Source organism: Glutamicibacter sp. AGC46, assembly GCF_053543715.1.
In genome coordinates this window covers 483,487-540,312 of the sequence record NZ_JBLVOJ010000011.1, presented here as the reverse complement: position 1 = coordinate 540,312, position 56,826 = coordinate 483,487, and the positions used below count along the sequence as shown (strand labels likewise).

Below are 56,826 nucleotides of genomic sequence, written 5' to 3'. Positions count from 1 at the left end.
GCCTCGATGTCATCCATCGTGGCCCCCCACCGCTTTGCCATTCGCCGCACCGGCCTGGCTCGGTGCCCTTGACTTCTACTCGTCGTCTTCCTCTGCGTCGTCCCACGCCTCATTGCGTGCCTGGACCTTCGCCATTGCCGCTTCGGCTTCAGCAACCGTGTCATATGGGCCAAGCAACTGCGACCAATCAGACTGCGGGCCATTCTCCACGGTCTTGGTCGAGACGTTGTACCAGTACTGCCCCTCGCCCGGGGTGCCAACTGAGCTCATGGAAAACTCCTCTATTCTCGATTCTTGCTGCTTCTTCCACGGTATCCCAACCGGCGGAAAATAGGTGCAACACCACCTGTTCTATCGGCTATCTCCTAGCGAAGCGGCAGATACGTGAAGCTAGAATAAAAGCATGGCTATTGCTTCAACTGCACCCCTTGGAAATCTCACCGCCGGCACGGTCTCCCCGGAACTTCCGGTACCGAAACACATTGAACGCCCCGAATACGTTGGCAAGAAGGAACCTGCCAGCAACACGGCTTCGGAAATCAAAAGCCCAGAAGTCATCGAACGCATTCGCATAGCTTCAAGGATTGCCGCTCAGGCACTGCAGGAAGTTGGCAAGGCTTGCCAGCCGGGATCCACCACCGACCAGCTCGATCGGCTTGGCCACGAATTCCTCATGGATCACAACGCCTACCCGTCAACCTTGGGCTACCGCGGATTCCCCAAGTCGCTGTGCTCCTCGTTGAACGAGGTCATCTGCCACGGCATCCCGGACACCACCGTGTTGCAAGATGGCGACATCATCAATATCGATATCACCGCCTTCATCGGTGGCGTTCACGGAGATAACAACGCCACCTTCCTGGTCGGTGACGTGGATGAAGAATCGCGCCTGCTGGTCGAGCGCACCGAAAACTCGCTGAAGCGCGCCATCAAGGCCGTGATGCCAGGGCGTGAGATCAATGTGATCGGCCGAAGCATTGAAACCTACGCCAAGCGGTTCGGCTACGGCGTGGTCCGCGACTTCACCGGCCACGGCGTCGGCGAGGCCTTCCATTCCGGCTTGATCATCCCGCATTACGATGCGGCGCCGGCCTACAACACTCCCATCGAGCCGGGCATGGTTTTCACCATCGAGCCGATGCTCACCTTGGGCACCGTCGAATGGGACATGTGGGAAGACGACTGGACCGTGACCACCAAGGACAAGAAGCGCACCGCGCAGTTCGAGCACACCCTGCTGGTCACCGACGATGGCGCGGAAATTCTCACCCTGCCATAGCCGCTGCGACGCCTACGCCAAACGCCAGTGCCCGCGACCTCGAAAGGTCTGGGGCACTGGCGTTTGCTCTATGCGAAAACTGCTAGTCGGCCGAGAGCGGACGCTGGTTTCCCTGCGGAACCTTGCCACGGCGATCGCGCAGCCGGGCAATGGCGGTCTCGAAATCAGTCAGCGACTGGAAGTTGTGGTAGACACTGGCAAAGCGCAAGTAAGCGACCTCGTCGAGGCGCGACAATGGCTCCAAGATGGCCAAGCCCACCTGGTGGGCCGGGATTTCAGCAGCCCCGGAGGTCCGGACTGCCTCTTCGACTTCCTGGGCCAGGACGGCAAGGTCGTGATCGGTGACCGGGCGGCCCTGGCAGGCCTTGCGAACACCGTTAATGACCTTGTTGCGCGAGAACGGTTCTACGGCACCGGACTGCTTGAGCACGTTGAGGCTGGCAGTTTCGGTGGTGGTGAAACGGCGCGAACAAGCCGTGCACTGGCGTCGGCGGCGGATCGAGACGCCGTCGTCGGCAACTCGACTATCGACCACTCGGGAATCCGCATTGCGGCAATACGGGCAGTTCACGGCACCTCCATCTGTAGCCTAAGAAGCATTCTCGGTTCACCCATGGTGGCAAGAATCAACTCATGTCACCTAACAGTTTAGCGTCTATTGCGCGTTTCGCACCGCGACCGCGTCTCCATGGGCTGGCAGGTCCTCGGCATTGGCAAGATTAATCACGTGAGCGGCCACTTCGCCCAGCGCGGCCTTGTCGTAGTTGATCACCTGGATGGCTTTCAAGAAGGTATTCACGTTCAGCCCCGAGGCGTGCAGCGCGGTGCCACTGGTCGGCAGCACGTGGTTGGATCCTGCGCAGTAGTCGCCCAGCGAAACCGGGGCATAGGCGCCGACAAACACGGCGCCAGCAGCGGTGATGCGGGCCGCGGTGGATTCCGCCTCGGCCACCATGATTTCCAGGTGCTCGGCGGCGTAGGCGTTGCACACCTCGATCCCCTGCTCCAGGTCCTTGACCAAGATGACGGCCGATTGGGATCCTGACAGTGCCTCTGTCACACGGGCGGAGTGCTTGGTGGCGGCAACCTGCACCATGAGTTCCTTGCGCACGCCAGCAGCTAGTTCAGGTGAATCGGTAATCAGCACGGCCGCGGCGTTGGCATCGTGTTCTGCCTGCGAAATCATATCGGCAGCGACGAAGCCCGGGTTAGCTCCCTTGTCGGCAAGAATCGCGATTTCCGTAGGACCAGCTTCAGCGTCAATGCCTACCACGCCCTTGACCAAGCGCTTGGCGGTTGCCACGAACACGTTGCCTGGACCGGAGATCACGTCAACCGGTTCGATCCCGCCACGCTCATCGTTCGGCATGTCCACCCCGTAGGCGAACGCGGCAACAGCCTGGGCACCGCCCATGGCGTGCACCTCGTCGATGCCCAGCAGCTTGGCGGCAGCCAAGATGGTGGGGTGCGGCAGTCCGGCGAATTCCTTCTGCGGCGGGCTGGCCAGGGCTAGCGAGCTGACGCCGGCTGCCTGGGCAGGTACGGCGTTCATGATGACCGAGGACGGGTAGACGGCCAGGCCACCTGGCACGTACAGGCCGACGCGGCGCACCGGGACCCAGCGCTGGGTGACAGTTGCCCCGGTAGCGTAGCGGACTTCGGCGTCGTCCGGGCGCTGGGCCTTGGCGAATACGCGGGCGCGGTCAATGGATTCTTCCAGCGCCAGGCGAACCTGCGGGTCCAGTTCTTCCAGGGCGCGGTCCAGCTCATGCTGCGGCACACGGGTATGCTCCAGCTCAACGTGGTCAAAGCGCTGGGCCAGGTCCTTGAGTGTTTCCATGCCATGGGCGCGGACATCATCGATGATCTGCTGCACGGTTTCGGCAGCGGTCTGGGAGTTCATCTCCGGGCGCGGCAGCTTGGCTTTCAGCTGTGCGTAGCCCAGGGATTCGTTGCGCCAATCAAGGGTGGCGAGTGCTGAGAATTCGGTTTCTGGAATAGTGCTCACCTACCTAGTTTAACGCCGATGACCGGGGAAGGTTCATTAGTTACCTTCCCCGGTCATCCAAGCCGTGATCCGATTACCTATACGTCCAGGCAGTGCGGGCCCAGCAGCACCTTCAAATCGCCGAACAAGGCAGGATTGGGGTTTACCCTGAAGTTCATGCCCAGGCGCAGCAGCGAGGTGCCGCGGCTGCCGGTGAGCTTCACCCGCACCTCGGTGTTGCCACTGTGCGTGCGCAGCACATCACCCAGCTTCTGCACCAGGGTCTCGGTGGCCTTGTGTGTCGGAATGCCGATGACTACCGGTCCCCCGTTGGCATCCTCGGAAATTTCCGGGATCATCATTTCCTGCGCGTTCAGGGTGATGGAGCCGTCATCGCGGCGCTGCACGCGCCCCTTGATGACCACGATCAGGTCATCGGCCAGGATCTCGGCGATCGGCTGGTAGGCCTGGCCGAAGAACATGACCTCCATCGAACCGGAGAGGTCTTCGATCTCGCAGCGCGCATACGGGTTGCCGCTCTTCTTGGCGATGCGCCGCTGCAGACCGGAAATCATGCCGGCGATGGAAATGATGTGGCCATCCTGCGGGCCGTCATCCGAGAGCACGTGCGTGACCGGCATGTCAGCGTACTGGTCCAGGGCCGAGCCCAGTCCCTGCAGCGGGTGGTCGGAAACGTACAGGCCGAGCATGTCGCGCTCGTAGGCCAGTTTTTCCTTCTTGTCCCAATCGGGCATGTCGGGGATCGCCACGTGCATCGACTCCGAGGACTCATCCGCGCCCAGGGCGCTGAACAGGTCGAACTGGTTGGCCGCCTCGTTGCGCTTGACCTGGATCACCGAATCCACGGCCTCTTCGTGGATGGCCACCAGCGCCCGGCGTGGATGCTTCATGGAGTCGAAGGCACCGGCCTTGATCAGCGATTCAATGGTTCGCTTGTTGCAGACCACGGCCGGGACCTTGCCCAGGAAATCGTTGAAGTCGTTGTAGTTGCCCTTCTCCGTGCGGGCCTCGACCATGCCGGCCACCGCATTGGTGCCGACGTTGCGGATGGCGCCCATGCCGAAGCGGATATCCTTGCCCACTGGGGTGAAGTTCAACGCCGATTCGTTGACATCCGGCGGCAGCACGGTGATGCCGATGTGGCGGCATTCGTTCAGGTACAGTGCCAGCTTGTCCTTGTCATCGCCCACCGAGGTCAGCAGCGCGGCCATGTATTCGGCCGGGTAGTGCGCCTTGAGGTAGGCGGTCCAGTAGGAGACCACGCCGTACGCGGCCGAGTGGGCCTTGTTGAACGCGTAGTCGGAGAATGGCAGCAAGATGTCCCACAGGGTCTGCACGGCGGCGTCCGAGTAGCCGTTGTCGTTCATGCCCTGCTTGAAGCCGGCGAACTGCTTATCCAGTTCCGACTTCTTCTTCTTGCCCATGGCACGGCGCAAGATATCGGCCTGGCCCAGCGAGTAGCCGGCCAGCTTCTGCGCAATAGCCATAACCTGCTCCTGATACACGATCAGGCCGTAGGTGCCGCCGAGGATCTCTGCCAGCGGTTCAGCGAGCTCCGGGTGGATTGGGGTGACTTCCTGCAACCCGGTCTTGCGCAGGGCGTAGTTGGTGTGGGAGTTGGCGCCCATCGGGCCCGGACGGTACAGCGCGATCACTGCGGAGATGTCTTCGAAGTTATCGGGGCGCATCATCTTCAGCAGCGAGCGCATGGGACCGCCATCGAGCTGGAACACGCCCAGGGTGTCGCCGCGGGCCAGCAGGTTGTAGGCCTCGGGGTCCTCGATACTCAGGGTCTCGAGGTCGATTTTGGTGCCGGTGTTGTACTCGATGTTCTCCAGGGCATCGGAAATGATGGTGAGGTTGCGCAACCCCAGGAAGTCCATCTTGATCAGCCCCAGGCCTTCACAGGTCGGGTAGTCGAACTGGGTAATGACCTGTCCATCCTGGATGCGCCGCATGATGGGGATGACGTCGATGATCGGGTCCGAGCTCATGATCACGCCGGCGGCGTGCACGCCCCACTGGCGCTTCAGGCCTTCCAGGCCCTTGGCCGTCTCGAAGACGCGGGCCGCCTCCGGGTCATTGGCCACCAGGTTGCGGAAGTCCCCCGCCTCCGAATAGCGCTTGGATTGCGGGTTCTCGATGTCGTTCAGCGGGATGTCCTTGGCCATCACCGCCGGCGGCAGCGCCTTGGTCAGGGTCTCGCCCATGCTGAACGGGTAGCCGAGCACGCGCGATGAGTCCTTCAGCGCCTGCTTGGTCTTGATTGAACCGTAGGTCACGATCATCGATACGCGCTCATCACCGTACTTCTCGGTCACGTACTTGATGACCTCGGAACGGCGGCGATCATCGAAGTCGACATCGAAGTCGGGCATGGAAACACGTTCCGGGTTCAGGAAACGCTCGAAGATCAGGCCGTGCACCAGCGGATCGAGGTCGGTGATGCGCATGGCGTAGGCGACCATGGAGCCTGCACCCGAACCACGCCCCGGGCCAACACGGATGCCGTGGTCCTTGGACCAGTTGATGAAGTCGGCCACCACCAGGAAGTATCCCGGGAAGCCCATCTTGATGATGACGTCCAGCTCGTAGTCTGCCTGCTTGCGCGAAGCTTCTGGGATGCCGTTCGGGTAGCGGTAGTGCAGTCCCTTGTCGACTTCCTTGATCAGCCAGCTGGTTTCGTCCTCCCCCGGCGGGCAAGGGAATTTCGGCATGTAGTTGGCGTTCGTGTCGAAGGAGACCTCGACCCGGTCGGCGATCGCCAGGGTGTTGTCGCAGGCTTCGGGAAATTCCTTGAACAAATCGCGCATTTCGCGCGCCGATTTCAGGTAGTAGCCGGTGCCGGAAAAAGCGAAGCGGCTGCCGCCCTGGTCATAGGTGGGCTCGTCGAGCGTGGAGCCGGAGTTGATGGCCAGCAGCGCCTCGTGGGCCTTGGCATCGGATTCATGGGTGTAGTGCAGGTCGTTGGTAGCCACCAGCGGAATGCCCAGTTCCTTGGCCAGGCGCAGCAGGTCCTTGGTGATGCGGCGTTCGATCTCCAGACCGTGGTCCATGATCTCGCAGAAGTAGTTTTCCTTGCCGAATAAATCCTGCAGTTCAGCCGCGGCCGCCTTCGCCGCATCGTACTGGCCCAGGCGAAGCTTGGTCTGGACTTCACCCGAAGGGCAGCCGGTCGTGGCAATGAGGCCTTCGTGGTGCTCGTTGAGCAGCTCGCGGTCCCAGCGCGGGTATTTGCCGAACACGGAGTCCAGCGAGGCGCGGGACGAACCCTTGAAAAGGTTGTCCATGCCCTTGTTGTTGTACGAGAGCAGGGTCATGTGGTTGTAGAGGCCGCCACCGGAAACGTCATCGCCCTTTTGCGATTCGTCGGTACGCCATTTCACGCGGGTCTTGTCGTCGCGCGCGGTGCCCGGGGTGACATAGGCTTCTACGCCGATGATCGGCTTAACGCCAGCTCCGGTGGCTTGGCGCCAGAAATCGAAGGCACCGAACAGGTAGCCATGGTCGGTAATCGCCATGGCTTCCATGCCCTGCCGGTTAGCTTCGGCGAAGAGTTCGCCTAGGCGCGCCGCACCGTCCAGCATGGAGTATTCGGTGTGGGTATGAAGATGGACAAATCCGTCACGTGTAGCACTCACCCAACCAGTCTAGCGATCAAACCCGGACTTGGGCCCACCCCGGCGCGGTGCTGTGGCTAGCACGACACAAGGTGCTGCCGGCCAGTGGCCAACAGCACCTTGGAACTCAGTATCCGCCTTCGCGCAGCAGCTCGACGGCGCCTGCCAGATCCGCAGGATATTCGCTTTCGTATTCCATCCACTGGCCGGAGACCGGATGGGAGAATCCAAGACGTTTTGCATGCAGCCACTGCCGGGTCAGGCCCAGAGCGGCACCCAGCTTGGGATCCGCTCCGTAGGTCTGGTCTCCGGCACAAGGGTGCCCGAAGGCTGAGAAGTGGACGCGGATCTGGTGGGTGCGCCCGGTTTCCAGTTGCACCTCGACCAGCGAGGCGCGGCCGAAGGCCTCGATCACCTTGTAGTGGGTGACCGAGTCCCGCCCGCCATCCAGGACAGCGAACTTCCAGTCGTGGCCCGGGTGGCGCCCGATCGGCGCGTCGATGGTGCCTTCCAGCGGGTCAGGCAGGCCCTGCACCACCGCATGGTAGATCTTCTTGGGGGTGCGTTCCTTGAAGGCGCGCTTCAATTCCGTGTAGGCGCGTTCGGTTTTCGCCACGACCATCAGGCCGCTGGTGCCCACGTCCAAGCGGTGCACTATGCCTTGGCGTTCGGCGGCACCGGAAGTGGTGATGTTGTAGCCCTCGGCCATGAGTGCGCCGACAACTGTCGGGCCCACCCACCCCGGGGATGGATGGGCTGCGACACCCACGGGCTTGTCGATGACCACATAGTCATCGTCGTCCGCGATAATCTTCAGCTCTTCCACTTTCTCAACCTTAATTTCTAATGGGTCTGCCTGCGGCGGGATGGTGACTACCAGCTGGTCCCCCGCCTTGATCTTCAGAGATTTGGCAATGGTTCGTCCGTTGACCTGGATCTGCGAATCCTTGCAAAGGCTCGAAGCCAAGGTGCGCGGAATCTGCAGGGACCGGGAGATATAGGCGTCAAGGCGTGCACCGGCATCGGCTGGGTCAACCAGCAGTTCGTGAATGGTGGTTTCGTTCGAGATCATGCGTTTGGTTCTGCTTCGTCCTTGTTGGACTTGTCTTTCTTTGGAGGATCGCCAATGCTGCCATCGAGGTTGCGCCCGCGGATGAGCATGTATGCCACCGCGATCATGGAACAGACGATGAACGAGTCGGCGACGTTGAAGATAGCGAAGTGGGTGACGGAAAACATGTCTACCACATGGCCGAATCCGAAGCCCGGTTCACGAAACAGCCGGTCCACGACATTGCCCAGGACACCGCCGAGCAGGCAGCCCAGGGCTATGGCCCAGCTTCTGGACAGCACCTTGCGGAAAAACAGGTAAATGACGTAGACCGCGACTGCCGATTGCAGGATCGCGAAGACTATGGTGAAGTCTTCGCCGATGGAGAAGGCGGCACCAGGGTTCAGGATGTAGTGGATGTTGAAGAATCCGGGAATCACTTCAATCGATTGGCCAAGCCGCATGTTCTGTTCAACGGCAATTTTGACGGTTTGGTCCAGTACCAGCGCGATCAGAGCGATCACGAGGCCAAGGCCAACGTATTTCTTCGCCTTCGCGCCCGCGTTTCCGGATTGAACTGCGTCCACAGTGGTACCCATTATTTCCTCTTAAACGTCAACGGTGGTGATCGGAATGTATCCGTTCACCACCGTTGATCTTACTTGATAGCTAGCTCAAGTTATGAACTGTCAGCGACTAGCTGGTCTTGCCTGCCGCACCAGCATCGATCGAACCCTGGGACTCAAGGTCACGCAGCTGTCCTTCGATGTATGTCTTCAGGCGAGCACGGTAATCGCGTTCGAAGCCACGCAACTGCTCGAGCTTGCGCTCAAGAACCGACTTCTGCTGCTCCAAGGCCGACAAGGTCTTGCGGCTCTTCTCTTCAGCGGTGGTGACCAAGGTGTTAGCTTCGGTCTTCGCTTCGGAGATGATCTTGTCGCGCTGCTCGACACCGGCAGCGACGTACTCGTCGTGCAGACGCTGAGCCATGGACAGCACGTTGGCTGCCGACTCTGCGGATTCGGAGCGAGGAGTTGCAGCTGGCGCTGCTGCTGCGGCCGGAGCTGCAGGTGCCTTCTCAGCGGCAGCTGGCTTAGCTTCTGCCTTCTTTTCCTCAGCTGGCTTGGCAGCTGGGGTTTCTGCCTTCGCTGGCTCTGCAGGCTTAGCTTCTGCCTTCTTCTCTTCAGCTGGCTTAGCAGCTGGAGCAGCAGGAGTAACTGGAGCGGCCGAAACAGGTGCAGGAACAGCCTGCTCCTTCGATACCGAACCCGCATCTTCGCCAAGTTCGGCAAGGCGGCTGCGTAGAGCCTCGTTCTCACCGGTTAGGCGACGCAGCTCCACAACGATTTCGTCGAGGAAGTCATCTACCTCGTCTTGGTCGTAGCCTTCACGGAACTTGGTCGGCTGAAACCGCTTATTGACTACGTCTTCTGGCGTCAGAGCCATTGGGTCACCTCAATACTGGGATCATTTCCGCACGACCATTGTCTTGCCTTGCGAAACACTTACCGTTTTTGTCAGTGTCGCGACCGGTGAAGTCGGAGCACCATTTCCTAAAGGATATAACGATTTGGACAATTATTACGAAATCGAGCTTACGCGCGAGTCTCTTATTCTTTGAATCTACAGCTTTTGACTGCTCAGGACAATCCCCGTGAAGCACGGAAATGCCCTAATCAGATCCCTGTCCTGAGGCCCAGGTTGGCTACCACCGCTTTAAGAATGATTACGACGATGAACAACACAAGAAAGGACAGGTCAAGACGGATTCCGCCGAGATCCAGGGGTTTGATCTTCCGGCGCAACCAGCGCAGCGGAGGATCGGTAATCGACACGATTGCACTTGCGACAATCAATGCGATGCCTTTGGGTCGCCAGTGGCGAGCAAAGCTTTCCGTTACATCCAACACAATTCTCATTAAGAGCAGAATCTGGAGGATGGCTAAGGCGAGATAGATGATCCCGAACACCATTTTGTGCTTGTGCTCCTGGTGTCTTAGCTCTGATTAAAGAAGGTTGCTTGCGCTTCGGACTGCTTGCGATCTTCACCGAGGACCTCAACGGTCGCTGGTGAGAGCAAGAAGACCTTGTTCGTGACTCGCTCAATGGAGCCGTGCAGGGCGAAAACAAGACCGGCCGAGAAGTCGACGAGGCGCTTGGCATCGGTTTCACCCATGTCGGTGACATTCATAATCACCGGGATGCCGTCACGGAAGTTCTCACCGATGATCTTGGCATCGTTATAAGAACGAGGGTGGACGGTAGTAATCTGACGCAATTCGGAATCCTCATCCCGTACTGAAGGGGCACGCTTAATAGGGGTGACCGGAGCACGGTATTCCGTCTCTGGTTCTCTAGCTTGAGTTTGCGGCGCAGCCTGCCTTGCAACAGGCTGTGGGCGTGGGGCTTCGGCAGGTCGCTTTGGAGCTGTGTCCTCAACTACCCGAACCTGGGTTTTGGGCTCAGCGTGTTGTGTCTGGGTCTCTTCCTGCTCGACGGCGTCCGCCAAGCCGAGATATACCATTGCCTTACGCAGTCCGTCAGCCACGATGTTTCTCCTCGTTTATCCCATGCATGCAACCCCATTGCACGCTTCCGCTACTCCGACGCTACCGCACAAAATAATGCAGGCATCGTTCATTCGATCAATTCTTGGCGGTGTGTCGCGCACGCCTACGCGGCGGTCCAGATGAGTCCGGCAAGTCGTCCTGCACGGCTTGAACGCCGGTAGGAATAGTAGCTTTCGTCTTCCAAGGTGCAGACACCGGATTGCCGCACGTCCACCCCGAGGCCGCGCAGTTCTTGTTCGGCTGAGGCCGGAAGGTCCAGCCCATGGGTCCCCCAGCGAGTCGTGGTGCGAATCCCGGTGCGCAACTCTTCGGATTCCTGGGCCATGCTTTCTGGAACTTCATAGCATCGGCCGCAGATCGAAGGGCCGATCACGGCTTCCACTGTGTCGGCACCATGAGCCTTCAGGCCCTCGACCGTTTTTGCCAGGATCCCGTCGAGCAGCCCGCGCCTGCCGGCGTGGGTTGCGGCACTCAGGGTTTGCCCATTGCGCGTGTTTCTTCCGACAAAGAGCACCGGAAGGCAGTCGGCGACCATCACTGCCAGGGGCTGGGTGCCAGTTGGGTCCAGCAATCCATCGCAGGTTGGCGCTGCCGGCTCTAGCCACGAGGTGCGCCGCACCGGCGTGACCTCATATACATCGGCGGAGTGCACCTGGTTCATGAAGTTAAGCGAGAAGCGTCGAACCCCGATCAAGTCCTCCAATTTGGCTCGATTCTCCGCCACAAGGCGGGGATCGTCATTCACGTGCAGGGCGAGGTTTCCCTCAGCCTGCGATGTGAATGCCAGTTGGATGCTCGGATCGAGGTTCGACGCGAAATGTAGCACTGCTCAGCTTCTTGCTGTTTTTACTTCAGGAAGTCCGGGACATCCAGGTCGTCGTTCGAACCGTTCAGGTCCGAGTCGACAACATCTGGAAGGTCCTGGAAGGAGCTAGCCTGCTCTGCGGCAGCTGGCTTCTCATGAGCAACCTGGGCTGGCTTCGCAGCTTCGGTTGCAGCAGGTGCTGGTGTCTCTGGAATGCTCGCTGGCACTTGCTCAGCCGGGCGCGCGGAGACAGCTGGCTTTGCTGCGACCGGTGCCATTGGCTTGCTGGTGACATCTGGCTCGTCGAAGCCGGCTGCAATCACGGTGACACGTGCTTCGTCGCCCAAGGCGTCGTCAATGACGGCACCGAAGATGATGTTGGCTTCCGGGTGGGCAACTTCCTGCACGAGGCGTGCAGCTTCGTTGATTTCGAACAAGCCGAGGTCGGAGCCGCCCTGGATGGAGAGCAGGACGCCGTGGGCGCCATCGATAGAAGCTTCGAGCAGTGGCGAGGCAATAGCCAGCTCCGCTGCCTTCACTGCACGGTCTTCGCCCCGCGCCGAACCGATGCCCATCAATGCCGAGCCTGCGCCCTGCATAACGGACTTCACGTCGGCGAAGTCGAGGTTGATCAGGCCCGAGGTGGTGATCAGGTCGGTAATGCCCTGCACGCCGGAGAGCAGAACCTGGTCTGCCTGGCGGAATGCATCGAGCACCGATACGTTGCGATCCGAGATCGACAGCAGTCGATCGTTCGGGATCACAATGAGGGTATCCACTTCGTCGCGCAGGGCTTCGATGCCCGACTCGGCGGAGTTAGCGCGGCGGCGACCCTCGAAGGTGAATGGACGGGTGACCACGCCGATGGTCAGCGCGCCAAGCGAGCGGGCAATGCGGGCCACGACCGGCGCGCCGCCGGTACCAGTACCGCCGCCTTCGCCAGCGGTCACGAAGACCATGTCCGCGCCGCGCAGGACGTCTTCGATTTCTTCTACATGATCTTCCGCTGCCTGGCGTCCCACATCAGGGTTGGCGCCAGCGCCCAGGCCACGAGTCAGTTCGCGTCCTACGTCGAGTTTGACGTCGGCATCACTCATAAGCAGAGCCTGGGCATCGGTGTTAATGGCGATGAACTCTACGCCCTTGAGACCGACTTCGATCATTCGATTGACTGCGTTTACACCGCCACCGCCGATTCCGACGACTTTAATGACCGCGAGGTAATTCTGTGGAGCTGCCACGTCCCGCTTCCCTTGTTAGATGTGCTACATATTTCACGACTCCAGCTAAAGACCTTCACCTTTAGCCTTAAGGTTAAGATTCTGTCAAGCTGTCGTTATTAGAAACGCTATGAGTCGTGTGGTCTTTCTGCAACGACCGCCTAGGCGTGTCGCTTACTCAAAACTATCTTTCCAGAATTTCTTGGCTTATTGGTCTTCCCGCGCCCAGAGCACCGCGACTTAATAGACCACGGGATTTTCTGGGTTGGTGACGTCGATGGTCGTCTTGGCCGCGTGCTTTTTCTCAAGCTCTTTCAAGAAGATCGTCGCCACTTCATTTTTCAGGGCCGCTTTCTTGGCGTCTCCCCAAATCAAAGTACGGTTCTTCGGCAACGCCAGTTCGGCGAACCCTGCCTTGGACAAGGATGCCGTTGAGACTTCCTTGAGCACTTTCTTGTCAACGGTGCTCAAGATTCCGGTCAGCAGCTTGAACTGCTCCGGATCAGCAGTGACGTCGGTGGCCTTGATCTTGGGCAACTTGTCCTTGTCATTCTTGCCGACGGTGCGAAGCTTCTTGCCGGTCTCGGAGACCAGGTACTGCTTCTTGCCCTCCAGCAAGATGGCCACCGGCACAGCTTCGATTACCTCAACGACCAAGGTGTTGGGCATCTGGGCCTTGACCACGATTTCGTCGATGGCCGGCTGCTCGCCGATCAGCTCCTGGACCCTCGATTCAGAGATCCGCGGCAGCGGAACGCCCTTCAATGGGTCCAGGGACTTCCCCAGCTTCTCGGAATTGACCAGCTTGGTGCCGGTTACTTCGATCTTCTTGGCAGCGATCACCGGTGAGAAGCTCAAGATCAAAACCGCAGCGAGGCTGAGCACGACGATGCATGCCGCGAGAATAATCAGGATCTTGCGCCGTTTTTTCTCCGGGCTCTCCGGAAGTTCTACGACTTTTGCTGCTTCACCCATGGATCACCTTGGTAGACGGAAGTGGACCAACTGCGATGGCCTCGGACTCGGGACGGAATTCGTCAGCTCAGCGACTTGACGATGTCTGGACCTAGCGCTGTGACATCGCCGGCGCCAATGGTCATGATGACATCGCCCGGCTCGGACTGCTCAACCACGTGCGCTACAGCGGCTGCCGGCGAAAGTACCTGGGCAGGAACCTCGATGCGCGATGCGATCAGTTCGCTGTCCACGCCATCGATAGGTTCTTCACGTGCCGGGTAGATATCCAGCACGGCCACCGAATCGGCCAGGGACAAGGCCTGGGCGAATTGGCGGAAGAACTCTTGGGTACGGCTGAACAGGTGCGGCTGGAAGACAATGTGCAGCCGGCCGGTGCCGGCAACCGTACGGCCGGCGGTCAGCGCTGCCTGCACCTCTGTCGGGTGGTGCGCGTAGTCGTCGTAGACACGGACCTCTGCGGCTTCACCCTTGAATTCGAATCGGCGAGCTGCCCCGGAGAAACTGGAGAGCGCCTGCAGCGCTTCGTCAACGTCCACACCTGCATCAATGCCGACAGACAATGCGGCGGCAGCATTAAGCAGGTTGTGCTGGCCGGGCACTGCCAGATCCAGGATGCGGCTTTGTCCGCTGCCCCATTCGATGGTTGCGGTGAAGCGGCCGTCTTCGGTGGCGCGGGCATCGGAAAGGCGGCGGTCGGCGTGATCGCTGAAGCCGTAGGTCTGCACGCGGATTTCCGGACGCTCTGCGCGCATCTTGTGCGCCAGATCGTTGGAACCCTCATCATCTGCACAGCAGATCAGCAAGCCGTCTGCCGGCAATAGCCTGGCGAAGTCCACGAAGGCCTGGTGCACTGCTTCAGCGGTACCGTAGTGATCCAGGTGGTCGGCTTCGACGTTGGTCACGATGATGGCATCCGGCCGGTAGTTGAGGAAGGAAGCGTCGGATTCGTCCGCTTCGGCCACGAAGTAGGATCCGGATCCGAGCTCGGCGTTGGTGCCCAGGCTTGGAATATTCGCTCCCACGGCGAAGCTCGGACGCGCGCCAATGGTCTTGAGCATATGGGCGGTCAGCGAAGTAGTGGTGGTCTTGCCGTGAGTACCGGCGATGGCCACGATCTTCTCGTGGCCGCGCATGGTAGCTTCCAGGCCTTCGGAGCGGTGCAAGATTCGCAGTCCGCGGCGCAGGGCTTCGTCGTATTCCGGGTTTCCGGCCTTGATGATCGAGGAGATCACCACGGTGTCGGCGTCGCCGAGGTTCGCTGGGTCGTAGCCTACGTGGATTCGCGCGCCGCGCTCACGCAAGCCATCGAGCACCGGGAGATCCTTGGCATCGGTGCCGGAGACAGCCAGGCCGTAGTCGAGCAGCAGCCGTGCAACCGCTGATACGCCAACCCCGCCTACACCCATCAGGTGTACCTTGCCCAGATCGGCGTTCAGTTCGTCGGCTCGCAGTGCCATGGTTCTAGCCTTCCTGACCCGCACGGCGGCGGGTTGAAACTTCATCAATAATCCGTCGCGCCATGATCTGCGCGGCGTCGCGCTGCCCCAATGAGGCAGCGGCTTGAGACATCTTGTCAATTTTATGCTGATCGGTCAGCAGATTGATGACATTTTCGGTGATATAGGACTTTGTGAACTCCGCGTCGGAAACCAGGACGGCTCCCCCGGCAGCGACCAGCTCACGGGCGTTGAGCTTTTGCTCGCCGTTGCCGATGGGCAGCGGAACCAGTACCGAGGCGGTGCCAGCTACGGCCAGTTCGCAGACGGTGCCCGCGCCGGAGCGGCAGATCATCAAATCCGCGACGGCGTAGGCGTAGTCCATGCGGTCCACGTATTCGGTCTGGCTGTAGCCTTCATGGGACAGCAGATTGCCCGAGGCGTCCAGAATCTGCTTTCCGCGTCCGGTGATGTGGATAGTGTGGATGCCAGCTGCGTTCAGCTCGTCCAGGGACTGCTCGATGGCGGTATTGATGCTCTGCGCTCCGGAGGATCCACCGGTGACCAGAAGTACCGGCTTCTGCCCGGTGATACCGAAGTACCCGCGTGCTTCGCCTCGCAGCGCGGCTTTGTCCATGGTGGCAACGTTGGAGCGCATCGGCATGCCCACCTGCATCTCACCGGGCAGCCCGGTGTTGGCGAAAGTGGTTCCGACGAATGCCGCGTTCTTTGCCCCGAGCTTGTTTGCCATGCCGGCAACGGAGTTGGCCTCATGCACGAAGATCGGCAGCTTCAGCTGCTTCGCGGCAAGATATGCCGGGGTGCAGACATAACCGCCGACGCCCAGGACGGCCTCGGCCTTGGTAGTGCGCAGAACGTTCTTGGCGTTGTTAATGGCCTTGATGAAACGGAAAGGGAACTTGAGCAGATCCACGTTGATGCTGCGTGGCATCGGGGCCTTGGGGATGAGTTCGAGCGGGTAGCCGGCTTCCGGCACCAGCTTGGTTTCCAGGCCACCGGGAGAACCCAGTGCTGTGACCATTGCTTCGGGATGCTCGGCCTTCACGGCATCAGCTATGGCCAGCATGGGCGAGATATGGCCGGCAGTTCCGCCGCCGGCGACGACTAGACGAAGTGCTTCGCTCATCTGTTGCTGTACTCCTTCGTCCTGCCAATGGGCAGGATCAACGTCCACCGCAGATTCAGCGATGGGCCTCTGCTTCTGATAGCGGCCGCTAGCGGCGCACTATTTGGTTTTCTTGCTCTTTGCCGGTTTCTTTTCCAGCATTGCTTCGAATTCAAGTTTTTGTGCCCGGGCCGAGGAGAGGACATAGCCCATTGCCAGCATGATGGCGAGCATCGCCGAGCCGCCGGAGGAAATGAACGGCAGCGGAACACCGATCACGGGAAGTACGCCGGTGACGGTACCCAGATTCACGAAGGTCTGGCCGATGACCCAGGACATCAGGCAACCCATGAGCACCTTGGTGTACAAGTCCTTGGCGCGTGCTGCAATGCGATACATCGCCAAGGCCAGCAGCATGAACATGACCAGGACGAACAGCACGCCGATCAGGCCGAACTCTTCACCCAGGATGGAGAAGATGAAGTCGTTCTGCGCCTCAGGCACATAGGACCACTTCATGCGGGACTGGCCTGCGCCCACACCGAACCAGCCGCCGGAGGCGAAGGCGTGAAGGCCCATGCTGGCCTGGTAGCAAAGGTCGCTGCTCGGGCCGCAATCGGTATCAAGCCAAGCGAGGATGCGCTGGCGGCGGTTGGAGGAAGCGAAGATCGCCACGGACAGGCCCAGGACACCGACCACCGAAAACGCCGCCAGCCACTTCATCCGGATGCCGCCCAAGAACATCGCCGAGGCAATGATCATCAACAAGACCAGCGCTGTACCTACGTCCTTGCCGACCACGATGAGGCCAACAATGAAGACCCCCACCGGGGCAACCACTGGGACGACCAAATGCTTGATGTCGTGCAGCAGATGCTGCTTCTTTTCCAGCATGAACGCGGCAAAAACAGACAACGCCAGTTTGGCGAACTCGCTGGGCTGCAGGCCGAAGCCGCCGATGCGGATCCAGTTTCGGTTGCCGAGCACCGTATGGCCCAATGGCGTGAACGCCACGAGGAACAACAGGACCACTGCCGCAATAACGGAAGGCCAGGCCAGCCGCTTCAGCGTTTCCGGCTTGATCCGCTGCATGACCAGCATGCAGAGAATACCCAAGGCGGCAAAGCCACCCTGGGACAGCGCCACGGTGAAACCGTCCCTGCCCTTCGCGATCGCTTCAACCGACGCCGATGACTGGACCATGACCACACCGAAAACGGCCAGCACGATGGAGCCCACGAGCACCAGCCAGTAGTCCGTGGAGGCCATGCGGCCGCTGGAGTTCTCGACGGTTCCGAGCATCCTGCCGAATCTCACGTACCAAGGGAATTCGGCTTTGGAACCTGCTGGCTTCTTGTTCATTTTCATCGCCATCGGTGCCTCCTGCCTCGGTGTCGTTTATTCGGTCAGCTTTCGATTACTGGTCTTCGCCAGTTTTATCCATCAGATCACTGACGGCAGCGATAAATGCGTTGCCACGCTGGGCGTAGGAACTGAATTGGTCCATCGAGGCCGCGGCGGGAGCCATGAGCACGGTATCCCCTGCTTCGGCTACTTCGGCAGCCTTGGAGACCGCACGCGTCATGACCTGGGCGCCGCTTGGAACCGAACCGTCACCGCCCTGCGCTGCCCCGGTGATGTCGATGACTTCAACCTCTGGCGCGTGGGCAGCGAGTGCTTGGCGCAAACTTGCGGTGTCGGTGCCGATGAGCAAGACCTTGGCCAGGCGCTGCGCGTGCTTGGCGATCAAGTCGCCGTATTCCACGCCCTTGGACAAGCCACCGGCAATCCAGACCACACGGGTGAATGCGGCCAACGAAGCATCGGCCGCATGCGGATTAGTGGCCTTGGAATCATTGATCCACAGGATGTCGTTCTTGCGGGCGACGGCCTGGATCCGGTGATCGCCGGAGTCGAAGTTCGCCAAACCCGCAGCGACAGCTTCTGCATTCACTCCGTACGCGCGGGTCAGCGCCGCCGCGGCAGCCGCGTTCGCGGCGGTGTGGCGCGGAACAATCTCGCCGATGTCCTTCAGGGCGATCAGTTCCACGGCACTGGTCTTGCGCTCTTCGATGAAGGCGCGGTCCACCAGCAGGCCTTCGACAACACCCACCATCGATACTGCTGGGGTATCGGTGGTGAAGCCGATAGCACGGCAGCCTTCGATGACTTCAGCGTTTTCCACCATGGTGATGGTGCGCTCATCGGCGGCGTTGAAGATCGCTGCTACCTGGGTGCGTTCGTAGATCTTGGCCTTGGCGGCCTTGTAGTTGCCGAAGCCGCCATGCCAGTCCACGTGGTCTTCGGCCAGGTTCAAGACCACCGAGGCAAGCGGAGAAATGCTATGCGTGTAGTGCAGCTGGAAGCTGGAGAGCTCGACGGCGAATACGTCATAGTCCACCGGTTCGCGTACGGCATCCAGGATCGGTGTGCCGACGTTGCCGACGGCGATGGCCTTCCGCCCATCGGCGCGCAGGATCGCCTCGGTCATGCCCACAGTGGTGGTCTTGCCGTTGGTGCCGGTAATCGCCAGCCACTGTGGTGCTGTGTGGCCGGCACGGTTCTGCACGCGCCAAGCCAGCTCGATATCGCTCCAGATCTCGATGCCCTTGGACTCGGCCTCTGCGATGACCGGATTACGGGGATTCCAGCCTGGGGAAACCATGACCAGCTGGGCCGGCTTGCCATTGACCAACGGCAGGGCCTGGACGTTCCCGTCGCCCAGCAGCACCTCATGGGCCCCGACGATCTTCAGCGTCTCGGCGCGTTGCTGGTTCAGCTGGTCATCGCGGCCGTCGATGACGGTGACGATGGCACCCAGCTCGATGAGGGTGTCGGCCGCAGAGAATCCGGAGAGTCCCAATCCGGCGACGACTACGCGCAGGCCTTTCCAATCAGCATCCCAGCTGGTTAGCGAGTCAAGAGATTTGCCAGCGTCTACGCTCACAGTGCGACAACCCATTCAGAGTAGAAGAGACCCAGGCCCGCGGCCACGAACAGGCCGGCAAGGATCCAGAATCGGATAACAACGTTTTCTTCGGACCAGCCCGAAAGCTCGAAGTGGTGCTGCAGCGGCGCCATCTTGAACACGCGCTTGCCGCCCGAGAGCTTGAAGTAGCCCACCTGGATGATCACCGACAGGGAGATGATCACGAACAGGCCGGCAATTACCACCAGCAGCAGCTGGGTGCGCGAGAGGATCGCGAAGGCAGCCACGGCGCCGCCGATGGCCAGCGATCCGGTGTCGCCCATGAAGATCTTCGCCGGCTTGGCGTTGAACCAGAGGAAGGCGATCAGCGCACCGGAGAGGGTGGCCCCCAGCAGGGCCAGGTCCTGCGGGTCGCGTACCGAGTAGCAGACGTCCAGCGAGTCCATGTTGCTGCAGGCCTGGTTCTGCTGCCAGATGCCCATCAGGGTGTAGGCGCCGAAGACCATGATCGAGGCACCGGTAGCCAGTCCGTCCAGGCCATCGGTCAAGTTCACGCCGTTGGTAGCACCGGTAACGATGAAGTTCGCCCAGAGCACGAACAGGATCATGCCCAGCATCGGGCCTGCGAAGGCCAGGTCGATGTTGGTGTCGCGCAGGAAGGAGATCGCGGTAGAGCCCGGAGTCAGGCCCTGGTCATTGGGGAACTGCAAGGCCAGCACGGCGAAGCTGATGCCGAAGAATGCCTGCAGGACAATCTTCTGCCAGGCGCGCAAGCCCAATGAGCGCTTCTTGAAGATCTTGATGAAGTCATCGAGGAAGCCGACCAGTCCCATGCCGCCGAAGAGCATCAGGACCAGCATTCCGCTGGCGGTAATTCCCGAAGAAGTGCGTCCCATGAGCGAAAGGATGCCATGGGTGGCGAAGTACGCAACGAACACGGCCAGGACGAAGACCACTCCGCCCATGGTCGGGGTGCCGGACTTGATGGCGTGCGAGTTCGGCCCGTCGTCGCGCACGACCTGCCCGTATTGCTTCTTGGTGAGCAGGCGGATGTACAGCGGCATGGCCACCATGGTCAGCACGAGGGCAATGCCGGCCCCCAGAATCAATGCGATCATGCGTTGTCGCCTTCCTTCGCGAATGCTGCAATGTCGTCGCCGAGGAAGCGTAGACCGGCCCCGTTAGAGGACTTGAACAAGGCGATGTCGCCTGGCTGAAGCTGCTCTTGCAGCAGCGCGCGAGCCTCATCTACGTCTTCAACGTAGAAGGCCTCGTCGCCCCAGCTGCCTTCGAGCACAGCGGAGTTGTAGGCGGGCTTTGCGCCACGGCCTACCACTACAAGTTTCTTGATGTTCATGCGAACTGCCATGCGGCCCAGCAGGTCGTGCTGGTGGATGCTGTCATCGCCCAGTTCCAGCATTTCGCCCAGGACTGCCCAGGTGCGTCGGCCCGGTGCGCCGTCGGCGCCCAGGCCCAATTCGGCCAGGGTCACCAGCGCAGCGCGCATTGATTCAGGGTTCGCGTTGTACGCGTCGTTGATGATGCTCACGCCGTCAGCGCGCTCGATGCGCTCCATGCGCCAGCGGCTGCCGGCAGCGCGGCCTTCCAGGCCTGCGGCGATCACTTCCGGGGCGATATCCAGGGCCAGTGCAGCGTTGGCCGCGGCGAGGATATTCGAGACGTGATGGCGTCCCAGGAGGCCCGAGGTGATGCGCTTGCTGTAGCCGCCAGGGAATTCAAGAGTGAGTTCTGGCTGCCCGTGGGAAGTCACAACAACGTCGGTGGCCCAGACCCCAGCGTTTTCCGGCTTGTTCTTTCCGGTGCCGAAGAAGCGCACGGCTCCCCCGGAACGCAAGTCCATGCGTGCCACGCGGGGGTCTTCAGCATTCAAGATGGCCGTGCCATCGGCTGGCAGGGCTTCAACGAGTTCGCCCTTGGCCTTCTCGATGTTCTCCACCCCGCCGAATTCGCCGGCATGGGCGGTACCGACGCACAACACGACACCGACCTGCGGGTGCACCATATCTGTCAGGTACGTCAGGTGGCCAAGGCCGGTGGCCCCCATCTCGATGACAAAGTACTTGGTCTCTTCGGTGGCGCTGAATACCGTCAGCGGGACGCCGACTTCGCCATTGTATGAGCCGATTGGCGACACGGTCGGCGCCACTTGCGACAGAATACCGGCGAGCAGGTCCTTGGTGGTGGTCTTGCCGGCCGAACCGGTGATTCCCACGACCTTGGCGTCGTTCTTTTCCTTGAGAAGGGCAACGATGTGCGCGGCAATTTTGCCCATCGCTTCTACCGCGTCTTCAATGATGATCGCCGGGTGTTCCCTGCGGTCTTCATCGTGGGTAATGCGTTCGGCTAGGGCCAGCACTGCGCCGGCGGCGCGTGCACGGTCGATAAAGGCGTGCCCGTCGGAGAATTCTCCGGGCTTGGCGACGAATAAGGCACCCGGGACGACTTCGCGCGAGTCAGTGGTCACGGAAGTGATCACCGTGTCGGAGGCGGCTGTAGCAGTCGCTTTTCCGCCGGTGATTTCCAGCAGGTCGGTCAGAGACAGTTCAATCATGGCAATAAGGACTTTACACTTGAGCGGTGGCGATAGTGGACTTGTACGTTCTAGGAATTGGTCACAAATCCATGAAGATTCAGTGCTTTCGCTAGTTCCACTCGATCATCCAGTTCCACGTCAATTCCCGCGACGTCTTGGCTGACTTCATGTCCCCGCCCGGCCACGAGAATCGCGTCGTTGGCTTCGGCCAAACTCACAGCGAACTCTACGGCTTTGGCGCGTGGCGCGATGTTGTGAAGCTGCACCTGCGGACGCTCGGAATCGAGAACTTGCTGTGCTCCGGCGGCAACCTGGGCGCGGATCGGAGCCGGGTCTTCGCTGTGCGGGTCGTCGTCGGTCACAATGACGATATCCGCGTGGCGGGCTGCCACCGCTCCCATATCCGGGCGCTTGGTCTTATCGCGCTCTCCGGTGGCGCCGAAGACGACGATCCGGCGTCCCTGCTCCCCCGGACGGATGGAATCCAAAGCCTTTGCCAGTGCATCCGAATTATGGGCGAAATCGACTACGGCTACCGGAGATTCGGCTACGACCTGCATCCGCCCTGGAACGGCGACCGACAGCGGATCCTTGGAGTCCAAGGCCTGCTGCAGGGCTTCGAGGTCCGCACCGCCGGCCAGCACCATCAAGGCCGCCAGCGCTCCGTTGGCGACGTTGAACATGCCTGGAAGCAGGGTGCGGGTCCGCAGCTGGCGCCCATCCCGGTGCACAAGGGTGAAACTGTGGCCCAATCCGCAGTGCGCCAGTTCGGCAACCCTCCAGTGCGCCGAAGGGTGTTCGCCGTCGAGGCTCAGGGTCTCGGTAGGCACAAGGGCGCGCTCGGCCAGGCGCTGGCCGTATTTATCGTCTACCATGACCACTGCGCGCTCGGAGCGTTCCGCGGTGAATAGTTCGGCCTTGGTTTCGAAGTACTCGTCCATCGTGCCGTGCAGGTCCAAGTGGTCCTGGGTCAGGTTGGTGTAACCGGAAACGGCAAAGCGCAGGGCATCAACGCGGCCATAGCTCAGCGAGTGGCTGGATACCTCCATGGCCACCGACGTGACTTCCTGCTGCGCCATGCGCGAGAGCACGCCGTGCAGCTGGGTGGACTCCGGGGTGGTCAGCACGCTGGGGATGATCTGCCCGCGGGCGGACATCTCAATCGTGCCGATCAGCCCGGTTTCTTCACCCAGTGCATCCAGGATCGCGCGGATCATGAAGGTTGTGGTGGTCTTGCCGTTGGTGCCGGTGACAGCGAACAGCTTCGGGCTGCGCTGGTCGGTTCCGTAGACGCTCTGCGCGATCACGGCTGCGGATTTGCGTACATCTGCAACGACTGCCACCGGGATCGAGAGGTCATCGCTGAGGAATTCGAGTCCTGCAGTATCGGTGATCAGTGCGACAGCACCGTTGCCGATGGCGGTTTCCACGAATTCGGCACCGTGGCGCTTGGCACCGGAAATACCCAGGAAGACGTCACCGCTCTGTACGATCTGCGGGTTGAGGCTGACGCCGAGGATTTGCGGAGCGGCATTGAGCAGCGCTCCAGTTCGCACCGCGCCAGCTGTGCCGCAGAGCTGGTCGAAGCCAAGACCGGCGATGCTCTCTGGGCGTAGGTACCGTTCTAGCTCACGCGGAGTGTCGGGGTTCTGGACTACCAAGATTTCTTCTGATCCTCACCTACAAAGACGTCATACGCCTCTGACTTTGTCGTGCTCGGTGGCACATTGAATGTGTTGAGAGTATGGCTCATAACATCGGTAAACGTGTCAGCTACCGAGAAGTCTTTCCAGTTGCCCTTTGGCCTGTACATGGTTGCCACGACGACGAACTGCGGATCTTCCAAGGGAGCGACACCTGCAAAGGAATAAGTATATCCGTCATAGCCCTTGGCGCTTGCCGCCTGGCCTGTACCGGTCTTGCCGCCCACGCGGTACCCGGGAATGCGCTCCTTGTAGCCGGTACCGTCGTCAACGCCCGATTCCATGAGCTTGAGCATTTCGTCAGCGGTGCTTTTCTTGACCACGCGCTTCTTTTCCGGTGCGGGGATCTTGGTGATGGTACCGTCTTCGTTGCGGTAGCCCTCAATCAGGCTTGGCGAAAGGCGAACGCCGCCGTTGGCCAAGGACTGGAAAATTGAAGCGGTGTGCAGCACGGTCTGCGAATAGCCCTGGCCGAACATGGTGGTGTACTGCTGGCGGCGGTCCCAATTATCGGGATGCGCTAATTGGCCAGCGCTAGCGCCATTCAAGCCGACGCGGATGGGCGAACCCAATCCGAAGGCACGCATGTAGTCGTAACGGGTCTGCTTGCTCATGGTATTTCCGACCATCACGGTGCCGGTGTTGTAGGAACGGGCGAAGATGCCCGAGACCGTCATGTCGTACGTTGGGTGTTCCAACGAGTCATTGATGGTTTCCTTGGTGAACGTCTTCTTATTCGGCACACGCATCTCGGTCAGCGGATCCACTCCGCCCTGGTCGATGGCCGCCGCGAAGATCGCGGCCTTGCCGGTGGAACCTGGCTCGAAAGCACGGGTGATGGAGGTGGAGCGGCGGAACTCCGGCTTGGTAGCGCCTGGATCATTCGGGTCCAATTCAGCGGAGTCGCCGATGGCGAGGATCTTGCCGGTATCCGCTTTCATGACGACCACGGAAACCCACTCAGCGTTGAACTGAGCTTGCTTCTTTTCTGCTGCACGCTGGGCAACGTAGTTGATGTCGGAGTCGATGGTCAGGATGACGTCCTGGCCATCGACTGCAGGGGTTTCTTCGACCTCGGTGACGGGAATGCGCACGCCATCGGCGCTGATCTCGAACTTGCGGCTGCCGGCCGTACCGGCCAGGTGTTCCTCCTGGCTCAGTTCCAGGCCTTCGGCTCCCACCACGGCTGTTTGGTCTTCGGAGTTGCGCACGAACCCCAGCAGTGGTCCTGCAATTACGCCTTGCGGGTACTGGCGTTCGCTGCGCAGCAATGAGGCAAGTCGCGGAATACCGATTTCGAGGACTTCGTTGCGTACTTCCGGGGTCACGCTCTTGGCGAGCATGACGTACCCTTTGGGCTTGGCATCGCCCTGCGGGCGAACCTTCGTGGCAAGTTCCTCACGGTCCTGGTCAAGGGTATCGGCTAGTTCGTCAATGGCTTGGTCCCACGTGATGCGTTCCTGGCCATTGGTTCCATCCCGCTTCGCACGGCGAATGTTCTCACCCTGCTCGCGCTGGTCGATGACCAGATCATAGCGGTCTACTGAGACGGCGAGGGTGGTGCCATTGCGGTCTTCGATGGATCCTCGATTTGGCGCAATGTTTTCAACGCGTTCGCGGTTTTCCTGTGCAGCGTTGGCAATGGTTGCCGAGTTGATGCCCTGGACCCAGACCAGCCGGCCCAGGATCACCAGCAGCAAAACCACGGAGAGGAGCAGCACAAAGCGCATTCGCTTTTTCGCAGTGTCGATTGCCGTCGAGCTCACAAAAGAACCTAACTTTCCCTCAGCGTGGTTTTCCAGCAGCGTAGGCCACCTGTATCTAGCTTAGAAAGGGCTAACTACTCTGCTGGGGATTTGATGCTTGGTGCAGGGATCGTGCCCCCGTTAAGCTCAGCGTCATTGAACACTGGGCGGCCATCACTGGCAACTTCACGTTCAGCTTTCTCCGGCTTCACCTCTGGTTCCTTGGAACCTTCAGTGGCACCGGACTCCTTCTGTGAATCTGCTGAGGCTTTACCCACAGTGGTCTTCGGCGTGTTTGATGCGTTGGCTTCAGTTTTGCTTTCACCCTTGCGGATGCTGTCGCCCGGCAGCGGAATAGTTCCGTATTCCTGCTTGCTGTTCTTTGCCTTGACCGCCTTCTCAGCGTCTTGGGCAACCTTGCCCTCAGACAGGCTGATCAGCCCTGGAGCACCTGGCGAAACCAAACCGAGGTCCTTTGCCTTGGCGGCCAGCGCCTGTGGCGCCGCCAACGACTGGGCCTCCTTCAGCAGTGCCTGATTCTCTTGGGAAAGCGCACGCTCTTGCGAACGCAAGTTCACGATGTCGTACTGCCGCTGAGCTACAGAAGTATTGAGCAGCACCAGCGTAACGATCACGCTGAATGCCAAGACAACGAGCACCGCAGACATGGTGAACATGGAGCGCTTGCTGGTTTCGTTCATCTTAGGAACCAACGAAAGAGTTACGCGCTGACGCGAATCGCCTTTAGGCAGGTTGCTAGCTGGGACGGGCTCGGGTCGCATTGCACGCGCAGTATTACCGTCGACAACAGGCTGGTTGTTCACGGCTGCGGTCTTCTGCACGCGGCGCTGGGCTCGTTGGCTCATGCTAGCTCCTCTTCAACACTCGTTCCACAGCTCGCAAGCGGGCTGAGGCTGCACGTGAATTTTCTGCTATTTCGTGGTCGCTTGGCTTCTCGGTGCCCTTGGTGAGCACCTTGTATTCAGCTTTGTGTTCGTCCAGCTCCACCGGGAATCCCGGAGGGGCCGACGAGGTAGATCCATGGACGAAGTGCCGCTTGGTGATTTTGTCTTCCAAGGAGTGGTAACTCATCACGACGACTCTTCCGCCGACGTTCAAAGCTCCCATTGCCGCCGGGATCGCACGTTCCAAGACGTCAAGTTCCTCATTCACTGCAATACGCAATGCTTGGAAGGTCCTCTTGGCCGGGTGTCCGTGGTTTCGAGCAGCCGCCGCGGGCACAACGCTGCGGATCACTTCAACTAGTTCAGCAGTGGTAGTGATGCGGCTCTTGGCGCGTGCCTCGACGATTGCCGTCGAGATGCGTCCAGCAAACTTCTCTTCGCCCCACTGTCGAATAATTCGAAGCAGTTCGTCGCGTTCCAAGTCGTTGACCAGGTCCTCGGCAGTTGGGCCAACAGAGGTGTCCATGCGCATATCCAGCGGTGCATCATACGAATAGGCGAAACCCCGTTCACGCTCATCGAGCTGCAGCGAGGAAACGCCAAGGTCGAACAGAACGCCGTCGACCCCCGGGAACCCAAGATCTTCCACGACATCCGCAATTTCGTCATACACCGCGTGCACGAGGTCGATGCGGTCCTGGAACGGGGCGAGTCGTGCACCGGCAAGTTCGTGAGCCTGCTCGTCGCGGTCTAGACCGATCAGGTGCAAGTTGTCGAACCGCTTGAGGATGGCTTCGGAGTGCCCACCCATCCCGAGGGTGCAGTCAACCACAATTGCCCGACGGCCTTCAGCATTGGCTCGCTCAATACCTGGAGCTAGCAAATTAACGCATCGGTCCAGAAGTACTGGAACGTGGCGTTCGGATGCTGGTCGCTGGGAATCCTGATTTGGCACTGCGCCCCCTTTCGCTTTCGATCTGCTGTTGAGATCAGATCCCCCTCCAACCAAGTGGCGATCCAACCTTCTGGCTCCGGGGAAGTGAAGCCAGACGATTTTCTACCCCAAGGTGGCTGGAGATCTCATCTCAACAAACGTGGTGTTTTGTCGGTGTAGGGCACAAAGCCCTAATCTTCGTCAGTATCGGAGAACACGTCTTCTTGTTCATCCAAGTACTGCTGCCATGCGGTCGAATCCCAGATTTCAATACGGTTGCCCGCACCGATAACTGTGACCTCCCGATCAAGGCCTCCATAAGTGCGCAGCACTTGCGGAATCGTTACGCGCCCCTGCTTATCTGGAACTTCATCCGAGGCCCCTGAGAGGAACACACGCGCATAGTCGCGTGCTCGCCGGGAGGTCAAGGATGCCTGCGCCAGCTGCTCGTGCTGCTTCTCAAATTCCCGCTGGCTGAAAACGTATATGCAACGCTCTTGGCCGCGAGTGAGAACCAGCCCATAGGACAGCTCATCTCGATATTTAGCTGGAAGAATCAACCGACCTTTTTCATCAAGACGCGGTGTGTAAGTTCCAAGGAACATGCACACCACCTTTCCCGTGAAGTGGCCAGAAGCCCCATTCTTCTCTACTTGCCTCCACTTTACTCCACAACCCTCCACTGTCAATGCAATTTCAGTGGTTTCGCGAGGGTCTGGACTTAAAAAACACCTGAATCTAGCGGATGCTCAGCCTATGTTCAGGTGGAGGGATGGGAATCGTCCAGCTGCATGATCCAGTATTTTTCAGAGATTCCACACGCAAAATCCGCGTAATATAGCTATTTTTAGGCGCGGTGGTGGGAAGTGGAGGAACCTGGGGAGGGAAGTGGGGGCCTGCCTGACCGGCGAGGTGGACGTGAACCTTGGAATCTGCAGAGAATTCAAGATCACTTGCAAAGTCGCGCGACCTTCAGATAGGCGCACCGAATATCCAGGACATCCAACTTCCCGAATTGAACGAAACCCATGCGCCCCGGCATGAGGTGCACGGTGACCGTAGGGATGTGAGAAGCGGGGCTTAAACAGAAAAGAGGTGCAACCCTAGGGGTCACACCTCAATATCAATGCAGATCAGCTATCGGACTGATCACGCTTTCGCTGGTTCCATTTTTCTTCCAGGCCGGAAAGGAACTGCGAATTATTCTTGGCTGCAGATTTTGATCCCGTTCCGTTGGACGGACCAATTTTTCCAGTAGCCGATTTAGTCAGGGCAAGCAGTACACCCGCGAACATCACCGCAAAGCCGAGAACGCCTACGATGATGATGTGCTGCGAGATTCCAAAGATGAGTCCCGCTAGGCCGACGATTACCAGCAAGATACCCAGAGCAATATTGCGGGTCGACAAACGTCCCGTGCCCGATGGGCCTTTCATGCTCGAAGCGAAGCGACGGTCTTCATGCAGCTGCTTTTCCAACTGCTCCAACAAACGCTGCTCGTGTTCCGATAGCGGCATCGTCTTCTCCTTCCAAAGGCAATCTCGACGGTCGTCCACCGTCTTCAAGTTCAACGTCGGGTCGAAGGGAAAAGTTCCCTGGATTCGATCGAACTTAATTCAAGGATAGTCTCTTTTGCACCCGCCCTGCTAGTTGATCTTCCCCACTGTCCAGATATCCATACGTTCTACACAGAATGTGTTTATTCCTTGGGGCGCAGAAAACGTGCTGGGGTCACGATGGACTGCGGGAATCTCTGTCCGATCTGGTCAGCGATGCGTTCCGCTTCTCGGGCTTTCTCTTCGCGGGGGTCCAAGCTAAATTGCAGACCCAACTCGTAATCTTGCAACCGTTCAGCTTTCACCCCGATCAGCCGGACCGGTTGCGGCATAGGGGTCAATTTTCGCAGAAGGGCCAGCGCGGACTCGCTAATTTTCGTTGAAGAGTCTGTCGCAGCTGCGAGCGCCTTCGAACGCGTAATTCCAGAAAAGTCCTTGTACTTGATCTTGAGCCCAACACCGTTGGCTGATTTGCCGTGCTGCCGCAGCCGTTGACCGACCTTATGGCTCAGCCGCAAAAGTTCGCCCTCAAGCACCTGGGGATCGGTGATATCCACCGCAAAGGTATGTTCCGATGAAATGCTCTTCTCATCCCGGCTAACCTCCACCGGACGGTTATCGATCCCCCGCGAGAGCAAATAAAGGGCGCGGCCGTGTTCCCCCAACCGACTAATCAATCTTGCTTCTGGCTCGCCAGCGAGTTGCCCCACGGTCTCAATCCCCAAGGAGTGAAGCTGACTAGCGGTTCGTTTTCCCACGCCCCACATTTTCGACACGGGTAATTCGTGCAGGAATTCTTCGGTGCGGTCGGGTGCAACTACCGCCATGCCGTCAGGCTTGGCGTACGTCGAAGCGAGTTTCGCAACGAATTTATTCCTTGCAATGCCCACGCTGGCCGGCAGTCCCATTTCTTTGCGTATATATTCGCGGATCTGCTGAGCGATCTGCACTGGCCCGCCAAGCATGCGCATGCTTCCAGTAACGTCTAGGAACGCTTCGTCGACACTGACTTGCTCAACCAGAGGCGTCAATGTGCGGAAGTACGCCATGATCTGGGCCGAGGCTTGCGAGTACTTGTGATGGCTCGGCTCGATCACGGTAGCTTGCGGTAGCAGCGGGATGGCTTGGCTCATCGGCATGGCCGAATGGATCCCGCGAGCTCGGCAGTCATAAGACGCAGAGAGCACCACGCTCCGGCCTGAACGGTGGCCTACAATAACTGGCTTGCCTACTAGGTCAGGGCGGTCCCGCAGTTCCACTGAAACAAAGAAGGCGTCCATATCGACATGGAGGATTGCACGATCCACCATTTCAATTCCTCTCCCCTCGTTCGGCTGCACCACCAGCTTACTCGAATGTATATTCGGATTCCGTTCGCACCCCGCGTACTTTGGGTGCCTTCTTCGCCGGGCGGGAATCACCGGTAGAGTTGTTGCTAACCACTAGTTGTTTACCCGTAGAAATGATTTTGCATGTCGATGCCTGATTCTGTGCCGGACCTCAACACTGAAGCCCAGAGCTTGAGCCGTACCTACACTTCTGACGTTGCTCAGTTATTGGAAGAATTCCTGGCTGCGAAAAGCGTTGAAGTTGGTCAGATTACTAGCAGCGCCGTCGAAATCGTCAATGCGATCACGTCACTGACCCGTGGCGGCAAGCGGCTTCGCGCCCTGTTCGCTTTCTGGGGTTACCTCGGTGCAGGTGGTCGGCCCGATGAACGCGACATCGTCCAACTCGGGGTGGCCTTGGAACTCTTCCAAGGAGCCGCGCTGATTCATGACGACATCATCGACAATTCCGATACACGACGCGGTCAGCCGAGCGTTCACAAGCGCTTCGAGGCCCAGCACCGAGAACTTGGGCTTGCGGGGAGCGCAGCGAGCTACGGCATGGCCAGCGCAATCCTTACCGGCGACCTATGCCTGTCGTTGAGCGAGGAAGTCTTCTCAGGTATTGCTTCCCTCAACGCTCGGGCGCGTACCATCTTCAATCAGATGCGCACCCAGGTGATGGCCGGGCAGTATCTTGATGTTCTAGAAGAGTCTGCGGGCCCCGCCTACGATCCGAAGGAAGCGGTCAAGCGAGCTCGCACTATCGTGCGCTTCAAGTCAGCCAAATACTCCACTGAAAACCCATTCTTGCTTGGCGGCGCGTTGGCCGGCGCCAGCGAGGCTCTTATGGAGCGCTACTCCGCATTCGCGCTTCCGCTGGGTGAGGCATTCCAGCTACGTGACGATGTTCTGGGCGTGTTTGGCGATCCAGCAGTCACAGGGAAGCCGACCGGCGGCGATTTGCAAGAAGGCAAGCGCACGGAATTGATTGCCCACGCCCTCTTGCTATCAACTTCTGACGAACAGGACTTCATTCAGAGTCGCCTCGGCGCAGTGGATCTCAGCGAAGAAGAAGTGTTGAGACTAAGCGGTATTCTGCGCGATAGCGGCGCCCTGGCGGCCACCGAGCAGAGCATTAGTGAGTTGACCACCCAATCAGATCTCGCCCTGAACGCATTGCACGTCACGCCCCTCGCCTTAGCGGGAATGCAGCAGCTCAGTGATGCAGTGACAAAGAGAAGTAAATAGCGATTCGTTACTAAGACATAACGAAAGGTCTCAACCATCCATGCGATATGGAATACGGTTGAGACCTTTTGTTATTACTGAGGCTAGTTCGTCCGGGCCATTACCAGCCCATGGCCTGCGCCCGCCGACGGATTTCAGTTTTACGTCCGGTGCGCAGAGCATTCATTGGAGTGCCGGGCAGCGATTCATCCTCGGTGAACAGCCAAATAACCGATTCCTCATCGGAGAAGCCGGCATCCAAGAGTACCGAAAGAGTGCCCTTCAGGCTTTCCACCACTACTCCGTCTTGGAGAAAATCTGCAGGGATCGAACGGACATTGCGAGCGCCAATTCTCAACGAAACAATGGCACGCTCATCCAGCAGTCGGTGCACGCGGCGAATATCTACATCTAATTCTTCAGCCACATCGGGCAGGGTCAGCCACTGGCCGACGAGATCTACGGTTTCCTTCACCCCTTAAGGTTCCCACAAATTCCTGATCCGCGCAGAAATTTGGATGAAACTCACCTCAGCAGTTCCCATGAGTCACAGGAGTAGTGTAAATTTTCTTGTATCACTTTGATAACAATTGCATCACAGTCAACATGGGGAACCACTTCCCCTCTGTTACCTGCGGAGCAAAGCCCGTTATTTTCACCGTATAAATGAGGATTGACTCCATGCCCCACGAATCCAAACATGCTTCCAAGCATGCGTTAGGCGTTGTAGCAGGCGCGGCCATTCCCGCTGCGGTCATTGGCAGCCTCGCCTTAGCTCCCGCAGCGCAGGCAGCACCGATGACTGTTCCCAACACCCCAGGAAGCTTTGCCAAGTCGGTAACTCCGGAGACCATCAAGGTCGCTGAAGACCAGATCAAGGCCCACCTGATCGCTTCGCGAGTATCTACGCTGGGATTGCCAGCTAAACGAGATGTTTCCGAAATCAAGATCCCGGCAGGTGCGTCCCTATGGAGCATCGCTCGGGAATATGACACAACCGTGTCAGAGCTGAAGAAGCTCAATAATCTTAAGAATGATTCAATCGTCGCCGGCAAGACACTCAAGGTCTCCGGTCATGCTTCGAAAAACAGCTCCAAGGGCAAGTCTTCGAGCTCGTCATCTTCAAGTACCGCCACTTACACCGTCAAGAACGGTGACACCCTCAGCGGCATTGCGAGCAAGCACGACATGAGCTTGTCTGATCTGTTGAAGAAGAATGACATCTCTGCAAGCAAGGTAATCTTCCCCGGCAATAAGCTGAAGGTCAAGGGTTCGGCGTCGAGCTCCAGCAATACGACGCAGACGAAGAAAACTTCTTCCTCGTCGGGTTCATCAACCTACACTGTGAAGAACGGTGACACCCTCGGAAGCATCGCCATCAAGCACAATATGAGCTTGTCTTCGCTCCTTAGCAAGAACGATATCTCGGCCAGCAAGGTGATCTTCCCTGGCGACAAGATCAAGGTCAAGGGTTCTTCGTCCTCTGGCTCTTCGTCGAAGTCCTCCCAGAAGAAGTCCTCCTCCTCCGGTTCTTCAAGCTACACCGTCAAGTCCGGTGACACGCTCAGCGGCATTGCGGCCAAGCACGGCATGAGCTTGTCCGATCTGTTGAAGACCAATGACATCTCTGCCAGCAAGCCGATCTTCCCAGGCAGCAAGATCAAGGTCTCGGGTGGCACGTCGTCTTCGAGCTCCTCGCCGAAGAGCACTGCTGCGCCCAAGGCCAAGGCCAAGACGTCGACCTACTCCGTGAAGTCCGGCGATACTCTCAGTGGCATCGCGACCAGCCACGACATGAAGCTGGCCACCTTGTTGGATTTGAACCCCGAGTACAGCTCGAGCACGCCATTGAAGATCGGCGCCAAGCTGAAGGTTTCGGGCTCCTCGGTTGCACCGTCGGGTCAGGTCAAGAAGCAGAAGATCGGCAATAGCTTCGCTGGTCGTACCTACGCAGATCACGTTGTGCGGGATGCTAACTCGAACAAGGACTACCTTGACTCGATCAGCGTCCCGAGCCGCGGCGAGATGCAGGACCTGATCCGTTCCACTGCAAAGAGCATGGGCGTTGACCCGGCTCTGGCGTTGGCTCACGCGTACCAGGAGTCTGGCTTCAACATGCGTGCGGTCTCCCCTGCTAACGCCGTTGGCGCCATGCAGGTACTGCCAAGCACCGGTGACTGGATCGCATCGGTCATTGGCCAGGACCTGAACGTCCTGAACCCACGGGATAACGTTGTAGCTGGTGTCGCAGTAATTGCCTACAATTTGGACAACACCGACAACCTGGACAACGCAATCGCATCGTACTACCAGGGCCTGGCCGGTGTTCGTAACAACGGCATGTACGAAGACACCAAGCATTATGTAGCCAGCATCAAGGCTCACATGAAGAATTACCGCTAAATAGCCAAAAGGAGAGGCGCTTCCAACACGGTGTGTTGGAAGTGCCTCTTTTTTTGTTGCAGCTGATCAGGCTGCTCCTAGCCTGTACGGTGGTCAAGATCCAATGGCATGTCGATTACCACCTTGGTCCCGCCCTTCTCGCTCTGTACCCAACGGATTTCACCCGATAGTTCGCTGGTAACCAGAGTGCGGACAATTTGCAGCCCAAGTCCCTCGCGGCGTGGCTCTTCTGGCAACCCGTGGCCGTCATCTTCAATGACAACCCGTAGCCAATCCTTGCTATCGGCACCCTTGTAGCGTTCGGCAACCAGCGCGACTTCACCGTTGCGATGCGCTAGTCCATGTTCCACGGCATTAGTCACCAGCTCATTGATCACCAGTGACAACGGTGTCGCCAAATCAGCGTCAAGCATGCCGAATTCGCCTTCACGACGCGTGGAGACCCTTTGCTCCGGAGAAGCGATTTCCACGATCAGACGGAACTGGCGATCCATAAGATCATCAAATTTGACGGTTTCGTTCAGGCCCTTGGACAGGAAGTCGTGGACCGAAGCGATAGTGGAGACTCGTCGCATTGCCTGCTCCAGGCCCTGCTTGCCGTCCTCTGAGCTCATCCTGCGCGATTGCATGCGCAACAGCGCCGCGACAGTCTGCAAGTTGTTCTTCACGCGATGATGGATTTCACGGATCGTAGCGTCCTTGGTGACCAGTTCTTTTTCGCGACGGCGCAGTTCGGACACATCGCGGCACAGCACCAGTGCGCCCCAGCGCTTTGATTCGTTGCGCAGCGGAATGGCACGCAGGGAGAGGGTGACTCCGCGATGTTCCACCTCGGTACGCCATGGCATCTTGCCCTGGAGCACCAGCGGAAGAGTTTCGTCGACTACACGACGGTCGCTGACCAGTGCCATCGTCAGATCAGCCAGTGGCTGGCCCTGGAGGACATCAGCTGCGCCTAATCGGCGGAAAGCTGAAACAGCGTTCGGGCTGGCGAATTCGACGGCTCCATCAACGTTGAGCCGGATGAAACCATCACCGACGCGCGGCGCGCCACGGCGGGAGCCGGTAGGGCTGGCGAAGTCCGGCCACAGCCCTTGGGTACCCATCTGCAACAGGTCATCAGCGCTTTGCCGGTAGACCAATTCCAGATTGCTGGGTGTGCGGGACTGGTTCGGATCGAAGTGGGAAGTGATGACCGCAACCGGTTGGTTCTGGCGCACTAGCGGAATCGCCTGCACCGTGGTCAACCCCATGATGATATCTTTGCCGGCTTGTTCGGCCGAGCGTTGCACTTGCTTGGTTTCCCAAGCGCGGTCCACCATGATGCGCAGATCCTTGCGGATCCGTTCTCCCACGAAGTCGCTATGGAAGGCGGTATGCGAGGTGGAAGGGCGCACGTGTGCCAAAGCCGTATAGGAACCGTCCCCGGTGGGGAACCAGAGCACCAGGTCTGCGAATGCTAGATCCGAGACCAGTTGCCAGTCCCCCACCAGGAGGTGGAGCCAATCCTCATCACCGGGCGCTAGTGCAGCACGTTGACGTAATTCTTCGGTGATGAGGGCCATTGGCGGTATTTACCTTCGGACGATGGAACGCAAGAGTCGAAGTGCCACGGAAAGTGAAGCCATGTCGTCTCGTTCCAGGCTGTTCACTTCCGCGAACATAGTCTTCGCACGATCAAGGTTAGCCGCGTTTGCCTCTTCCCATGCAGCAACACGCTCTGCCGGGTCAGCAATATCGCCGTGGGCATCCAGGATGTTGCCGGTCAGGTCGATGATCGTGGTGTACAGGTCATCGCGCATTGCGGCACGAGCCAGCGCCTGCCAACGATCCGAGCGAGGAAGGTTGGTGATGCGGTTCAGCAGGCTGTCCACATCGAACAAGTCGTAGAGCACGTAGTAGGTTTCTGCGACCTTGACCGGAGCGGTCCCGGTGCGGTGCACATATTCTGCCACGTCCAGCAGCGCGTAGGATTCGAACTGGGTCGCCCACATGCTGGCACGACGCTCCGGGATCCCCTGGTCCATGGCCTCTTCACGCCACTCCTGGAATCTCTGGAGGTCAGTGCCCCGAACCAAGGTTGGCAGCGCCTCACGCAGTTCGGTAACCGTCGCTTCGTAGCGTTTGACCGCTTCGGTGACCAGCAGTTCCTGATCGACGCGGTTGATGAACCAGCGGGTGGCACGGTCCAGCAGGCGGCGCATGTCGTGGTGCTGGCGGCCCCAGTGTTCCAGATCGGTTCCGGCAGGCTGTGCATTGATCGCATCGAACTGGCGGTCGAATCCGTAGATCTCACGCAGCGCGCAGAAGACCTTGGCAATCTGGACTTCGCTGGCACTGGTTTCTTCCATGGCACGGAAGACGTAGGTGATGCCGCCCATGTTCACGATGTCGTTGGCGATCACGGTCGCGATGATTTCTCGGCGCAACGGATGGCTTTCGAGCTGATCCCCGAAACGCTCTACCAACTTGGTTGGGAAGTAGCGGCGCAGGGTCCGGGTGAAGTACGGATCATCGGCGAGATCGGATTCGGTCAGCGCGTTCGCCAGCTGGATCTTCGCGTATGCGGCCAGCACCGAGAGCTCTGGGGTGGTCATCGCCTCGCCAGCGGCGCGGCGCTCTTCCAGCTGATCCGCGTTTGGCAAGAACTCCAAGCCACGGTTCAAGTCAGCATGGGCTTCCAGCCACTGCATCAGGCGCTCGTACGCTGGTGTCCAGGTCAGTGCCGCATGCTTCTCATTGAGCAGCAACACGTTCTGTTCGAAGTTGGTCGTCAGCACCAGATCACCGATGTTATCGGTCATCGAGAGCAGGAACTCCGTGCGTTCAGCCTCGGTGAGATTGCCCGCCTTGATCTGGCGGTCCACGAAGATCTTGATGTTCACTTCGCGGTCAGAAGTGTCCACGCCAGCAGAGTTGTCAATGGCATCGGTGTTCAGCAGGACGCCCTTGCGGGCTGCCTCAATACGGCCCAGCTGGGTCATGCCCAAGTTGCCGCCTTCGCCAACAACTTTCACGCGCAGATCTGCGCCGTCGACGCGGATGGCGTCGTTGGCTCGGTCGCCGACCTGGCCGTGGGTTTCAGCCGCTGACTTCACGTAGGTACCAATACCGCCGTTGTAGAGCAGGTCCACTGGCGCTGAGAGGATGGCCTTGAGCAGTTCGTTAGGGCTCAGCTTGGTGGTGCCGGCGTCCAAGCCCAGGACCTCGCGGACCTCGGCGCTAACCGGCACGGACTTGAGGCTGCGCGAGTACACGCCGCCTCCGGCCGAGAGCAGCTCCTTGTTGTAGTCTGCCCAGCTGGAGCGTGGCAGATCATACAGGCGCTGGCGCTCGTCAAAGGCGACCTGGGGATCCGGGTTCGGATCCAGGAAGATATCACGGTGGTCGAAGGCCGCCACCAGCTTCACGGTGGGGGTACGGCGCAAACCGTTGCCGAACACGTCTCCGGACATATCGCCCACGCCGACGGCGGTGAATTCGTCCTTCTGGGTGTCGATGCCCAACTCGAAGAAGTGGCGCTTCACCGATTCCCAGGCGCCGCGTGCGGTGATGCCCATGCCCTTGTGGTCGTAGCCCACCGAGCCGCCCGAAGCAAAGGCATCGCCCAGCCAGTGGCCCTTGTCGGCCGAGATCGAGTTGGCGATATCGGAGAAGCTCGCGGTGCCCTTGTCGGCAGCGACCACCAGGTAGGAATCATCGCCATCGCGACGAACCACGTTGGCAGGGGCTTCGATGTGCTCACCGTTTTCGTCGGTAACCATGTTGTCGGTCAGCTCCAGCAGGGTGCGAATGAAGACCTTGTACGCGCCCTTGCCTTCTTCCATCCATGCACCGCGGTCGAGAGCTGGATTGGGAAGCTGCTTGGCGTAGAAACCGCCCTTGGCACCAGTTGGCACGATGACGGAGTTCTTGACCATCTGGGCCTTGACCAGACCCAGCACTTCCGTACGGAAATCTTCTCGGCGATCGGACCAGCGCAGGCCACCACGGGCCACGGCGCCGAAGCGGAAGTGGGTACCCTCAACACGCGGCGAGTAGACCCACAGTTCGTGCTTCGGACGCGGGAATGGCGCGAAATCGATCTCTTCCGGGGCCAGCTTGAATGCCAGTGCCTGGTGGGTGGTGAAGTAGTTGGTGCGTTTGGTCGCTTCGATCACCTTCACGAAACGGCGCAGCAAGGTGTCGGCATCCAACGTTGGCACGGATTCCAGCGCTTCGGTGACCTTTGCGTGCGCCTTCTGCCGAGCAGCTTCCGAAGCCACGGAGCTCAGCTGCGGGTCGAATGTGGCCTGGAACAGCTCCACAATGGCGTGGGTGACTGACGGGTTGCCAACCAGGGTGCTGGCGATGAAGCCAGTGGAGTTCGGAACCCCGAGCTGCAGCAGGTAGTGGGCGTAGGCACGAAGCATCGAGACTTCCTCCCACGTGAGTCCCTCGTGCAGCACCAGTGCGTTAAGGCTGTCGGATTCGGCGAGGTTGCGGACCACTGCGCAGTAGGCCTCAGCCAGCTTGGCTTCCACGGCCTGGAAGTTGATCTCCTCATCGATCTTCAGGCCCATGTCGTAGATGTAGCGTTCGCCGATTCCTTCTGGATTCAGCTCGTAGGGGCGTTCATCGACGACTTCCAGACCCAGATGCTGCAGAACTGGCAGTATGCGCGAGAGCAGCAGCGGCTTGGTCACATAGATCTTCATGCGCTTGGAAACAGCAGAATCCTCATCCTGCTTCTCGTCATCGTAGAAGGAGACAACCGGGCCATCGACTTCTGGACTGCTCAACTCGGTGAGCAGGTCAATATCCTTCAGCGCATCTTCGATTTCGAACTGCACCTTGTAGGAAGCCGGGAAAGCTTCGGCCCAAGCGTTGGACAGCGTGTTGGCATCGCCCAGTTCCAGGCGCGCGCGAGCGGTGTCAACGATGGCGTCAGACCAGGAGCGCACGGCCTTGGCAATACGATTCTCCAGTGCCTTGCGGTCAACCACGGGGGCCAGTCCGTGGCGTTGCAGGCGCAGCCGGTAGAACAAGCGAACGAGCGCGCCGGCACCCAGCTGCGCTTCATATTCAACGGATTCTGCGTTGAAGCTGCGCTGCAGCTCCTGCTCCACCCGCAGGCGCACTGCGGTGGAGAAACGATCACGTGGCAGGAACACCATGGCAGTGACGAAGCGGCCGTAGTCGTCCTTGCGAAGGAAGACCGAGGTGCGGCGGCGTTCCTGCAGGCGCAGGATACCGAGGGCAATCTTGGTCAACTCGTCGACGGAGATCTGGAACATCTCATCGCGTGGGTAGCTTTCCAGAATAGTGGTGATGTCCTTGCCCGAGTGGGAATCAGGCGCGAAGCCGGTGCGCTTCAGCACCGCTTCAACCTTTTCGCGTACCAGCGGGACGGTCTTCACGCTCGAGGTGTAAACACTGGAGGAGAAGAGGCCGATGAAACGGCGTTCGCCGTTGACTTCGCCATTGGCATCGAAGCTCTTGACTCCGACATAGTCCAGGTACACGCCACGGTGAACGGTGGAACGGGAGTTCGCCTTGGTCACGATCAGCGCACGCTTGTCGCGAGCGGTGATGCGGCCGCGCTTGGTCAGGTGCTGTGGACCTTGGTCCGCCAGATCGCGCATCAGTCCCAAGCCGCTGCCTGGGCGGGCGACCAGGACGTCTTCGCCGTTGATGGTTTCCAGCGAGTAGTCGCGGTAGCCCAGGAACGTGAACTTTCCGTCAGCTAACCAGTCCAGCAGCTCCGATGCCTGCTGCACCTCGGCGATTTCCTCAGCCTTCGGAGTCTGCGGAAGGCTCTGCGCAATATCCTTGGCCCGGTCCAGCATGGCCGGCCAGTCCTTCACTGCAACACGCACATCTGCCAGAACGCTATAGAGGCGCTCAACAAATTCCTTGGCCTGCTCATCGCTGAGCTCGCGAGCGAGCTCGACTGAAATCCAAGATTCGATGCGGGTTTCTGCACCGGCCGAAATCAGGGTGCTCAAATCCGAGAGCGCAGCGGTGTCACCGCTGGCAACATGCTGCAGACCAGCATGGCTGATCTTTGAAATTTCGCCGGTCTCGGTCTTGCGGGAGACAACGAACGTCGGATGCACTACCAGCTGAATTGGTGAATTCAGCTGCACTAGTGCGGCAGTTACCGAATCAACAAGGAATGGCATGTCATCGGTGACGATGTGGACCACTGAAATTCCGTTGTTGCGGGTAATGGCGACATTAGCGTTTTCAGCATCACGCTGATACCCGATTTCCAGATGTGCTGCCACGCGAGCTTCGAGTTCGTCTGGCCGGTAGGCCGCCACGTCTTCGGTCGCAATTTGGCCATAGTACTCGCTCACCAATTTCGAGGTGAGTGTCTCATCCATGAATGATTCTGACATGCTGGATTCCGACGAGTTCAAAAGAACGCCTCCAAGAACAAAGTTCGATCAACCCGCGCCTTTGCGGATCTCTAGTTTTACCCACATTACTCGGTTTTCACCTCTGGGGTTCAAGCTTCGGAGCGAAATCGACGACTATTCCATTTCTTGGGTGAATCCGTGGAATTTATGCCGGCCAAAGACCGTATTTCCATACGCAATAGGCACCGAGGTGCGATTTCGAGCAATGGGCTTCCTCCCAGCACTGCCGCGTTGCACGCGGCGTTGTCCTCGGGCAGATACCCTGCGATTTGGTGCGTCGGCCCAAACCGGTCCCACGCTTCAATCAACCTGCGCTTCGGGCTGCGCCCGGTACTGCTGGCTCCCACGCGGTTGAAGACGATTTTCGGATTCAGCCCGGGCAGTGCATCCTCCAATTCGTCGATGGCGCGAAGTGCACGCGGAATTCCCAAGCTGTCGGCACGCACGATCATGAAAAGCTCATCGGAGCACTGGAGCATCTCGACGGTGACAGCGTTTCGCTGTGGTGCTTGGGTATCGAAACTGAGCTGTTCGTCCAATTCAATGTACGGAGCCAAATCCAATACGACCAGGTCGTAGTGAACTTTGAGCAGCATGGCCGCTCGCCGCAGCGCCGAGGCCCGGACCTCGGGCCACCGGCTAGCACGCGGGATTCCGGTCGCCACGCGCATGGTCGCCTCCCCGACCTGGACCAAGGAACATGCAGCGTTGAGTCGGGCAACATCCAACGAGCCGGCGTCGATGGCACGGCACAACTGCGCAATGGATGCCGATTCGTCCATGAGCCCCAATTGAATGGCGATGCTGGCGGCGTAGGTATCTGCGTCCAGAAGCACCACGGTTTTTCCTGCTGCCGCCGTTTCCACCGCATAATTCAGCGCGACGGTACTGCGCCCGGGAGATCCAGGGGCGCTCCAGAAGCTGACGATTCTTCCGTTCCGGCCCGTAGAGTCGTCCTCCGGTTCGGGAACCGCGAGCGTTCCGTCGGTTCCAGAATGATTCAATGACTGAACTACGCCCCTGATGCGTCCTTCCAGCTCGGCCATGCCGGAATCCGCAGGCAGATGAAGCACATCAGGCAATGGCTTCCAGTCTTCGGGCCGGTCAAAGAACAGGACAACCGCTGTCTGGCGCATCAGCAACGCATCAAGTTGTTCCATGGGCGGCACCAGCTGGGCGTCGGCAACGATCAGCACATCAGCCATTCCGGTATCGCAAGCGGCAATGGCTTCGGCTATGCCGGAGCAGACGCGGGTGACCATCAGTTCCCCGCGGTACCCTTCGATTTGCCGGACGATTTTCTCCTGGTCGCCGAGCACTACGACCGAAATACTCATTGTTCGGTCCCGGCCGGGTTGTAGACGACGATAATTCTCGATTCGTTGGCCAGCGCTTGAAGCAGCGGTTCAAGCTGATTCGGTTCCACCAGCAGTTCCAGGTTGGTGCCTTGGGTTCCCACCAGTCCCCCACCGCTTTCAACGCGTGCGGCGACTTCGACCATGGAGGAGAGCTTTTCCGGGACTCCGTAGGTGCTGCCGCTGGTTTCGCGTTTGGCAATCCATACGTCAACAAAGCTACCGGGGGTAATCGACGAAGAAAGGTCTGACGGAAGATCGACATTGACCGGCCTGCGCGATCCCACTTCACTGTGCATTATCGAGGTGACTGGAATCAGCTGCCCTTCGCTGATAAAGGTGTTCGCTCGGGCGTCCTGGCCGAGCTGCGCATCTGTGTGCAGGTAGTTCTCAAGAGTTTCGCCAAGCTGGACTTCTTGAGTTTTCATGTTCTCGCTGGTCAGCTTTTCTCCGAGGGTGATATTAGTGCTGGCGACATACACCGTGGACGTCTGATGCAATTCGCCGACCAGGTACACGGTTCCCGCGACCGAAGCGACTACGAGCACCGCACCGAGAGCCAGGCGTGGGTCCTTCCAACTCGGCCGTCGCACACGCGAGGCCGAGGTTGTCCGCGCGTCCTGGGCGATCTGTTCTGTGATCAAGGCTCTGACCTTCCGCCAGCATAGGTGCTTATGGATGGTGAGCCTACGACAACTTGGTCCTGCTGGAAAGACCTTGCGTGCACTTGTGGATCACGAAAGAGTGATCGCTTCGACCCATCCGATGGCATCCAGGGGAATCAGCAATTGCGTTGAGGCCTGCTGTGCTCTGGCGAATTCATCGCGAGGATGCACCAGAACTATCAAAAAATCCTTGGCTACCTGAGTCAGCGTTCCTTCAGCCATGGAGCTGCCCGCACGGCCAAAAACATGGCATCGTGCGCGGTCCCGGAGCAATCCCCGAAGAACCGAGGAAAACTTCACCGAGCGGCCCGGCGCGCGCCGTTCCACCGCAGGTGCGCGCCCCGGCGGAAGGGCGAAGGATTCAATCGCTCCACTGCGGATCACCCATTGGGCCTGCTCTGTTTCCAGGCAGATGTAATCGGTCGCGCAAGGGCCGAGCTTCGCGCGGAGTTCGGTTCCCCCGGCCAGCCGGAGGCTCAATTCGTGTCCGTAGAACCGCATCAGAGCAGGCAGCAGTTCGGCAGTTGCCCGTTCAACCCTGATATTTTCGGCAATTTCTTCACGCAACTGCGCCCGGCTCTGTTCTGCTAGCTGAGCCTCCAAGTCGTCGAAGAGTGAATCCCACCGCATGCGCCCACTGTACGAGAATAAACATTTTTGCGTAACCCTATTCACAAAACGATCTCTAAGTGTAACTATGAACATCAAACAACATCAAATGACATCAAAATTCATTCAAGGAAGTGATTCGGGTGTCTCGCCAACGGCAAATATTCGTGCTGCTGCTCTTTTCGGCAGCGTCATTGGTCATTATCAATGTGGGAATCCAGTGGATATCTGATTACTTCCGGTCCCCAGTCGATGGGCGCGCCACAGCGGACCACATAAGGCTTCTCGTCAGCCTTTCGTTCCTGGCGTTGCTTACGCTGTACTTGCTGCGCGTGGCCTTGGCCCAGATGATCCGCTGGGCCTTCACCCACCGCAAGCCGAAGCTAGCGCGGTTCTTCGAACGAATCGCCCCCGCACTGAGCAGGAGAATTCTAGGCTCAATGCTTGGAACCTCGATTGCCCTCTCTTCAGTCGCTGCAGCCTACGCGGGTGTACCACTGGCGGTTTCCCTGGCACAGGTCCCGGCGGAAAACGCCAGCCAAGAACTAGCCAGCCATGCAGGCCCGCAGCAAAACTCCGTACCGAGCCCGCAATGGTTCCCCGAATCCATGAGCGTTCCGCTGAGCCCACTGGTATCCCCCGGGGCCAGGAATCCAGGCCAACGTTCAGTGCAACGCACAGAAGTTGTCGTCGCTGAAGGGCAGAATCTGTGGACCATAGCGGCAGATCATCTAGGTGCCCAGGCCACCGTGGAAGAAATTTCTGCCTATTGGCCAAAGATCTATCAACGCAACAAGAAGTCCATCGGCACCGACCCGGACCTGCTGCGAGTTGGAACGGTACTTGAACTACCGCCAGCCAGCTAAGCGCATTCAAGAACTTCCCCACGCCCAACTAGGAGTCATCATGAGCACCATCGCCATCAGCCCCCGTAGCGCCAACACAGGCTACTATCAACCGGACATCTACGCAGCCAACCTCCCAGACCCGAACCCGGCTGGCGCCACCTCGGCTGCCGATCCATGCCAGGCTCCGGCTCACCTGCGTCGGGCAATGGACAATATCTTCCATCGCTCTGCTGTCTACCGCAGCGAGCACCGGGCCATCGTTGAGATTTCGCATGCAGTAGCCCGCGCGGTCTTCGAAATCGTGGCTGGGTACCGCACCGTGAATCAGCTGGCATTCGTGATGGAGCCCTCTTGCATTGCCAAGCTCCGGCGCCGGGCCCTCCTGGAGACCCAGTGCTACACGCTCGAGCCGCTGCCGGGCACGGCACACGGGCAGATCATCTCATTGCACCTGGACCGGTGCATATCAGGTTCTTGGGAATGCACAGTCATCTTGGGCTTTAAATACCGCGTCCGTGCCGTGGCTCTGAAAATTGAGCGCTGGCACGGACGGTGGCAGGTGACCGATGTGGAGCTAATCTAGCTGCGCTTGGCCTTCTTGTTCTTCTTCTTGCTCGACGTTGCCTGGGCGCGAGTGGTGCTGGCTTCGCCATCTTCATCCGGGCCGGTGAACTGCAGGTTCTTCGGCTTCGCCGATTCGTCAACCGCTGGCGCGGCAGCTGCTTCAGCTCCGGTGGGGATCTCCAAGTTGAAGAGGGTTCCGATGCTTTCCTCGCGGATGCCTTCCATCATGGTCTGGAACATGGTGTAGCCTTCACGCTGGTATTCCACTAGCGGGTCGCGCTGGGCCATGGCACGCAGTCCGATTCCTTCCTTGAGGTAATCCATCTCGTACAGGTGCTCCTGCCACTTGCGACCGATGGTCGAGAGCACTACACGGCGCTCCAGATCGCGCATGGTGGAAGAACCAACAAGCTTTTCCCGCTCTTCGTACTGGTACTGGGCATCCGAGAGGATTTCGCGTTCCAGGAACTGCGCGGAGAGGTGCCCCACGCCGCCGGCCTCTTCGAGAACTTCATCGATGGTGATGCCGATCGGGTACAGCTGCTTGAGGTTGGTCCACAACGACTTGAGCTCCCAATCGTCCGGGTCGCCGACCTGGGTCGCTTCCAGGACCATTGCCTTGACGACATCTTCCAGGAAGTGGCCGACCTTCTCTTCGAGGTCGTCGCCTTCCAGGATGGAACGGCGGTCAGCGTAGATCGCTTCACGCTGGCGGTTCATCACGTCATCGTATTTCAGCACATTCTTGCGCTGCTCGGCGTTGACGCCTTCCACCTGTGCCTGGGCGGACTCAATGGCGCGCGAAACCATCTTGGATTCCAGCGCCACGTCATCTGGCATCGACGGGTTGTTCATGATGCGCTCGGCCATCCCGGAGTTGAACCGGCGCATCAGGTCATCGGTCATCGACAGGTAGAAACGCGATTCGCCCGGGTCGCCCTGGCGGCCGGAGCGACCACGCAGCTGGTTATCGATGCGGCGTGATTCGTGCCGTTCGGTGCCCAGCACGTACAGGCCGCCGAGCGCCGCAACTTCCTTCGATTCGTTGGCGACGGTTTCCTTCGCCTTGTCAAAGACTTCGTCCCAGACCGTGTTGTACTCTTCCGGGTTGTTCTCCGCATCCAGGCCACGGCGCTCCATCTCGGCCACGGCCAGGAACTCAGCGTTGCCGCCGAGCATGATGTCGGTACCGCGGCCGGCCATGTTGGTAGAAACGGTCACCGCGTTCTTGCGGCCGGCCATCGCGACCACGGCAGCTTCGCGAGCGTGCTGCTTGGCGTTGAGCACCTCGTGGCGGATGCCCTTCTTGGAGAGCAGCCGGGAGAGGTATTCGCTCTTTTCCACGCTGGTGGTGCCCACCAGGATCGGCTGGCCCGTCGCATGGCGCTCGGCAATGTCCTCAACCACAGCATTGAACTTGGCGACTTCATTCTTGTAGATGTAGTCCGACTGGTCCATGCGGATTGCTGGCTTATTGGTAGGAATCTCCACCACGCCCAGCTTGTAGGTACCCATGAATTCCGCCGCCTCGGTCTGCGCCGTACCGGTCATGCCCGAAATCTTGGCGTACATGCGGAAGTAGTTCTGCAAGGTCACTGTGGCCAGAGTCTGGTTCTCGGCCTTGATCTCAACGTTTTCCTTGGCCTCGATGGCCTGGTGCATGCCCTCGGAGTAGCGGCGGCCAGCCAGTGCACGGCCAGTATGCTCGTCAACGATCATGACTTCGCCGTTGACAACGACGTAGTCCTTGTCCTTCTTGAACAGTTCCTTGGCCTTGATGGCGCTGTTCAGGAAGCCGATCAGCGGGGTGTTGTTCGCTTCGTAGAGGTTATCGATGCCCAGGTAGTCCTCGACCTTTTCGATGCCCGACTCCAGCACGCCGATGGTGCGCTTCTTTTCGTCGACCTCGTAATCGTCTTCACGCTTCAGTCGCGAGACGATCTTGGAGAATTCGGTGTACCAGCGGTTCACATCGCCCGAAGCCTGTCCGGAGATGATCAGCGGGGTACGCGCCTCATCGATCAGGATCGAGTCGACCTCATCGACGATGACGAAGTTGTGTCCGCGCTGGACCAGCTCGTCCTTGCTCCACGCCATGTTGTCGCGCAGGTAGTCGAATCCGAACTCGTTGTTCGTGCCGTAGGTGATATCGGCTTCATACTGCTTGCGCCGCTCGGCAGGCTTCTGGCTGGAGAGAATGCAGCCGCAGGTCAGACCGAGGAAGCGGAAGACGCGACCCATCAGATCCGACTGGTACTGGGCGAGGAAGTCGTTGGTTGTCACCACGTGCACGCCGTCACCGGTCAACGCGTTCAGGTAAGCCGGTGCGGTAGCGACCAGGGTCTTGCCTTCACCGGTACGCATTTCAGCGATGTTTCCCAGATGCAGGGCAGCACCGCCCATGAGCTGGACGTCGAAGTGGCGCATGCCAAGGACCCGGTCCGAGGCTTCGCGGACCACCGCAAAAGCTTCTGGGAGCAAGTCGTCCAACGTCTCACCGTTAGCCAAACGTTCGCGGAACTTGTCGGTTTCACCCTTGAGCTCTTCGTCCGAAAGTTCGCGAATTTCGACTTCCAACGTATTGATCGTGTCGGCGTACTTACGAAGAGTCTTCAGAATCTTCTTGTCGCCGGTACGCAAAATACGTTCTAGCAATGATGCCACGTGGTAGCTCCCAATATCTCAAGCACAGTAATTTCTGGCGTCTTCAGTCTACGTGAGGAAAACAGCACATCTGGCTATTTCAATCCCATTTGCGCTGTTCTTATAGCGAACAGCGATTTGATCAACAGGCCCTTCACAGCCCGATTTCCACTCGTTCAAGTTCCAGCCAGCGCGCCATGCGATCCAGCTCGGCTCGCAATCCAGCCTCGACACTGGCGTCGACACCCGGCTCGTAATGCACCTGCTTTGCGTGCAGCACCGACCTGGCCCGGTCAGCTTTCAGGTCCACTCGGCCCACGAACTCTTCGCCGAAAAGCATCGGGAAAACGTAGTAGCCGTAGCGGCGCTGATTTGCCGGCACATAGATTTCGATGCGGTATTCGAACCCGAAGAACTTCTCCAGCCGGCGGCGGTTGAAAACCATCGAATCAAAAGGTGACAGCAAACGCAGGTCAGGATCGATCCTGCGCGGAATCTTGGTGCCGGCCTGCAAATAGCAAGGCTCGGCAATGCCGGCAACCTGTACTTCTTCGATGAGACCTGCACGTGCTTGCTGGGCGAGCTCTTCTTTGGCCGCGCGCACCGGAAGACGGAAATACTCTGCGACGCAGTGAGCGGTGGCGATGCCAAGGGCATCCATGGCCCGGACAACCAGCCGGGCGAGGGCCTCGTGCCGCAGCGCCGCATCGAGTTCCTGTTGCGTGCCCACCACATCCGCGGCTAGTGCGTAACGGCGTTCAAACTGGGAGTTGCGTCCCAGCGTCAAGATCTTGGCTTGGGCGAAAAGGGACTCGGTGACGAACTTGGTGTCATTCCAATTCCACCCCCAATGCTTTTTCTCCCCGACCGGGGCGACGTCCAAAGCCTGGCTGATTTGCCGGGCGCTGGAGCCTGGATTATTGGACAGGTATTCAAGGACGCGATCCGAGAGGTCATGCTGTTCGGCGGAGAACCCATCTGATTTATCGATCCAGGTTCGGCGCTGCCATACCCGCAGGTCTTGAATGAGTTCCGAGCTGACCACCGAGGCCTCATGGGCCCAATATTCGGTGATAGGGCTGAGCGGTTTGGCCAGAAGCTGGTCCAGCACCTTGGTGTCATAGGCGCCGAGCCGGGCGAACATCGGCATGTAATGGGCCCTGCGAACGACGTTCACCGAGTCAATCTGCAATTGCGCGATACTGCCGATAGCGCTGACGATTTTCCGCGCGGTGACGGGTTGTACTTTCCTGCCCTTGGACAGGCCTTGGGGGGCCAACGCGATTCTTCGTGCCTGCTTGAGGCTGAGAATGCGTGGGCCCCCCCACGCTAGTTGTGGCTCCGATGACTAGCCTTCTGTTGCCAAGGCTTTGTCACGGTAGCCGCGAGTTTCCCTGGTGGCTTCTTCATTGGAGTTCAGTGATGGATCCAAGGAGATGACACCGTACTGGTACTGGGTGCGGCCATAGACCACAGCGTGCTCGCCGGTGGCTTCATCGATGAAAAGGTAGAACGGATGGCCGACCAGTTCCATGCGGTCCACTGCGTCATCAACGCTCATCACTTCTGCAGGGAAGGACTTGCGGCGGATGACCACTGGCGAGTACTCGGCGTTGGCCTCGACTTCGGCAGCTTCCGCGGCTTTCTGGGCTTCGATGGTTTCTTCAGCCAAAGACTTGCCGCTCGATGCGGTAGGCAGGCCGCCAGTTGCCTGGTGGACAGCCAGCGGGGTGTGGTTGCCGCGATGCACCTTGCGCTTGTCGCGGGCCTTGCGCAGGCGTTCAAGCAGTTTTGCGAACGCGATGTCGAAAGCCGCGAACTTGTCAGCGCCGCGAGCCTCGGCTCGAATTGCTGGGCCACGGCCAACAACGGTCAATTCAACGGACAGTGCAGTGCTCTGATCACGAGCGTGTGCTTCTTTGAGGACCTTGACGTCGATGCGCTGTATTTTGGTGGCCAGCTGGTCAACCTTGGTGATTTTCTCGTCAACATACTCACGGAAACGATCCGAAATGGTGATGTTGCGTCCGCTGTAGTTCAGCTCCATGGTGTCCTCCAATAGGGAGTCGGGTGACACAACAGTCCGAAAGTTCCATCCTTTCGGACTGAAGATGGGCTTTTAGCTGCATCTGTGATGCATCCCATACTTCACCTTATGCCACCGTGGCCAAGATTCAAGTATCCGGGCTCACAATTTCCGATCGCGGTAAGCGTAATTACTGTTCAGGTGCATTATTTGGCGGTCTCGTCAAAGCCAGTACCACCGCGCTGGTGACGTCATATCCTGCCTCATGGCAGGCCATGGCCGCGTGCCGCAACGTAGAACCGGTGGTTAGGACGTCGTCGACCAGGATGACCGGCTGGCCATTGGCGCTGGCACGCTCGGCTACGAAATGGGTCCGGCCGCCGCGCCGGTCTGAACCGCTCTTGGTTTTCTGCGCCCCGCCCAAGGCGGAACCGAGGCGGTAGTGCAGCAGCGTGCGGCACTCTAGATCTGCCGACAGCAGCCCGCGAGCGAAGCCGTGGTCGAGCATCGTCTTCACCGGAGAGTAGCCACGCTGCGCTGTTGCCTTGAGCGAACTGGGCACCGGCACCACCAGGGTAGGAAGATTCGCGCGCTGCGGGATGCATCCGGCGTTCAGCGCGGCAGCAAGATAAGGGGCGAAGAGCGAGACGAGGAAGTAGCGCTGCTTGTTCTTGAATGCCAGCAAAGCCCGAGCCAGCTCCTTGCCGTAAGCGCCGCAGGAACTAACGGCAAGCTGCTGGCCGAGCGCGGGAAGCTCGACATAGAGATGATGCGTGTCCGGCAGGGGCGGCAGGCTAAGTTGGCGTTGGATTTCACTGCGGCATTCGGGGCAAAGCCGAAAATCTGCCCGGGCGCAGACCGCGCAACAGGCCGGAAGCAGGAAGTTCGCGATTTCCCTGGTGCCGAATCCCAGCCAGCGCATGGGCCTGCTGCGGGACAGCTCATCGACGCACCGCAGCCACTCTTCGGGAATTTCCATACGGCCAGACTGGCCGATGAACCGCGTCGATCGGTCTGGTCGCCAACGAGTTGTGGAGCAAGGTCCTGCTTAGCCGGGATAGGCGACGTCCTGGGCAAAATCCTCAAGCTCGTGCCAGGAATTGCCCACGCGGGTATACAGCTTCTCGTTGGTCTCGGCATACACTTCGCGGCGGCTGCCGACACCGGTAGCGATGCCGACCATGCCCAACAGCAGCTGCAGGTGCTCGCTGCCGCCTTCGAAGGTGATCTGGGCCGCTTCAACAGCTTGGTCATCACCGAGCTCGGCAACAATAATGGATCTGTCCGAATCCCATAGCGCGGTATTCACCGGAACTTCTGGATAGATCTTCATTGGCGAATCCGTGAGTCCGCGGGGCACACCTTCAGCATCGCGGATCACGCCGGCGACGTAAACCGACGTGGTCTTGCCGATGGTTGCCACGATCAGCGCCCGCGCGCCGTCACGGGAAATCCGCAAGGAATCGATCTGGGCATCTTCCAGCCAGGCCACATCGATTGGACGGGCTTCACCCTTCATTTCGGTGTCGGCAGGGACCGCCCTGATCGGGGTCGCTGCCCCGTTATCCGCGGTCCAGGTCCAGCCGGCCAGATCCATGGACGGCTGGATGAGCTCCTCGCCCTCCAGCGAAAGGCGCAGGCTGCCCTTGTCGTCAATCCCCCACAGCTGGGTGCGGCGGCCGTTGAGGAAGGCATAGCGATTGCCGACCGGAGACATGGCCGGGTCCCGTGGGTTGTATCCGGAAATATCCGGGACGCCGCCCACCGGAATGATCGAGAGTCCCTTGACGTAGACCAAGTACTGGTCCGAAATGCCGATCAGCGTATCTTGCGTGCTGGGGTTGGACGTAGCCGGCTCGAAGTTAGTGTCTTCGGTCGAAAGGTTGACTTCGTTTTCCTCCCGCAGCAGCTTTACCGAGTCCACCGGAGCTAGGCTGGTCAGCGTGGCTTCCATCTGCTGCTTCATCAGCAAGATGCTCCGGTCGGTAGCATCTGCGAAGGTATTGGAGTTCAAATCGATGGTCGCTTCGCCATCGCGCACCGGCACCGCTGAACGCACCAGTCCGCTGGCCGTCGAGAATGCGGAGACGACAGCATTTTGCAGGTACGGGGCTGGTCCTGCCAACAAGGCTTCCACCATCGACGTGGTGGTGCCCGAACCCGAGGTGAACCACCGTATGTCGGGAACCAAATAGGCGAAGCTCGCATCGTAGAAGTACAGGGTCTGCGCGGCAAAGATCTTGGTGAACGTCGAGGCTTCGAGCATCGTGCCGTCCGGGGCTTTGGTAATGCGCCATTCGTCGTCTACCTTGGCGACTTCGATATCCACTGCACGGGTCGAGTGATCCGGGTAGTCGGTGCGCACGCCATGCGCGTCGACTTCACCGGTGATTTCGAGCTGGATGGTGTACTTGTTCGCATCGGCCCCGTTGACCACATTGAAGGCATCGTAGATCAGCGTCTGCGTATCACCGCGCCAGGTGTTGCTCAGCTGCGCGTCCATGAATTCGCGGGAGACAGCATAATCTTCGGATACCGAACGCCCAGCCTCGACGAACCCCTCGACGATGGCCCTGGCATCAGCACCTGCTGCCGGTCCATCGGCCGCATAGCTGTAGCTTTCAGCCCCGCTGGTGTCGGTTCCGGCTTCAATCTGCTGGACGGTGGAAGTTCTGGGAATCGAGGCGCAGCCAGAGATCGCAAGCGCAGCAGCAAGGATGATCGCGAGGCTGGAAAAGAATTTCTTCCGCATCAGCTCTCCCCTTCCTTCTTCTGCTCGTTGCTGCCGAGGTTCGGATTGGTGACATCGTCATCTGGCGAATCCGCATCCAAATCCGGATCAAGAACCAGCGGCGTGTATCCGATCTTTGGCACTTCACCGGTCAGCGGGAAGCTGTCTCCCAAAATCACCGTAGCCAGGCTTTCAGGAACTGGCGGTTCCAGTGGAAGCGGCGACGAAGCTATCTCCAGGTCCTCGCTGCGTGGCAAGGTCAGTCGGAAGACCGAGCCGACCCCCGGCTTGCCCCACGCTTCCAATCGGCCATCGTGCAACCTGGTGTCCTCCATCGAGATCGACAAGCCCAGTCCGGAACCTCCGGTGGTCCGTGCACGGGCCGGATCAGCGCGCCAGAATCGGTCGAAGACGTGGTTGCACGCCGCTTCGGACATGCCGATGCCGTAGTCGCGCACGGTGATCGCCACCGCGCTCTGGTTAGCGCCGATGGTGATATCGATTGGCTTGCTTTCACCGTGCTCCACCGCGTTGAGCACCAGATTGCGGATCACACGCTCGACGCGGCGCGGATCCACTTCTGCGACGCAACCGTCGCTGGGCGCGTTCAGGCGGATGAGCGAACCGTATTCATCAGCCACCGGGGTGGCGATATCGATAACCTTGCGGGCTATGACGTTCAAGTCCGTTGACTCACGGTCAAGCACCGCGACACCGGCATCGAAGCGGGACACTTCCAGCAGGTCATTGAGCAGGTGCTGGAAACGCTCGATCTGGTTGTACATCAGTTCGGCCGACCGCGCGGTAAGCGGATCGAAGTCCTCGCGGGCATCGTGGATCACTTCGGCAGCCATGCGCACGGTGGTCAGCGGGGTGCGCAATTCGTGCGAGACATCGGAAACGAAGCGTTGCTGCATGGCCGAGAGATTATTCAATGCGGTGATCTGCTCTTGCAATGAATGGGCCATGTGGTTGAAGGCCGTCCCCAATCGGGCCACCTCGTCCTTGCCGGCGACCTTCATTCGGCGGTCGAGGTCACCGGAAGCAATCCTCTCCGAAACATACGCGGCATCGGCCACCGGGCGGACCACGGTTCGGGCGACCGACCACGCAACGAAGCCAACCACTGCCAGCAGAATCAGCCCGGTGAAAGCCATCGCACGATTGATGAATTCGAGGGTATCCTGCACGCTGGACAGGTCGTAGACCAGATACAGTCCGTACTCGCGTCCAGGCGGAATCAGTACCTTGGTGCCGACAATGAGACCGGGCTTGGTTGCGGTATCGGCACCCAGCTCGATGGAACGCCAATAGATGCCTTGCTCCCCTGCAACCCGCTCCGCGAGATCGCCAGGGATCACGCGGGTGGTCAGGGAACCGGAAGCCATTGGCCCAACATAAAGGCTTTGGTCACCGGCAATGGGCATCAGCACGAAATCGCGGACTACGGTTGCGCCATCGCCTTCCAGGGAAGCCAAGGTCGAATTCACCAGGGCCTGGGTGGAGGCGCGATCGGTGGTGGAAGCCGATTCGAGAATGGAGCGGGCCTGGACCAGGCCGCGTTCCGATTCCTTGGATATCTGGTTCACGCGCTCTTCGAAAAGCGTGGAGGCGATCTGGTTGGAAAGGAAGGCGCCGGCGGCAACCAAAGCCAGCGCGGTGAAAAGCAGCGTCGAGATGACGGTGCGGAACAGCAGGTGGCGTTGCCAACGCAGCTTGGCGGTGTGCCAGGGACGCTTGATCCACTGCTCGATTTTGCTCCACCGGGCGGGTTTGGACTGCGACTGGGCATGCACATCGACCGGAACCAACTCTGCACCGGTCGACGTGTGCGAACTCAACTTGCCGAACCAGCCTTGTATCCGACACCGCGAACGGTCTCGATAGTCTGCGGCTTCTCCGGGTCAATTTCAATCTTCGAGCGCAGGCGCTGCACGTGCACGTTGACCAAGCGGGTATCTGCAGCGTGCCGGTAGCCCCAGACGGCTTCCAGCAGCTGCTCGCGGCTGAAGACCTGCCATGGCTTGCGGGCCATGGTGACCAGGAGGTCGAATTCCAGCGGGGTCAGCGACACGACATCGGTTCCGCGGGTCACTCGGTGCCCGGCCACGTCGATGGTCACTTCGCCAACTTGCAAAGTCTCCGCGGCGTGGGTTTCGCTTGGACGCAAACGGGCTCGCACGCGGGCCACCAGCTCGGCTGGCTTGAAAGGCTTGGGCACGTAGTCATCGGCACCGGATTCCAGCCCGCGGACAACGTCGGCAGTGTCCGACTTGGCGGTGAGCATCACGACGGGAACGTCGGATTCCGCGCGGATCTGCTTGCATACCTCGATGCCGTCAATGCCAGGCAGCATCAGGTCAAGGAGCACCAGGTCGGGGTTCGCTTCACGGAATGCTTCCAGAGCACCGGAACCGTCGTAGCAGAATGAGGCATCGAAGCCGTCATTTTGCAGGACAATGCCAATCATTTCCGACAACGCTTCGTCATCGTCAACGACTAAAATCCGTGCCTTCATCCCATGTCCCCCTGAAACCGTAGGTTTGAGGTTTCAGCCAACTGGCCAAACCGGGTAGATCCGCTACCCCACTATTCCTAAGATACATGATCAACCGCCCTTTTCGGGCTGTGACCGGCAGGAATCAGGCAGTTAGCTACGCATCGACGCGTGTCTGCTCCAACGCTTGGGCATAACTGGCCAGCCGTCGCAGGTTCTCGATGGCCTGCGCCGAGCTGCTGCGCGAGAAGTCTCCACGCGGCATCAGGGTTAGTGCACCTAGCTGCCCCAAGCCCAAGCCCAGCTGACGCCAAGGACGAAGAATGGAGTTCACCCCTTCTACAACACCTGGTGCCCGGGTTCCGGGGGCGAGCACCTGCAAGAAGACGCGGCCCCCGCCTTCGACAAGTCCCGCTACCCGCTCCCACTTGCGGTGCGTCAAGCCTCCAGGGTCGATGACCAGCGCGCCGGCACCGGCTTGGTGCAGCAGATCCACCCGTTCAATCCAGTGTTCATCCTGGGTAGGCAGATTCAGCAGCGAGGTGACCCGTTGGCCTTCGGCCTCGCCAGCGAGCACCTTGAAGAACTGCGCATAGGCGCTTCGCACTTCGGCGCGTGGGATCGAGCGCAGGGTCCGGTATCCGCTGGCGGTACTGATTGTGCCGTCGAGCACGTCGCCCAGCAGCGGCTCATCAATCTGGATAGTGAAGTCCGCCAGCGAGGTAATGCGGGCCAGTCGGTCCAGATGCTCGCGTGCTCCGTGGGCGTAGGACTCGATGATGTCGCGGCGCGCCCCATGATCGCTGATCACCCGCTCCCCGTTCGACAGGTACAGGCTGGCGGCCAAGGTCCACGGACCGAGCAAGGTGAGCTTGAGGCGCTGGGCAGGTTTCGCTTCCGCGCCGAGTACATCAGCTAGCAGATTCTCGTCACTGCGCAGGATGCTGCGGGCACGACGGGCATCGATACCGTCCTTGGCACCGATCCTCCAGCCGTGCGGCTGCAGATCGAAGCCGAGGTCTGCCAGCAAGGTGGCGCTGCGCCCAACCGCATCGGCGCCGACGCCACGATCCGGCAGCTGCGGGAAGACCGCGAGGTTGGGTTCTCCCAATTCCCCGCGCACCACTTCGTGGATGGCCGACGGGTCGCTGCCCGGGAACTGGCAGAAAGCGGTGGCGTGAACATCGCGGCGTTCAGCGGCCTCGTGTTCCTGCTCAGTCATTGTTGTGCGAGTCAGAAATGTTCTGGTGGTGGCGGATGACTTCAGAGATCACGAAATTCAGGAATTTTTCGGCGAATTCTGGATCAAGATGCGCTTCGTGGGCCAGGGCGCGCAGGCGCTCGATCTGCGCCTTCTCGCGGCTAGGGTCGCTCGGCGGCAACTGGTGCTCGGCCTTCAGGACCCCTACGCGCTGGGTCGCCTTGAAGCGTTCAGCCAACAGGAAAACCAGCTGCGCATCGAAGTTGTCGATGCTGCCGCGGATGGCGTACAGCTCTTCGAGGACTTCATTCTGGACCTCGCCCTGCAACGAGCTGGCGTGCGGGTCGAATGACTGGGTGGTCTCAGTGTTCTTCGGCTCGTTCATGATCACCAGTTTACGGGTTCGCATGACGGATTACCCACAAGGTGACATGCCCCGGACACGGTGCCTGACCGTGCCCGGGGCATGCTCGTTGTTCCTTGATTGCCAGCTGCTCAGGAGGCGTTCAGCTGTTCAATCAGTTTGCGTCGCTGCGCCTGTTCGCGCGGGTCCGGAACCGGAAGCGAGGCGATCAGGCGCTGGGTGTATTCATGCTGCGGGTTGGCCAGGACCTTGGAGCCCAAGCCTTCTTCCAGCAAGGTGCCCCGGAACAGGACGCCCACCCAGGTAGCCAGCTGGTCCACCACTGCCAGATCATGCGAGACGAACAGGGCTGCGAAGCCCAGTTCGGTCTGCAATTCGCGGAACAGCTCCAGCACCTTGGCCTGCACCGAAACGTCCAGTGCGCTGGTTGGCTCATCGGCAATCAGCAGCTTCGGCTCCAAGGCCAGTGCGCGGGCCAGCGACGCGCGCTGGCGCTGGCCGCCGGAGAGTTCGTGCGGGTAGCGGTTGGCAAAACCGGCTGGAAGCTGCACGGCCTCAAGCAGTTCGGCCACCTTGTTGCGGGTCTGCAGCGGGTTCAGATCACGGTGCACGGCCAGTGGCTCGGCCACGCATTCGCCTACGGTCAAGTGCGGATTGAAGCTTGCCGCTGGATCCTGGAACACGAAGCCGATCTGCTCACGCAGCGGCTTGAAGGTGCGTTCCTTGAAGTGGGCCATCTCGTAGCCCAGCACCTTCAGCGAGCCACCGGTGATGCGGTTCAATCCCGCGATGCTGCGGCCGATGGTGGTTTTCCCCGAACCGGACTCGCCCACCAGTCCGTAGACCTCGCCGGCGTGGATCTTCAGATCCACCTCATCGACCGCGGTGAAGCCCGGGGCCCCGAGGCGTCCCGGGAAATGCACCTTCAGGCCCTTGGCTTCCACCAGCAATTCAGCATCCTGGTTCGGACGTTCGACTAGTCCCTCCGAGGCGCTTTCGCGCCCCAGGTGCGGCACGGCAGCCAGCAGGGACTTGGTGTAGTCCTCTTGCGGTGCTTCGAAGAGCTGGATCGATGGTGCTTGCTCAACGATCTGCCCCTGGTTCATCACGATCACGCGGTCGGCGATATCGGCCACCACCCCCATATTGTGGGTGATGATGACGATGGCGGTACCCAGCTGATCACGCAGGTCGCGCAGCAGCTGGAGAATTTCAGCCTGCACCGTGACATCCAATGCGGTGGTTGGCTCATCTGCCACAATCAGTTCCGGCTTCAGGGCCAGCGCCGCGGCGATGACCACGCGCTGCTTCTGGCCACCGGAGAACTGGTGCGGGTAGTAGTCCACGCGCTGCTCTGGATCCGGGATGCCGACCTGGCGCATCGCCTCGATGGCGCGCGTCCTGGCCTCCTTTTTGGAAATCCTGTTGTGCGCGCGGATGCCCTCCATGATCTGCCACCCCACGGTGTACACCGGGTTCAGTGCCGTGGACGGTTCCTGGAAGACCATGGCCACATCCCGGCCGCGCGCCGCGCGCCGC

46 protein-coding genes are annotated in these 56,826 nt (G+C 59.6%); 5 read left to right on the top strand and 41 right to left on the bottom strand.

Annotated features, from left to right (window positions below; genetic code table 11):
- Positions 1–75: 75 nt before the first annotated feature.
- Positions 76–270 carry a hypothetical protein gene (locus ACNPM8_RS07715; RefSeq protein ID WP_105656786.1) on the bottom strand — a complete coding sequence of 65 codons (195 nt, stop codon included), beginning with the start codon at positions 268–270 and terminating at the stop codon, positions 76–78.
- 133 nt (positions 271–403) lie between these two features.
- On the opposite strand from ACNPM8_RS07715, the gene map reads away from it, so the two are divergent.
- Positions 404–1,279 carry a type I methionyl aminopeptidase gene (map, locus tag ACNPM8_RS07710; RefSeq protein ID WP_448939582.1) on the top strand — a complete coding sequence of 292 codons (876 nt, stop codon included), beginning with the start codon at positions 404–406 and terminating at the stop codon, positions 1,277–1,279.
- 82 nt (positions 1,280–1,361) lie between these two features.
- On the opposite strand, the gene nrdR is transcribed toward map, so the two are convergent.
- The 24 genes from nrdR to dinB form a co-directional block, all read right to left on the bottom strand.
- The gene (nrdR, locus tag ACNPM8_RS07705) at positions 1,362–1,850 is read right to left on the bottom strand and encodes a transcriptional regulator NrdR (protein ID WP_105656788.1); all 489 of its coding nucleotides are present in this window, start codon (positions 1,848–1,850) and stop codon (positions 1,362–1,364) included.
- Positions 1,851–1,934: 84 nt separating this feature from the next.
- A complete protein-coding gene (hisD, locus tag ACNPM8_RS07700; protein WP_105656789.1) occupies positions 1,935–3,287 on the bottom strand; it encodes a histidinol dehydrogenase in 1,353 nt (450 codons plus the stop codon).
- A 77-nt stretch (positions 3,288–3,364) separates the two neighbouring features.
- The gene (gene dnaE / locus ACNPM8_RS07695) at positions 3,365–6,928 is read right to left on the bottom strand and encodes a DNA polymerase III subunit alpha (protein ID WP_105656790.1); all 3,564 of its coding nucleotides are present in this window, start codon (positions 6,926–6,928) and stop codon (positions 3,365–3,367) included.
- Between the two features lie 106 nt (positions 6,929–7,034).
- A complete protein-coding gene (locus tag ACNPM8_RS07690; protein ID WP_105656791.1) occupies positions 7,035–7,979 on the bottom strand; it encodes an RluA family pseudouridine synthase in 945 nt (314 codons plus the stop codon).
- Positions 7,976–8,557, bottom strand: coding sequence for a signal peptidase II (gene lspA, locus ACNPM8_RS07685; RefSeq protein WP_332485981.1), 582 nt, complete (start codon positions 8,555–8,557; stop codon positions 7,976–7,978). The genes ACNPM8_RS07690 and lspA overlap by 4 nt, the downstream gene beginning before the upstream one ends.
- Before the next feature lie 97 nt (positions 8,558–8,654).
- Positions 8,655–9,404 carry a DivIVA domain-containing protein gene (locus ACNPM8_RS07680; RefSeq protein ID WP_105656793.1) on the bottom strand — a complete coding sequence of 250 codons (750 nt, stop codon included), beginning with the start codon at positions 9,402–9,404 and terminating at the stop codon, positions 8,655–8,657.
- A 230-nt stretch (positions 9,405–9,634) separates the two neighbouring features.
- A complete protein-coding gene (locus tag ACNPM8_RS07675; protein ID WP_105656794.1) occupies positions 9,635–9,931 on the bottom strand; it encodes a YggT family protein in 297 nt (98 codons plus the stop codon).
- A gap of 23 nt (positions 9,932–9,954) precedes the next feature.
- The gene (locus ACNPM8_RS07670; protein WP_105656795.1) at positions 9,955–10,506 is read right to left on the bottom strand and encodes a cell division protein SepF; all 552 of its coding nucleotides are present in this window, start codon (positions 10,504–10,506) and stop codon (positions 9,955–9,957) included.
- A gap of 125 nt (positions 10,507–10,631) precedes the next feature.
- Positions 10,632–11,354: a polyphenol oxidase family protein gene (locus ACNPM8_RS07665; RefSeq protein ID WP_133834279.1), complete on the bottom strand. Its 723-nt coding sequence runs from the start codon at positions 11,352–11,354 to the stop codon at positions 10,632–10,634.
- Positions 11,355–11,374: 20 nt separating this feature from the next.
- A complete protein-coding gene (ftsZ, locus tag ACNPM8_RS07660; RefSeq protein ID WP_105656797.1) occupies positions 11,375–12,574 on the bottom strand; it encodes a cell division protein FtsZ in 1,200 nt (399 codons plus the stop codon).
- A gap of 219 nt (positions 12,575–12,793) precedes the next feature.
- Positions 12,794–13,528: a cell division protein FtsQ/DivIB gene (locus tag ACNPM8_RS07655; RefSeq protein ID WP_448939581.1), complete on the bottom strand. Its 735-nt coding sequence runs from the start codon at positions 13,526–13,528 to the stop codon at positions 12,794–12,796.
- 62 nt (positions 13,529–13,590) lie between these two features.
- The gene (gene murC / locus ACNPM8_RS07650) at positions 13,591–14,988 is read right to left on the bottom strand and encodes a UDP-N-acetylmuramate--L-alanine ligase (RefSeq protein WP_133834281.1); all 1,398 of its coding nucleotides are present in this window, start codon (positions 14,986–14,988) and stop codon (positions 13,591–13,593) included.
- A gap of 4 nt (positions 14,989–14,992) precedes the next feature.
- Positions 14,993–16,114, bottom strand: coding sequence for an undecaprenyldiphospho-muramoylpentapeptide beta-N-acetylglucosaminyltransferase (gene murG, locus ACNPM8_RS07645; protein ID WP_448939580.1), 1,122 nt, complete (start codon positions 16,112–16,114; stop codon positions 14,993–14,995).
- 99 nt (positions 16,115–16,213) lie between these two features.
- Positions 16,214–17,467, bottom strand: a complete 1,254-nt coding sequence (ftsW, locus tag ACNPM8_RS07640; RefSeq protein WP_332730614.1) for a putative lipid II flippase FtsW — start codon at positions 17,465–17,467, stop codon at positions 16,214–16,216.
- Between the two features lie 43 nt (positions 17,468–17,510).
- Entirely contained in the window at positions 17,511–19,055 is a 1,545-nt protein-coding gene (gene murD, locus ACNPM8_RS07635; protein WP_448939579.1) for a UDP-N-acetylmuramoyl-L-alanine--D-glutamate ligase, read from the bottom strand.
- Positions 19,037–20,140: a phospho-N-acetylmuramoyl-pentapeptide-transferase gene (gene mraY / locus ACNPM8_RS07630; protein ID WP_105656803.1), complete on the bottom strand. Its 1,104-nt coding sequence runs from the start codon at positions 20,138–20,140 to the stop codon at positions 19,037–19,039. Before mraY ends, murD begins: the two co-directional genes overlap by 19 nt.
- Entirely contained in the window at positions 20,137–21,594 is a 1,458-nt protein-coding gene (locus ACNPM8_RS07625; RefSeq protein WP_400342195.1) for a UDP-N-acetylmuramoyl-tripeptide--D-alanyl-D-alanine ligase, read from the bottom strand. The genes mraY and ACNPM8_RS07625 overlap by 4 nt, the downstream gene beginning before the upstream one ends.
- Before the next feature lie 50 nt (positions 21,595–21,644).
- Positions 21,645–23,237, bottom strand: coding sequence for a UDP-N-acetylmuramoyl-L-alanyl-D-glutamate--2,6-diaminopimelate ligase (locus ACNPM8_RS07620; protein ID WP_448939578.1), 1,593 nt, complete (start codon positions 23,235–23,237; stop codon positions 21,645–21,647).
- Positions 23,231–25,045: a peptidoglycan D,D-transpeptidase FtsI family protein gene (locus ACNPM8_RS07615; RefSeq protein WP_448939577.1), complete on the bottom strand. Its 1,815-nt coding sequence runs from the start codon at positions 25,043–25,045 to the stop codon at positions 23,231–23,233. The genes ACNPM8_RS07620 and ACNPM8_RS07615 overlap by 7 nt, the downstream gene beginning before the upstream one ends.
- 74 nt (positions 25,046–25,119) lie before the next feature.
- Positions 25,120–25,890, bottom strand: a complete 771-nt coding sequence (locus tag ACNPM8_RS07610) for a hypothetical protein (protein ID WP_105656806.1) — start codon at positions 25,888–25,890, stop codon at positions 25,120–25,122.
- Position 25,891: 1 nt separating this feature from the next.
- A complete protein-coding gene (gene rsmH / locus ACNPM8_RS07605; RefSeq protein ID WP_181148802.1) occupies positions 25,892–26,884 on the bottom strand; it encodes a 16S rRNA (cytosine(1402)-N(4))-methyltransferase RsmH in 993 nt (330 codons plus the stop codon).
- Between the two features lie 170 nt (positions 26,885–27,054).
- Positions 27,055–27,468 carry a division/cell wall cluster transcriptional repressor MraZ gene (gene mraZ / locus ACNPM8_RS07600; protein WP_038990697.1) on the bottom strand — a complete coding sequence of 138 codons (414 nt, stop codon included), beginning with the start codon at positions 27,466–27,468 and terminating at the stop codon, positions 27,055–27,057.
- Positions 27,469–27,996: 528 nt separating this feature from the next.
- Entirely contained in the window at positions 27,997–28,380 is a 384-nt protein-coding gene (locus ACNPM8_RS07595; RefSeq protein WP_105656808.1) for a DUF3040 domain-containing protein, read from the bottom strand.
- A 182-nt stretch (positions 28,381–28,562) separates the two neighbouring features.
- Positions 28,563–29,729, bottom strand: a complete 1,167-nt coding sequence (dinB, locus tag ACNPM8_RS07590) for a DNA polymerase IV (protein WP_448939576.1) — start codon at positions 29,727–29,729, stop codon at positions 28,563–28,565.
- A gap of 162 nt (positions 29,730–29,891) precedes the next feature.
- Here dinB and ACNPM8_RS07585 point away from each other — a divergent pair, with 162 nt between their 5' ends.
- Entirely contained in the window at positions 29,892–30,998 is a 1,107-nt protein-coding gene (locus tag ACNPM8_RS07585; protein ID WP_332485974.1) for a polyprenyl synthetase family protein, read from the top strand.
- A 100-nt stretch (positions 30,999–31,098) separates the two neighbouring features.
- On the opposite strand, the gene ACNPM8_RS07580 is transcribed toward ACNPM8_RS07585, so the two are convergent.
- Positions 31,099–31,452 (bottom strand): Rv2175c family DNA-binding protein, encoded by a 354-nt coding sequence (locus ACNPM8_RS07580; protein WP_105656811.1) that lies wholly within the window; start codon positions 31,450–31,452, stop codon positions 31,099–31,101.
- A 206-nt stretch (positions 31,453–31,658) separates the two neighbouring features.
- On the opposite strand from ACNPM8_RS07580, the gene ACNPM8_RS07575 reads away from it, so the two are divergent.
- On the top strand, positions 31,659–33,380 hold the full coding sequence (locus tag ACNPM8_RS07575) for a LysM peptidoglycan-binding domain-containing protein (protein WP_448939575.1): 1,722 nt from the start codon (positions 31,659–31,661) through the stop codon (positions 33,378–33,380).
- A 77-nt stretch (positions 33,381–33,457) separates the two neighbouring features.
- On the opposite strand, the gene ACNPM8_RS07570 is transcribed toward ACNPM8_RS07575, so the two are convergent.
- The 5 genes from ACNPM8_RS07570 to ACNPM8_RS07550 all read right to left on the bottom strand — a co-directional run bounded on the left by ACNPM8_RS07570 (position 33,458) and on the right by ACNPM8_RS07550 (position 42,479).
- Positions 33,458–34,945, bottom strand: coding sequence for a sensor histidine kinase (locus ACNPM8_RS07570; protein WP_105656813.1), 1,488 nt, complete (start codon positions 34,943–34,945; stop codon positions 33,458–33,460).
- Positions 34,946–34,954: 9 nt separating this feature from the next.
- Positions 34,955–39,748 carry an NAD-glutamate dehydrogenase gene (locus tag ACNPM8_RS07565; RefSeq protein WP_388022488.1) on the bottom strand — a complete coding sequence of 1,598 codons (4,794 nt, stop codon included), beginning with the start codon at positions 39,746–39,748 and terminating at the stop codon, positions 34,955–34,957.
- A 125-nt stretch (positions 39,749–39,873) separates the two neighbouring features.
- Positions 39,874–41,121, bottom strand: coding sequence for an AAA family ATPase (locus ACNPM8_RS07560; RefSeq protein WP_388022491.1), 1,248 nt, complete (start codon positions 41,119–41,121; stop codon positions 39,874–39,876).
- The gene (locus ACNPM8_RS07555) at positions 41,118–41,783 is read right to left on the bottom strand and encodes a hypothetical protein (protein WP_448939574.1); all 666 of its coding nucleotides are present in this window, start codon (positions 41,781–41,783) and stop codon (positions 41,118–41,120) included. Before ACNPM8_RS07555 ends, ACNPM8_RS07560 begins: the two co-directional genes overlap by 4 nt.
- A 90-nt stretch (positions 41,784–41,873) precedes the next feature.
- On the bottom strand, positions 41,874–42,479 hold the full coding sequence (locus ACNPM8_RS07550; RefSeq protein WP_448939573.1) for a hypothetical protein: 606 nt from the start codon (positions 42,477–42,479) through the stop codon (positions 41,874–41,876).
- A 77-nt stretch (positions 42,480–42,556) separates the two neighbouring features.
- Between ACNPM8_RS07550 and ACNPM8_RS07545 the strand changes: the two genes are divergently transcribed.
- Positions 42,557–43,279 carry a hypothetical protein gene (locus tag ACNPM8_RS07545; protein ID WP_388022498.1) on the top strand — a complete coding sequence of 241 codons (723 nt, stop codon included), beginning with the start codon at positions 42,557–42,559 and terminating at the stop codon, positions 43,277–43,279.
- A gap of 40 nt (positions 43,280–43,319) precedes the next feature.
- Positions 43,320–43,844 carry an Rv3235 family protein gene (locus tag ACNPM8_RS07540; RefSeq protein WP_448939572.1) on the top strand — a complete coding sequence of 175 codons (525 nt, stop codon included), beginning with the start codon at positions 43,320–43,322 and terminating at the stop codon, positions 43,842–43,844.
- Here the strand turns inward: ACNPM8_RS07540 and secA are convergent.
- The 10 genes from secA to ACNPM8_RS07490 form a co-directional block, all read right to left on the bottom strand.
- A complete protein-coding gene (gene secA, locus ACNPM8_RS07535) occupies positions 43,841–46,489 on the bottom strand; it encodes a preprotein translocase subunit SecA (RefSeq protein WP_332594663.1) in 2,649 nt (882 codons plus the stop codon). The genes ACNPM8_RS07540 and secA overlap by 4 nt on opposite strands.
- Before the next feature lie 133 nt (positions 46,490–46,622).
- Positions 46,623–47,747, bottom strand: a complete 1,125-nt coding sequence (locus ACNPM8_RS07530) for a winged helix-turn-helix domain-containing protein (RefSeq protein WP_448939571.1) — start codon at positions 47,745–47,747, stop codon at positions 46,623–46,625.
- 69 nt (positions 47,748–47,816) lie between these two features.
- A complete protein-coding gene (hpf, locus tag ACNPM8_RS07525; protein ID WP_448939620.1) occupies positions 47,817–48,515 on the bottom strand; it encodes a ribosome hibernation-promoting factor, HPF/YfiA family in 699 nt (232 codons plus the stop codon).
- A gap of 169 nt (positions 48,516–48,684) precedes the next feature.
- Positions 48,685–49,473 carry a ComF family protein gene (locus tag ACNPM8_RS07520; RefSeq protein ID WP_332498147.1) on the bottom strand — a complete coding sequence of 263 codons (789 nt, stop codon included), beginning with the start codon at positions 49,471–49,473 and terminating at the stop codon, positions 48,685–48,687.
- Between the two features lie 69 nt (positions 49,474–49,542).
- On the bottom strand, positions 49,543–51,246 hold the full coding sequence (locus tag ACNPM8_RS07515) for an LpqB family beta-propeller domain-containing protein (protein ID WP_105656822.1): 1,704 nt from the start codon (positions 51,244–51,246) through the stop codon (positions 49,543–49,545).
- A complete protein-coding gene (gene mtrB / locus ACNPM8_RS07510) occupies positions 51,246–53,066 on the bottom strand; it encodes an MtrAB system histidine kinase MtrB (protein WP_448939570.1) in 1,821 nt (606 codons plus the stop codon). Before mtrB ends, ACNPM8_RS07515 begins: the two co-directional genes overlap by 1 nt.
- On the bottom strand, positions 53,063–53,743 hold the full coding sequence (gene mtrA / locus ACNPM8_RS07505; protein WP_448939569.1) for an MtrAB system response regulator MtrA: 681 nt from the start codon (positions 53,741–53,743) through the stop codon (positions 53,063–53,065). The genes mtrB and mtrA overlap by 4 nt, the downstream gene beginning before the upstream one ends.
- 136 nt (positions 53,744–53,879) lie before the next feature.
- On the bottom strand, positions 53,880–54,944 hold the full coding sequence (locus ACNPM8_RS07500) for a hypothetical protein (protein WP_332485962.1): 1,065 nt from the start codon (positions 54,942–54,944) through the stop codon (positions 53,880–53,882).
- Positions 54,937–55,308 carry a chorismate mutase gene (locus ACNPM8_RS07495; protein WP_105656864.1) on the bottom strand — a complete coding sequence of 124 codons (372 nt, stop codon included), beginning with the start codon at positions 55,306–55,308 and terminating at the stop codon, positions 54,937–54,939. The genes ACNPM8_RS07500 and ACNPM8_RS07495 overlap by 8 nt, the downstream gene beginning before the upstream one ends.
- 110 nt (positions 55,309–55,418) lie before the next feature.
- A partial coding sequence (locus ACNPM8_RS07490; RefSeq protein WP_448939568.1) for a dipeptide ABC transporter ATP-binding protein occupies positions 55,419–56,826 on the bottom strand: 1,408 nt, incomplete at its 5' end.

What these genes read in the sequence shown, in the direction of transcription:
- murG (WP_448939580.1), bottom strand. Translation starts at nt 16,114, where the DNA reads ATGAGCGAAGCACTTCGTCTAGTCGTCGCCGGCGGCGGAACTGCCGGC.
- ACNPM8_RS07715 (WP_105656786.1), bottom strand. Translation starts at nt 270, where the DNA reads ATGAGCTCAGTTGGCACCCCGGGCGAGGGGCAGTACTGGTACAACGTC.
- ACNPM8_RS07560 (WP_388022491.1), bottom strand. Translation starts at nt 41,121, where the DNA reads ATGAGTATTTCGGTCGTAGTGCTCGGCGACCAGGAGAAAATCGTCCGG.
- ACNPM8_RS07690 (WP_105656791.1), bottom strand. Translation starts at nt 7,979, where the DNA reads ATGATCTCGAACGAAACCACCATTCACGAACTGCTGGTTGACCCAGCC.
- murC (WP_133834281.1), bottom strand. Translation starts at nt 14,988, where the DNA reads ATGGCACTGCGAGCCGACGAACTGAACGCCGATCTGGGCAAGGTACAC.
- hpf (WP_448939620.1), bottom strand. Translation starts at nt 48,515, where the DNA reads ATGGAGCTGAACTACAGCGGACGCAACATCACCATTTCGGATCGTTTC.
- mtrA (WP_448939569.1), bottom strand. Translation starts at nt 53,743, where the DNA reads ATGAAGGCACGGATTTTAGTCGTTGACGATGACGAAGCGTTGTCGGAA.
- ACNPM8_RS07680 (WP_105656793.1), bottom strand. Translation starts at nt 9,404, where the DNA reads ATGGCTCTGACGCCAGAAGACGTAGTCAATAAGCGGTTTCAGCCGACC.
- ACNPM8_RS07570 (WP_105656813.1), bottom strand. Translation starts at nt 34,945, where the DNA reads ATGGCCCTCATCACCGAAGAATTACGTCAACGTGCTGCACTAGCGCCC.
- lspA (WP_332485981.1), bottom strand. Translation starts at nt 8,557, where the DNA reads ATGGGTACCACTGTGGACGCAGTTCAATCCGGAAACGCGGGCGCGAAG.
- ACNPM8_RS07610 (WP_105656806.1), bottom strand. Translation starts at nt 25,890, where the DNA reads ATGAGCCAACGAGCCCAGCGCCGCGTGCAGAAGACCGCAGCCGTGAAC.
- ACNPM8_RS07500 (WP_332485962.1), bottom strand. Translation starts at nt 54,944, where the DNA reads ATGACTGAGCAGGAACACGAGGCCGCTGAACGCCGCGATGTTCACGCC.
- ACNPM8_RS07575 (WP_448939575.1), top strand. Translation starts at nt 31,659, where the DNA reads ATGCCCCACGAATCCAAACATGCTTCCAAGCATGCGTTAGGCGTTGTA.
- map (WP_448939582.1), top strand. Translation starts at nt 404, where the DNA reads ATGGCTATTGCTTCAACTGCACCCCTTGGAAATCTCACCGCCGGCACG.
- ACNPM8_RS07585 (WP_332485974.1), top strand. Translation starts at nt 29,892, where the DNA reads ATGTCGATGCCTGATTCTGTGCCGGACCTCAACACTGAAGCCCAGAGC.
- ACNPM8_RS07595 (WP_105656808.1), bottom strand. Translation starts at nt 28,380, where the DNA reads ATGCCGCTATCGGAACACGAGCAGCGTTTGTTGGAGCAGTTGGAAAAG.
- murD (WP_448939579.1), bottom strand. Translation starts at nt 19,055, where the DNA reads ATGGGTTGTCGCACTGTGAGCGTAGACGCTGGCAAATCTCTTGACTCG.
- mraY (WP_105656803.1), bottom strand. Translation starts at nt 20,140, where the DNA reads ATGATCGCATTGATTCTGGGGGCCGGCATTGCCCTCGTGCTGACCATG.
- ACNPM8_RS07675 (WP_105656794.1), bottom strand. Translation starts at nt 9,931, where the DNA reads ATGGTGTTCGGGATCATCTATCTCGCCTTAGCCATCCTCCAGATTCTG.
- ACNPM8_RS07655 (WP_448939581.1), bottom strand. Translation starts at nt 13,528, where the DNA reads ATGGGTGAAGCAGCAAAAGTCGTAGAACTTCCGGAGAGCCCGGAGAAA.
- ACNPM8_RS07495 (WP_105656864.1), bottom strand. Translation starts at nt 55,308, where the DNA reads ATGAACGAGCCGAAGAACACTGAGACCACCCAGTCATTCGACCCGCAC.
- dinB (WP_448939576.1), bottom strand. Translation starts at nt 29,729, where the DNA reads ATGGTGGATCGTGCAATCCTCCATGTCGATATGGACGCCTTCTTTGTT.
- ftsW (WP_332730614.1), bottom strand. Translation starts at nt 17,467, where the DNA reads ATGGCGATGAAAATGAACAAGAAGCCAGCAGGTTCCAAAGCCGAATTC.
- ACNPM8_RS07565 (WP_388022488.1), bottom strand. Translation starts at nt 39,748, where the DNA reads ATGGATGAGACACTCACCTCGAAATTGGTGAGCGAGTACTATGGCCAA.
- ACNPM8_RS07515 (WP_105656822.1), bottom strand. Translation starts at nt 51,246, where the DNA reads ATGCGGAAGAAATTCTTTTCCAGCCTCGCGATCATCCTTGCTGCTGCG.
- mraZ (WP_038990697.1), bottom strand. Translation starts at nt 27,468, where the DNA reads ATGTTCCTTGGAACTTACACACCGCGTCTTGATGAAAAAGGTCGGTTG.
- ACNPM8_RS07520 (WP_332498147.1), bottom strand. Translation starts at nt 49,473, where the DNA reads ATGGAAATTCCCGAAGAGTGGCTGCGGTGCGTCGATGAGCTGTCCCGC.
- ACNPM8_RS07625 (WP_400342195.1), bottom strand. Translation starts at nt 21,594, where the DNA reads ATGATTGAACTGTCTCTGACCGACCTGCTGGAAATCACCGGCGGAAAA.
- ACNPM8_RS07540 (WP_448939572.1), top strand. Translation starts at nt 43,320, where the DNA reads ATGAGCACCATCGCCATCAGCCCCCGTAGCGCCAACACAGGCTACTAT.